The sequence below is a fragment of the Microbispora cellulosiformans genome (assembly GCF_008728085.1).
GTDB classification, from domain to species: domain Bacteria; phylum Actinomycetota; class Actinomycetes; order Streptosporangiales; family Streptosporangiaceae; genus Microbispora; species Microbispora amethystogenes.
Genome location: NZ_VYTZ01000008.1, coordinates 1 through 57,671, shown reverse-complemented (window position 1 = coordinate 57,671; position 57,671 = coordinate 1). Strand labels below are relative to the sequence as shown.

General features: G+C 69.8%; 46 protein-coding genes, 1 tRNA gene and 3 CRISPR repeat arrays (1 of these 50 running past the window's edge). Of the genes, 28 read left to right on the top strand and 19 right to left on the bottom strand.

The genetic code is table 11. The features are described from left to right. On the top strand, positions 1–642 hold the end of the coding sequence (locus tag F5972_RS22760; protein WP_318527622.1) for a transglycosylase domain-containing protein. The gene continues 1,539 nt to the left of window position 1, outside the view; 642 of the gene's 2,181 nt are visible here — the last part of the coding sequence; the start codon falls outside the window, past its left edge; its stop codon occupies positions 640–642. 171 nt (positions 643–813) lie between these two features. On the opposite strand, the gene F5972_RS22755 is transcribed toward F5972_RS22760, so the two are convergent. After that, complete coding sequence (locus tag F5972_RS22755) at positions 814–1,269, bottom strand: GatB/YqeY domain-containing protein (RefSeq protein ID WP_111700472.1); 456 nt, start codon at positions 1,267–1,269, stop codon at positions 814–816. An 81-nt stretch (positions 1,270–1,350) separates the two neighbouring features. On the opposite strand from F5972_RS22755, the gene F5972_RS22750 reads away from it, so the two are divergent. The 3 genes from F5972_RS22750 (at position 1,351) to F5972_RS22740 (ending at position 4,116) form a co-directional block, all read left to right on the top strand. Continuing rightward, positions 1,351–2,283, top strand: a complete 933-nt coding sequence (locus F5972_RS22750) for a metallophosphoesterase (protein WP_150935673.1) — start codon at positions 1,351–1,353, stop codon at positions 2,281–2,283. 35 nt (positions 2,284–2,318) lie between these two features. Continuing rightward, positions 2,319–2,392 (top strand) — tRNA-Pro (locus F5972_RS22745). Between the two features lie 326 nt (positions 2,393–2,718). Further along, positions 2,719–4,116 carry a hypothetical protein gene (locus F5972_RS22740; protein ID WP_150935671.1) on the top strand — a complete coding sequence of 466 codons (1,398 nt, stop codon included), beginning with the start codon at positions 2,719–2,721 and terminating at the stop codon, positions 4,114–4,116. A gap of 265 nt (positions 4,117–4,381) precedes the next feature. Here F5972_RS22740 and F5972_RS22735 read toward each other — a convergent pair whose 3' ends face one another. Continuing rightward, a complete protein-coding gene (locus F5972_RS22735) occupies positions 4,382–5,002 on the bottom strand; it encodes an SMI1/KNR4 family protein (protein WP_150935669.1) in 621 nt (206 codons plus the stop codon). Between the two features lies 1 nt (position 5,003). Further along, positions 5,004–5,891 (bottom strand): phosphotransferase family protein, encoded by an 888-nt coding sequence (locus tag F5972_RS22730; RefSeq protein WP_225311750.1) that lies wholly within the window; start codon positions 5,889–5,891, stop codon positions 5,004–5,006. 791 nt (positions 5,892–6,682) lie between these two features. Here F5972_RS22730 and F5972_RS22720 point away from each other — a divergent pair. From F5972_RS22720 to F5972_RS22685, 8 genes are all read left to right on the top strand, one after another. After that, positions 6,683–7,006, top strand: coding sequence for a hypothetical protein (locus F5972_RS22720; protein ID WP_150935667.1), 324 nt, complete (start codon positions 6,683–6,685; stop codon positions 7,004–7,006). 86 nt (positions 7,007–7,092) lie between these two features. After that, on the top strand, positions 7,093–7,338 hold the full coding sequence (locus F5972_RS22715; RefSeq protein WP_150935665.1) for a hypothetical protein: 246 nt from the start codon (positions 7,093–7,095) through the stop codon (positions 7,336–7,338). 268 nt (positions 7,339–7,606) lie between these two features. Further along, positions 7,607–8,815, top strand: a complete 1,209-nt coding sequence (gene fxlM / locus F5972_RS22710) for a methyltransferase, FxLD system (RefSeq protein WP_150935663.1) — start codon at positions 7,607–7,609, stop codon at positions 8,813–8,815. A gap of 59 nt (positions 8,816–8,874) precedes the next feature. Further along, positions 8,875–9,051: an FxLD family lanthipeptide gene (locus F5972_RS22705; protein ID WP_150935661.1), complete on the top strand. Its 177-nt coding sequence runs from the start codon at positions 8,875–8,877 to the stop codon at positions 9,049–9,051. A gap of 75 nt (positions 9,052–9,126) precedes the next feature. Next, on the top strand, positions 9,127–12,171 hold the full coding sequence (locus F5972_RS22700) for a lantibiotic dehydratase (RefSeq protein WP_150935659.1): 3,045 nt from the start codon (positions 9,127–9,129) through the stop codon (positions 12,169–12,171). Then, on the top strand, positions 12,168–13,403 hold the full coding sequence (locus F5972_RS22695; protein ID WP_225311748.1) for a lanthionine synthetase C family protein: 1,236 nt from the start codon (positions 12,168–12,170) through the stop codon (positions 13,401–13,403). Before F5972_RS22700 ends, F5972_RS22695 begins: the two co-directional genes overlap by 4 nt. An 18-nt stretch (positions 13,404–13,421) precedes the next feature. Further along, positions 13,422–14,249, top strand: a complete 828-nt coding sequence (locus F5972_RS22690; RefSeq protein ID WP_150935657.1) for a thiopeptide-type bacteriocin biosynthesis protein — start codon at positions 13,422–13,424, stop codon at positions 14,247–14,249. Continuing rightward, positions 14,246–15,337 carry a hypothetical protein gene (locus F5972_RS22685; RefSeq protein WP_150935655.1) on the top strand — a complete coding sequence of 364 codons (1,092 nt, stop codon included), beginning with the start codon at positions 14,246–14,248 and terminating at the stop codon, positions 15,335–15,337. The genes F5972_RS22690 and F5972_RS22685 overlap by 4 nt, the downstream gene beginning before the upstream one ends. Positions 15,338–16,026: 689 nt before the next feature. Further along, positions 16,027–17,274: direct repeats of the CRISPR family, unit length 28 nt; unit sequence GGAGCATCCCCGCGGGCGCGGGGGCGAC. A gap of 88 nt (positions 17,275–17,362) precedes the next feature. Beyond that, a CRISPR array of direct repeats spans positions 17,363–18,856; the repeat unit is 28 nt; unit sequence GGAGCATCCCCGCGGGCGCGGGGGCGAC. Positions 18,857–18,874: 18 nt separating this feature from the next. Here F5972_RS22685 and cas2e read toward each other — a convergent pair. The 10 genes from cas2e to F5972_RS38925 form a co-directional block, all read right to left on the bottom strand. Next, positions 18,875–19,183, bottom strand: coding sequence for a type I-E CRISPR-associated endoribonuclease Cas2e (gene cas2e, locus F5972_RS22680; protein ID WP_150935654.1), 309 nt, complete (start codon positions 19,181–19,183; stop codon positions 18,875–18,877). Next, on the bottom strand, positions 19,180–20,208 hold the full coding sequence (gene cas1e / locus F5972_RS22675) for a type I-E CRISPR-associated endonuclease Cas1e (RefSeq protein WP_150935651.1): 1,029 nt from the start codon (positions 20,206–20,208) through the stop codon (positions 19,180–19,182). Before cas1e ends, cas2e begins: the two co-directional genes overlap by 4 nt. Positions 20,209–20,215: 7 nt before the next feature. Next, a complete protein-coding gene (gene cas6e / locus F5972_RS22670; RefSeq protein WP_150935649.1) occupies positions 20,216–20,968 on the bottom strand; it encodes a type I-E CRISPR-associated protein Cas6/Cse3/CasE in 753 nt (250 codons plus the stop codon). A 7-nt stretch (positions 20,969–20,975) separates the two neighbouring features. Further along, the gene (cas5e, locus tag F5972_RS22665; protein WP_225311746.1) at positions 20,976–21,785 is read right to left on the bottom strand and encodes a type I-E CRISPR-associated protein Cas5/CasD; all 810 of its coding nucleotides are present in this window, start codon (positions 21,783–21,785) and stop codon (positions 20,976–20,978) included. Continuing rightward, on the bottom strand, positions 21,770–22,894 hold the full coding sequence (gene cas7e, locus F5972_RS22660) for a type I-E CRISPR-associated protein Cas7/Cse4/CasC (protein ID WP_150935647.1): 1,125 nt from the start codon (positions 22,892–22,894) through the stop codon (positions 21,770–21,772). The genes cas5e and cas7e overlap by 16 nt, the downstream gene beginning before the upstream one ends. A gap of 36 nt (positions 22,895–22,930) precedes the next feature. Then, the gene (gene casB, locus F5972_RS22655; RefSeq protein ID WP_191910272.1) at positions 22,931–23,542 is read right to left on the bottom strand and encodes a type I-E CRISPR-associated protein Cse2/CasB; all 612 of its coding nucleotides are present in this window, start codon (positions 23,540–23,542) and stop codon (positions 22,931–22,933) included. Next, positions 23,532–25,208, bottom strand: a complete 1,677-nt coding sequence (gene casA, locus F5972_RS22650; protein WP_150935643.1) for a type I-E CRISPR-associated protein Cse1/CasA — start codon at positions 25,206–25,208, stop codon at positions 23,532–23,534. The genes casB and casA overlap by 11 nt, the downstream gene beginning before the upstream one ends. 222 nt (positions 25,209–25,430) lie before the next feature. After that, positions 25,431–28,268 carry a CRISPR-associated helicase Cas3' gene (gene cas3 / locus F5972_RS22645; protein ID WP_225311744.1) on the bottom strand — a complete coding sequence of 946 codons (2,838 nt, stop codon included), beginning with the start codon at positions 28,266–28,268 and terminating at the stop codon, positions 25,431–25,433. A gap of 142 nt (positions 28,269–28,410) precedes the next feature. Continuing rightward, a CRISPR array of direct repeats spans positions 28,411–31,569; the repeat unit is 28 nt; unit sequence GTCGGCCCCGCGCCCGCGGGGATGCTCC. A 124-nt stretch (positions 31,570–31,693) separates the two neighbouring features. Next, positions 31,694–32,395, bottom strand: a complete 702-nt coding sequence (locus tag F5972_RS22640) for a DUF2637 domain-containing protein (protein ID WP_150935641.1) — start codon at positions 32,393–32,395, stop codon at positions 31,694–31,696. Between the two features lie 301 nt (positions 32,396–32,696). Further along, the gene (locus F5972_RS38925; RefSeq protein ID WP_404803071.1) at positions 32,697–34,040 is read right to left on the bottom strand and encodes a tyrosine-type recombinase/integrase; all 1,344 of its coding nucleotides are present in this window, start codon (positions 34,038–34,040) and stop codon (positions 32,697–32,699) included. Between the two features lie 521 nt (positions 34,041–34,561). On the opposite strand from F5972_RS38925, the gene F5972_RS22630 reads away from it, so the two are divergent. The 9 genes from F5972_RS22630 to F5972_RS22590 all read left to right on the top strand — a co-directional run bounded on the left by F5972_RS22630 (position 34,562) and on the right by F5972_RS22590 (position 47,153). Beyond that, the gene (locus tag F5972_RS22630; RefSeq protein ID WP_150935637.1) at positions 34,562–37,336 is read left to right on the top strand and encodes a helix-turn-helix transcriptional regulator; all 2,775 of its coding nucleotides are present in this window, start codon (positions 34,562–34,564) and stop codon (positions 37,334–37,336) included. 184 nt (positions 37,337–37,520) lie between these two features. Beyond that, the gene (locus tag F5972_RS22625) at positions 37,521–40,295 is read left to right on the top strand and encodes an AAA family ATPase (protein ID WP_150935635.1); all 2,775 of its coding nucleotides are present in this window, start codon (positions 37,521–37,523) and stop codon (positions 40,293–40,295) included. 209 nt (positions 40,296–40,504) lie between these two features. Further along, positions 40,505–41,350, top strand: coding sequence for an enoyl-CoA hydratase/isomerase family protein (locus tag F5972_RS22620; RefSeq protein ID WP_150935633.1), 846 nt, complete (start codon positions 40,505–40,507; stop codon positions 41,348–41,350). Between the two features lie 187 nt (positions 41,351–41,537). Beyond that, a complete protein-coding gene (locus F5972_RS22615; protein ID WP_150935631.1) occupies positions 41,538–42,842 on the top strand; it encodes an epoxide hydrolase family protein in 1,305 nt (434 codons plus the stop codon). Between the two features lie 17 nt (positions 42,843–42,859). Further along, positions 42,860–43,852, top strand: coding sequence for an MBL fold metallo-hydrolase (locus tag F5972_RS22610; protein ID WP_191910271.1), 993 nt, complete (start codon positions 42,860–42,862; stop codon positions 43,850–43,852). 93 nt (positions 43,853–43,945) lie between these two features. Then, the gene (locus F5972_RS22605; RefSeq protein ID WP_150935627.1) at positions 43,946–44,968 is read left to right on the top strand and encodes an alpha/beta fold hydrolase; all 1,023 of its coding nucleotides are present in this window, start codon (positions 43,946–43,948) and stop codon (positions 44,966–44,968) included. Between the two features lie 27 nt (positions 44,969–44,995). Further along, on the top strand, positions 44,996–45,709 hold the full coding sequence (locus F5972_RS22600) for an SDR family NAD(P)-dependent oxidoreductase (protein WP_150935625.1): 714 nt from the start codon (positions 44,996–44,998) through the stop codon (positions 45,707–45,709). A 5-nt stretch (positions 45,710–45,714) separates the two neighbouring features. Further along, positions 45,715–46,746 carry an NAD(P)H-dependent flavin oxidoreductase gene (locus F5972_RS22595; protein ID WP_150935623.1) on the top strand — a complete coding sequence of 344 codons (1,032 nt, stop codon included), beginning with the start codon at positions 45,715–45,717 and terminating at the stop codon, positions 46,744–46,746. Between the two features lie 41 nt (positions 46,747–46,787). Continuing rightward, the gene (locus F5972_RS22590) at positions 46,788–47,153 is read left to right on the top strand and encodes an SgcJ/EcaC family oxidoreductase (protein ID WP_150935621.1); all 366 of its coding nucleotides are present in this window, start codon (positions 46,788–46,790) and stop codon (positions 47,151–47,153) included. 49 nt (positions 47,154–47,202) lie between these two features. On the opposite strand, the gene F5972_RS22585 is transcribed toward F5972_RS22590, so the two are convergent. The 6 genes from F5972_RS22585 to F5972_RS22565 all read right to left on the bottom strand — a co-directional run bounded on the left by F5972_RS22585 (position 47,203) and on the right by F5972_RS22565 (position 51,801). After that, a complete protein-coding gene (locus tag F5972_RS22585; RefSeq protein WP_150935619.1) occupies positions 47,203–47,919 on the bottom strand; it encodes an NADPH-dependent F420 reductase in 717 nt (238 codons plus the stop codon). A gap of 23 nt (positions 47,920–47,942) precedes the next feature. Further along, positions 47,943–49,007 carry an LLM class flavin-dependent oxidoreductase gene (locus F5972_RS22580; protein ID WP_150935617.1) on the bottom strand — a complete coding sequence of 355 codons (1,065 nt, stop codon included), beginning with the start codon at positions 49,005–49,007 and terminating at the stop codon, positions 47,943–47,945. Between the two features lie 87 nt (positions 49,008–49,094). Beyond that, entirely contained in the window at positions 49,095–49,658 is a 564-nt protein-coding gene (locus F5972_RS22575) for an NADPH-dependent FMN reductase (protein ID WP_150935615.1), read from the bottom strand. Positions 49,659–49,888: 230 nt separating this feature from the next. Continuing rightward, a complete protein-coding gene (locus F5972_RS22570) occupies positions 49,889–50,311 on the bottom strand; it encodes a winged helix-turn-helix transcriptional regulator (RefSeq protein WP_150935613.1) in 423 nt (140 codons plus the stop codon). A gap of 19 nt (positions 50,312–50,330) precedes the next feature. Continuing rightward, on the bottom strand, positions 50,331–50,471 hold the full coding sequence (locus tag F5972_RS37420) for a hypothetical protein (RefSeq protein ID WP_191910270.1): 141 nt from the start codon (positions 50,469–50,471) through the stop codon (positions 50,331–50,333). A 10-nt stretch (positions 50,472–50,481) separates the two neighbouring features. Further along, positions 50,482–51,801 (bottom strand): chymotrypsin family serine protease, encoded by a 1,320-nt coding sequence (locus F5972_RS22565; RefSeq protein WP_150935611.1) that lies wholly within the window; start codon positions 51,799–51,801, stop codon positions 50,482–50,484. A gap of 269 nt (positions 51,802–52,070) precedes the next feature. Between F5972_RS22565 and F5972_RS22560 the strand changes: the two genes are divergently transcribed. From F5972_RS22560 to F5972_RS22530, 7 genes are all read left to right on the top strand, one after another. Beyond that, entirely contained in the window at positions 52,071–52,688 is a 618-nt protein-coding gene (locus F5972_RS22560) for a VOC family protein (protein WP_150935609.1), read from the top strand. 100 nt (positions 52,689–52,788) lie between these two features. Then, on the top strand, positions 52,789–53,556 hold the full coding sequence (locus F5972_RS22555) for an SDR family NAD(P)-dependent oxidoreductase (protein WP_150935608.1): 768 nt from the start codon (positions 52,789–52,791) through the stop codon (positions 53,554–53,556). 87 nt (positions 53,557–53,643) lie between these two features. Then, complete coding sequence (locus F5972_RS22550; RefSeq protein WP_150935606.1) at positions 53,644–55,005, top strand: dihydrolipoyl dehydrogenase family protein; 1,362 nt, start codon at positions 53,644–53,646, stop codon at positions 55,003–55,005. A 45-nt stretch (positions 55,006–55,050) separates the two neighbouring features. After that, positions 55,051–55,212: a hypothetical protein gene (locus F5972_RS22545; protein ID WP_191910269.1), complete on the top strand. Its 162-nt coding sequence runs from the start codon at positions 55,051–55,053 to the stop codon at positions 55,210–55,212. A gap of 225 nt (positions 55,213–55,437) precedes the next feature. Continuing rightward, positions 55,438–56,508 carry an endonuclease/exonuclease/phosphatase family protein gene (locus tag F5972_RS22540; protein ID WP_150935604.1) on the top strand — a complete coding sequence of 357 codons (1,071 nt, stop codon included), beginning with the start codon at positions 55,438–55,440 and terminating at the stop codon, positions 56,506–56,508. A 107-nt stretch (positions 56,509–56,615) separates the two neighbouring features. After that, the gene (locus F5972_RS22535; protein ID WP_150935602.1) at positions 56,616–57,029 is read left to right on the top strand and encodes a VOC family protein; all 414 of its coding nucleotides are present in this window, start codon (positions 56,616–56,618) and stop codon (positions 57,027–57,029) included. 68 nt (positions 57,030–57,097) lie between these two features. After that, positions 57,098–57,436 carry an Imm51 family immunity protein gene (locus F5972_RS22530; protein WP_150935600.1) on the top strand — a complete coding sequence of 113 codons (339 nt, stop codon included), beginning with the start codon at positions 57,098–57,100 and terminating at the stop codon, positions 57,434–57,436. Positions 57,437–57,671 lie beyond the last annotated feature (235 nt).

Below are 57,671 nucleotides of genomic sequence, written 5' to 3'. Positions count from 1 at the left end.
GTCGCCAGCGCCTACGCGGCCATCGGGGCGCGCGGCAAGTACTGCAAGCCCATGGCTATCACCGAGATCACCGACCGCTTCAACAAGGTGACCTCGTTCAAGCCGTCCTGCAAGCAGGCCATCGAGACCGAGGTCGCGGACGCGGTCACCCACATCCTGTCGGGCGTGTTCACCAAGGGCACCATGTCGGGCGTCGGCGGCATCGGCCGGGACGCCGCGGGCAAGACCGGCACCGGCGACCAGTCCCGCACCGTCTGGTTCGCCGGCTTCACTCCCGACCTCGCGGGCGCGGTCAGCCTCGGCGACCCGCGCGGCCCGATGCGGTATCCGCTCCCCGGCCAGGTGATGGGAGGCCGGACGTACAGCTCGGTCTTCGGCGCCACCATCCCCGGCCCGATCTGGAAGGCGACGTTCCTGTCGGCGCTCAAGGGTGTGGATCCGTCGTCGTTCACCAAGCCGGACATGTCGCGGTTCGGCGGCTGCGCCCACCAGTGCGCGCCGCCGCCCAAGCCCAAGCCGGAGCCGGGCGGCTTCGGCGGCGGCCACGGCGGTGGCCCCGGTGGCGGGGACGGCGGCCGTGGCGGTGGCCGCGGGCCGGGCGACCGGCCGTTCGGAAACCAGCCGTTCGACCCCTTCAACTGAGGCTCGGCCGGTCGAGGCCTCCGATGGAGGCCCTCGACCGGCGTCCCCTCCGGTGGGCCGCTCCTCTGTCCGAGGCGTGGCCCATCGGCGTACAGGGGCCCTCCGGCCTCCCAAGACACTCCAGTCTCCAGGACACTCCGGCGGAGGCCACCGGTCCCGGCGTCCCGGTGGTCAGGCGGAGAGACGGGCGCGTACGGCCTGGGCGACGCGGCCGCCCTCGGCCCGGCCCGCGACCTTCGGGTTCAGGACCTTCATGACCTGACCCATCGCCTTGGGGCCCTGCGCGCCGCTCTCCGCGATCGCCTCGTCGACGAGCGCGTTCAGCTCGTCATCGCTGAGCTGGGCGGGAAGGTACTCCTCCAGCACCGCCTGCTCGTCCAGCTCCGCCTGCGCCTGCTCGGCCCGGCCGGCGCCCGCGAACGCCTCGGAGGCCTCGCGGCGCTTCTTGGCCTCGCGGGTCAGGATCTTGACCACCTCGTCGTCGCTGAGCTCGCGGGCCTCCTTGCCGGCGACCTCCTCGACGTTCACCGCCGCCAGCGCCATCCGGATCGTCCGGAGGCGCACCTCGTCACGAGCCTTCATCGAGGCCGCGAGGTCGGCCTTCAGCTTGTCCTTCAACGCACTCATGCGTCCCATCTTGCCGTGCCGGGGGCCCGGTCTTCGCCAGGTTATGCGGGAGGCGGCGCGAAGGTCGGGCATCATGGCTGTGTGAGGAAAGCCGCCGCGATTCCCCTGTCAGTGCTCGGCCTCGGCGTCGCCGGTGCCGGTTACGCCGCCGTGATCGAGCGGAACTGGTTCCGGCTGCGCCGGTTCGACGTCCCCGTTCTCGCTCCCGGGCAGCGGCCGGTCCGGATCCTGCAGATCTCCGACCTGCATCTCACCCCCCGTCGCGACCGGCTGATCAGGTGGGTTCGGTCGTTGGCGTCGCTCAACCCCGATCTCGTCGTGAACACCGGCGACACGCTGGCGCACCCCGACGCGGTCGAGGCGTACATGCGTGCCGTGGATCCGCTGCTCGACCGGCCGGGCCTGTTCGTCTACGGCTCCAACGACCTCTACGCCCCCCGGCCGAAGAACCCTGTGCGCTACCTCTGGCGTACGTCGAAGGGAGACTCCGAGCAGCACGTGCCGAGCCTGCCCTGGGAGGAGCTGGGCGCCGCGATGCGGGAGGCCGGCTGGCTGGACATGAACAACACGACGGCCCGCCTGAAGGTGGCCGACCTCGACGTCCACGTCGGCGGGATCGACGACTCACACATCGACCGGGACCGCTACGACGAGATCGCCGGACCGGCCCCCTCCGACGCCGACCTGCGGCTGGGCGTCATGCACTCGCCCGAGCCGCGCAACATGTCGCGCTTCGCCGAGGACGGGTACCAACTGCTCCTGGCCGGCCACACCCACGGCGGCCAGCTCTGCATCCCGTTCTACGGCGCCCTGGTCACCAACTGCGGCATCGACCGCGCCCGCGTCAAGGGGCTGAGCAGGCACGAGAGCTCCTGGCTGCACGTCTCGGCCGGCCTCGGCACCTCCCCGTACGCGCCCGCGCGTTTCGCCTGCCCACCCGAGGCGACCCTCCTGACCCTCGTCCCCCGCCGGCCGGTCGCGTCTGATGGCACAAGCGGCCGCAAAGTCCGCTAGACTTGCCGAGGCGCAGGACGAAAAGTCCAAGCGACCGGGGTGTAGCGCAGCTTGGCAGCGCGCTTCGTTCGGGACGAAGAGGCCGTGGGTTCAAATCCCGCCACCCCGACTCGGAAATTGCAGGTCAAGGGCCTGATCGCTGGAGACAGCGATCAGGCCCTTGATCGTTCGTTAGCGTGGCGTTAGTGGTTTGAACCCGATCACGTAACCGTTAGCAACCCCAGGCAGCCCTAAAGATCACCCGCTCTGGCACCCGATTGAACCTCGGCCCTCAGCCCGCGTTGCTGAAGTCAAGGAGATCACGCCGTAGACATCGCCGCACCACAGCAGATGGGAGCGCTCACTGGGTCTGCATCTGTGCAAACCCCTGTGCATTCCGCCCTGCTCACCGTCATGGCCTTACCGCAGAGGCGGCGCGCAACTACGCTGCGCTATATGGAGCGTCAGCCCAACGCCCGGCTCGCCGACGTCGTCGACCAGGCCGGTGTCTCCCACCTCGGCCTGGCCAGCCGCATCGGCCAGGTCGCCAAGGAATGGCGCGTGCCTGTGCGGCCCTCGCATACGCAGATCGCACGGTGGATCGAAGGCCAGAAGCCGCGAGGTATCACCGCTGCTCTGATCGCTGAAGCACTCAGCCGCAAGCTCGGTCGCCGGGTCACCCTGGCGGACATCGGGCTGGAGGGCACCACTGTCTCACCCGAGATCGGGCTCAACTTCTCTGATGTCCCCGCCGATCTCGTCGACACGTTGGCTCAGTTGGTCACCGCTGACGCGCAGCGGCGAGAATTCCTGCGAAGCACGGTGGATGTAGGGGCCCTCACGCAAGCGGCCTTCGGATGGCTGCTGTCCAGTCCGGCCCAGCTTCCGGATGGATCGGCGGGTCGCAGGGTGGGGATGAGCGACGTCGAAGCAATCCGCTCCACCACGGCCATGTTCGCCGATCTGGACAACCGTTTCGGTGGTGCGCACGCTCGCTCGGCCGCCCTTCAATACCTGCTGGACCAGATCGTCCCGCTGCTGAACGGCACGTACGCCTCGGCCGTCGGGCGGTCGCTGTTCAGCGCGGTTGCCGAGTTCTGCCTGTCTGTGGCCTGGATGGCCTACGACAGCGGCTGGCACGGTCTCGCCCGCCGCTACTTCCTGCAGGCGCTTTCTCTGGCCCATCATGCGGACGACAGGATGCTCGGCGCCAGTGTGCTTTCGGCGATGTCCCATCAGGCCACTTACCTAGGGGAATACCGCGAGGCTCTCCATCTTGCTCGCGCCGCGCAGCGAGATCTGAAAGGTCGAGCTCCGGCACTGCTCAGAGCGCAGTTCGCCGCGATGGAAGCCCGCGCCGCCGCCAACCTCCCCGACGGAGCCGGAGAGTGCCTCAAGGCTCTCGATACCGCCGCGCGGGCGTTCAACGAGCACAGGCCTGGTGAGGAGCCGGAGTGGATCGCGTACTTCGACGAGTCCGAGCTGGCGGACGAGCACGCGCACTGCTTCCGGGACCTGGGTGACGCCAGGGAGTCATACCGCCAGGCCACCCGCTGCCTGTCAGTTGCCGAGGCCAGTCCGGCCGCAGGAGGCTACGCACGCAGCCGGATCTTCTCGCGGATCGTGCTCGCCACCAGCCTCGTCGATCAGGGTGATGTGGAACAGGCATGCCACATCGCCGTACGGGTCCTGCCCCGGATCCAAGAAACCGCGTCGATCCGCTGTACCACGTACCTTCGTGACCTGCACAACCGCATGAGATCGCACAGCGACCATCCATCGGTCATCGACTTCACTGAACAGGCCCGGCCCGTGCTCCAAGGACGTCAAGCGATCTCTCTCCCCAAGAGGTGAACGGGTTGTAGGCCACGAGCGGCACCACAACGCCGAAGAACCTGGAGACCATGAGAGTGACGCAGACAGTAAGGAGAGAAGGGAAGCGGGAGAGGGAATACCGGGGCACATGCGGTCGAGAAACGCTGGCAAGCGATGAAACGAACGGAAGTGTCCCGCAGGTAGCTCCTGAAGTAGGACATTTCGCCGCAGGTAAGGAGTGTGCGGAATTGGAACCCGGCCTACAGACCGACTTTTTCCGCTCTATCGCTGCTGAGCACAGAAGTTAGTGCTGGAGACTTCGAGTCCATCTGGAGTACCAGTCGAGGAAGGGCACCGGCTCCGTCCATCCGCTGTGCGGGAAGCCCCACCGATCGTGATTGAGCCAAGGTGCGGACGGCCACCAGTACATGTTCTCGGCCCAGCCGATCTCCGTCATCCACACCGTGCCGGCAAGGTCACCGTTCATCGCCAGCATGCTGATCCACGTGCAGCCGTGGCCACAGAGGAACATGGTCCCGGGCATCGGCTTATCGAACCAGAGGATGGGTTTGGTGCCCTCGGCCGCGAGCTGTGGCAGGCGGGACACGTGGGCGCGACTGATCGGGAAAGAAGCTAATACGGAGACTGCGGATTCCGGTTCCTCCGCGAACATTTGCTGCTCGCGCAGAGTTTCGTCGGTGATCCACTCCAGATTGAGCACCGGGCCAGGCCGGACGCCGGGTCCGAACTGGAGCAGGAACGAGCGGAACTCCTCTGGTAGAGGTGCCCCCACGACGCCTTCGAGTGCCTGCACTTCTTTCTCGGACAGGGCCGGGATAGCCGACAGGTTGGTGAGCTGGGCGAGTTCGTTGCCCAGCTGGGCCAAACTGACCTCGGATCGCATGCCATCCTCGTCTCCGTCCACGTCAGTGAGGGTGCCAGTGCCGCGGCCTGTCCGGCTCCCTCAGGTCGGCGATCCTGCGGCGCACCTCAGCAGCGATGTCCTCGCTGTCGCCGGCCTTCTGCGCCAGCCAGCAGGTCATGCGCAGTTCCCGGATCGTGCGCAGCACCTGGTAGCGAGGCAGTCGCGTCACGTCGAATCCGTAAACCTCGCAGAACCGCTCGTACTCGGCGTCGGTGTGCCACCCCAGATCCCGGTAGACCGCCGTGATCGCCAGATCCCATTCGGGCGGCCCCCAGCACAACCCTTCCAGGTCGAACAGCACCACCTCACCGGAGGCTGTCTTCAGCACGTTGCCGATGTTGGCGTCACCGTGGATCACCGCTCGCGGCAGCTCGTAAGTCACATCGGCAAGCTCCTCGCGCAGAGTACGCATCAGCGTCCGCAATGTCAGCCGATCAGCTGCCGTCAGCGCAGGTGCGGACTCTATTTGCTCACCCAGTCGCTCGAATGGCTCCAGCTCGGGCAACGTGAGGTCGGGCGGAGGCCGGAGGGCGTGTAGGCGTCGCAACACCACGGCGAGGTCAGCCGGGACAGTCCAATCGCCCTCCACCGCGTGCCACAGAGACACCACCGTTCCGGCTGCGATGCACGGTTGCTCACCCTCCAAGGGCCGAGTAACCGTGAGCCCTTCATCCGTCAGCCACCGAGCGACCTCGACCTCACGGCGAGACGAATCCAGCCGATCAAGGCTCCTGGCAACGCGGGCGATGATGCGCCCCTCGGCCAGCCGCAACACGGCGCGGTCCCCGATACGCAGAATTTCCGGATCCTGATCGCCAACGCCAGCATGCCGCGCAGCCTCACCGGCAGCCTCGATAGCGATATCAGCGAACAGCAGGGGCTGACGCATCAAGTGCTTTCCTTCGCTCGGTCTTCACGCGCCGGCCATCGATTCACCGCACCACTCGACTGAAGCGGCCGACCAAGTCGAGGTGAGAGACACCGGCCTGCTCGATGACGTCGGCGAGTCCGAGCGTTGGACTGACGGCCCATACGCCGCAGCGTAGTTGGGGCTCCATCCCTGCAGTAAGGCCATGGTGACGAGCAAATCGGAATGCACAGGGGTTTGCACAGATGCAGAGCCGCTGAGCGCTCCCGGACGCCGTTCCCGAGCGGTTGGCTATCGGTCATGGACAGCATGCACAGCAGCTCGCTACTGGACGAGAACGGCGAGGCGCCGCTCCTGCTGTCCTCGCGGCGGGCTCCCCCGGCCCGTCGCCATCCGCCCCCCGACCTGACGGGAGCAAAGCCTGCCCCTGGCTGACACGTGCATCCGGAGATCGTCTATGTCAACATCCCACCCCGCGACGGAACCCCTGGAGACGCTTGCTGAGGAGCTGCGAAGCCGGAACTTCTCCACCCGGATCGTCACCCCTCTCAATCGCATCCCCCAACTGCAGGTGATGAACCCCGCAGCTCCGGCGCTTACGGAGCAGGTTCTCGCCAAGCCCGATTCGGACGGAGCCTGGCACTACTGGTTCCCGTGGCCGACGCTCATCGCCGCTGTCGACGACATCCCCACAGCGGCCGATCGCATCGAACGCGTCCTCGCCGAAGTCGGCCGGAACACCGGCGGCACGCCAGGAGCCGACGCCCCCGAAGTCCCCGCCTCACCCACCCGTTCCTGTCCAGGAGAACCACATGACATACCTGACCGCCTCGAGACCACCGAGTCGTGAAGAGTCCGCCGCTCGGCAGGTAGACGCCCACCTCTCGGCCACGCACAACATCCGTGGTGGGCAGATCCGTACGTATCGAGGGGTCGCGCTGCTCCGCCTCGGCGACGTGTCCGTCTGGTTCCGTGCGGGGAAGATCTCCTGGAGCACTGGAGAGCTCGGCACGGACGGCAAGCCGAAGATAACCGTCATTCTCCTGCACGAGACCGCACAGGCGGCCGCCAAGATCGCCCAACGCTACCGGGAACTCCGTGGGCACGTCGGCCTTCACGCGGTACGGATCGGGTGACCGTGTCGCTGCTATGGCTTGTGCTGTGCCTGAAGGGCATCTGGCCACCCCGGGCGGGTGCCACCACGACCCTGAGGTTCCGACGAGTGGGAGCCGACGGCCAACCGCAGGAATACCGGCTGAGCATCGCCGATACCGGCGCACATGAACGATGGACACAGGGCGACGACGTACTCCATGACGAAGCCGCCTTCATGGACGACCTCCCGACGCAGTGGTGTGACCTGCGCGTGCAGGAGCTGACCAGCACTGGCTGGGAGTTCGCCGGCGTGAACGTCGACATCGCGTCGATATCCAGCCAAGCACCGACGAGCCGGATCTCCACCTCATAGCCCTCGGCGGCGTGGTCGAGTGCCCCTCGCCCACAGGGGCGGCCCCCGACTCCCGCACCGTCGAGCATCCGGCCTGGCCCAGGACGTACCGCATGCAACGCCTGGGCCGGGCCGCTGACGACGCGAAGTCAGCTCGTACTGGCAACCCCACAAGACCGGCCGTATACGACCGCAAAGTTTGACGAGGAGGCCACACGGCCTCTGCCGAGGGACCACGATCACCGAGGCGGCGACCCCGCCGCCCCGTCAACCTCCGAAGGAAGCGCTGATGACTACACCGCACATGGACGCGGCCGATATTGCAGCCTCGCTGCGGGCCGCGATGGTGCGCGAGCTGCGCGAGATGGACGCGGTCACATCCGAGCCCGTGGCCGCGGTCCTCGCCACCGTACCCAGGCACCTGTTCGCTGTGGGGGAGCCGCTGGAGGCTGCGTACGCCGCGAACAGCGCCCTGGTGATCAAGCGGGACGCGAGCGGCCTGGCGCTGAGCTCTCTGTCGGCCGCCCACATCCAGGCGGTGATGTTGGAGCAGGCCGAGATCGAACCCGGCATGCGGGTCCTGGAGGTCGGCTCGGGTGGTTACAACGCCGCTCTGATTCAGGAGCTCGTCGGCGCGGAGGGAAAGGTCGTCTCGGTCGACATCGACCCCGACATCGTCGAGCGCGCTCGCAACTGCCTCAAGGCAGCCGGCTACGACCGTGTCGAGGTGGTGCTGGCCGACGCCGAGAACGGCATGCCGGAGGAAGCGCCGTACGACCGGATCATCGTCACGGCCGGAGCCTGGGACATCCCCCCAGCCTGGGTCGACCAGCTCTCCGAAGCCGGCAGGATCGTCGTCCCGTTGCGAATGAAAGGGCTGACCCGCACGATCGCCTTCGAGCCCAGCGGCGACGTCCTGGTGAGCCGCAGCTACTGCCTGTCGGGCTTCGTGCCGATGCAGGGGTCCGGTTCGTTCAGCGAGCACGTCGTGCCGCTCGCCGAAGGAGTTGCGCTGCGGGTCGATGAAGAGCCGCAGCGGTTCGACATCGAGGCGCTGCGGCAGGCACTGGACTCCCCCAGGCTGGAACGCTGGTCAGGGGCGGCCTTCGACCTGCCCGACGAGCTTGAGCTGTTCCTCCTCACCAACATGCCGCAGGTCGCCATGCTGCACGCGAGCGAGGAACTGGTCGCACAGGGGCGTTTCGCTCCGTCGGTGACGAGGGGCGTTCTTGCCCTGATCCGTGGCGGCAGTTTCGCCTACCGGACGAAGCGGCCGAACGAGGAGACCGGCGGTTTCGAGAGCGGGGTCTTCGCTCACGGCCCCGAAGCCGAGGCCGTCGCGGCGGAGTACGTGGAACTGCTACGGCGGTGGGCGAGCGACCACCGGCGCCGCGGCGCCGCGCGCATTCAGTACGTCCCGAAGGCCGCCCGAACGGCCCTCCCTTCCCGAGGGCTGATCAGGAAACGGCACGGAGTCGTCGTCGTCTCCTGGCTCTGAAGCGCCCGGCTCCCAACAGGGAGAACCGGGGACCCTGCACCACCACCAAGGAGGTTCTCATGTCCATTCAGATCGAGAACGCACCGGCTACGCAGGCCGGGGAGGAGGACTTCGGGGAGTGGGACCTGGACGTCTCGATCGTCGAGTCCGGTCCGGCGGCGGACAAGCTCATCCGAATGACCGACGACGGCTGCGGGACGTCGTGTCAGTCCGCCTGCCCCGCCACCTGCCCGTAGGCGCTGACGCCTCGGCCCTTTGAACGCGCCCGGTCGCCGCGCCGGCCGGGCGCTTTCCGTCTCCGGGAGCGGCACATGTACGAGTATCTCGATGCTGTCGTGGTGCGAACGGCCGTCTGGCCGGTGCACCGGGCGCCCAGTTCGTGGCCGGACCTGAGCGAGGAAGCGGCCGGACCGGATTCCTGGCGGCAGTGGCTGCGGGAGACCATGCGGATGCCTGGCTTGCTGGCCGCGTTGGAGCAGGCCAGCCCGGTCCTGACCGACCGAGTCTGCGAAATCTGTGAGGGACGGGACGTCTCTGAGCCGGCGATGCGCCGGGCGGTGATCTCGGTCATGCGCTACCTGCTTCGTGCCTCAGGACGGGCGACGCCGTTCGGCCTGTTCGCCGGTGTCGCCCCGGCTCGGATCGCCGCCCTGCCCACGGCCCACGTCGGTAGCGCCCATCGCGCCGTGACCAAGGTCGACGCCGGGTGGCTCACGGAGGTGATCGGGCGCCTGGAAGCCGGCCCGGCGCTGCGACCGCGTTTGAAGGTGATGGCCAACAACCTCGTGTTCGAGCGTGATGGCCAGCTGGTGTTGGAGCACCGTCCCGCCGGAGCGGCTCACGGCCAGCCGACGCATTTGAGCGTACGGGCCACCGCACCGATCCGGACGGCTGTGAGCATGTCCCGCAGCCCGATCCGGCTGGGAGAGCTGGCGGAGAAGCTCGCGGCCGACTTCCCGACCGTTCCTGCCGTTGTCATAGACCGGCTGCTGGCGGACCTGGTGGCGCAACGCCTGCTCGTCACCAGCCTGCGCCCTCCGATGACCGCAATCGATCCCCTCGGTCATCTCCTGTCGGAAATCGAGGAGATGGCAGCCGGGGAGTTCGCTGAGGTGGCCGAGACTGTCGAGCGTCTACGCCGGATCGTTCAGCAATTGACCCAGCACGACGACGCTCCCACCTCGGCGATAGCGCGTAGCCGTCGTGCGCGCCTTGCCGCCGACATGGCCGCCGTCGCCCCGGTGAAGGGGTCCGCGCTCGGCGTCGATCTGCGGATGGACCTGGACCTTGCGGTTCCGGACTCGGTAGCCGCCGAGGCGGCGAAAGCCGCGGGCGTGCTCATACGGCTCGCCCGTCGCTCAGACCTCGGCTCCGGCTGGGTCGCCTGGCATAGCCGCTTCCTGGAGCGCTACGGGCCGCGGGCCCTGGTGCCGGTCCTCGACGCCGCCGATCCCGACATCGGGCTCGGCTATCCGGCCGGCTACCTCGGCGCACCGTCGCCGCCTTCGAGCCCACTGTCCGAGCGGGACGTGAAGCTGCTGGCGCTGGCGCAGAGGGCCGCGCTGCGCGGCCAGCGCGAGATCCTGCTGGATGAATCGACGGTGGCAGATCTGGAGGCCGCGGATTCAGAGGCGCCGATCCAGCCCACCACCGAACTGACCATTCGTGTCCACGCGTCCAGCGTTCATTCTCTGAGCGATGGGGAGTTCACCCTCGCGATCGTCGGGGTGTCACGTACGACCGGCACCACGACCGGGCGGTTCCTGCACCTGTTCGACGACGAGGAACGCGCGCGGATGTCCGCGCTCTATTCAGAGCTGCCCACCGCGGTCCGCGGCGCGCTCAGAGCGCAGATCTCTTGTCCGGCTCTGCACATAGAGACGGAGAACATCGCCCGCGCCCCTCGGGTCGCGACACACCTGCTTTCTCCGGGTGAGTACCACGACGGCGGCGAAGGGCTCATAGCGCTGGACGACCTCGCCCTCACCGCGGACATCCATCGCCTCTACCTTGTCTCTCGCTCCCAGCGCCGACCGGTCGAACCCGTCGTGCTCAACGCGGTGGAACCCATCAAGCGCACTCATCCGCTGGTCCGGTTCCTGGCCGAGGTCCCGAACGCCCTCAGCGTTCCGTGCGCCTCGTTCGACTGGGGAGCCGCCGCCGGCCTGCCGTTCCTCCCAGCGCTGCGCTACGGACGTACGATCCTGTCTCCCGCCCGGTGGCTGCTCACAGCCGCCGACCTGCGCGAAGGGCCGGAGTGGGAGGCGGCTCTGGCCGCCTGGCGGGACGAGGTCGGCGTGCCGCAGAGGGTCTACCTCGGCGATGGGGACCAACGCCTCAGCCTGGATTTGTCCGAACCCGCCCACCGGGCACTGCTGCGTGCCCAGCTGGATAGAACCGGCACCGCAGTGCTACGCGCCACCTCCGACGCTGACGCGGCGGGATGGATCGGCGGGCACGTCCACGAGATCGTCGTGCCGTTGGGCTCGGCTCGGAAGCCCGCGAGGGCGCCGGAATGGCTGCACAGAGCAGAGGAGGTCAACCGCGACCACGGATACCTGCCTGGCTGCGACGGGCGCTTCTACCTCAAGCTGTACGGCCATCCGGACCGGCAAAGCAGAGTCCTCATCCACCACCTGCCGCGCCTGCTTGAAGAGCTGGGTGAGCAGGCCCAATGGTGGTTCCTGCGCTACCAGGACCCTGAAGAGCATCTGCGTCTGCGGCTGACGGTGCCCGCCGACAGCTTCGCGCTTGTAGGGGACTGGACCCGTACGCTTCGCCGCGCCGGTCTGATCGGGCGCGTGCAGTGGGACACCGACTTCCCGGAGACGGCCCGCTTCGGCGGTCAGGCGGCACTGGCCGCAGCAGAGACGTACTTCGCCACGGACTCGGCCGCGGCCCTCGCGCAACTCGCCGCCAGCAGCCAGAAAGGCGGCCCCGACGTACGCGCGCTGACCGCGGCGAGCATGCTCGACATCGTCACCGCCATGATCGGAGACACCGCGGAGTCGCTGCGCTGGCTGATCGAACACGCCGTGTCCGAGCCCTCTGCCCCGCCCCGCGCGCTCTACGACCAGGCCCTCGCGCTGGCCAACCCTCACGATCACCAGAACCTGGCCGCCCACCCCGGAGGCGCACAGGTCGTCTCCTGCTGGTCCCGGAGGCGGGAAGCACTGACCGCCTACCGGCGCGTACTCAATGAGACCAGCAGCCATATGGGCGTTCTGCTTCCCGAGCTGCTGCATCTGCACCACGTCCGCATGGCCGGGACCTCGTTGGAAAACGAGCGCGCCTGCCTGCATCTGACCCGTGCCGCCGCACTGAGCTGGACGGCGCGAGCAAGGAGAGGATCGTGATCGGTACCGACCATGAAGTGTTGGCCGTAGCCGAGGCCGTCGCCGACGCACTGTCAGATCCGCGAAACGCGTGGACCACTGCATCGCCGCCTGGGGGGCGGGCGTGGCCACAGTCACTGGCCGGCGGCGCGGCGGGCATCGCCCTGCTGCACATCGAACGCGCTCGCGCCGGCCTTGCCGACTGGAGCACCGCCCACGCATGGCTGTCGGTGGCCGCCTCCGGCGAGCTGACCGCGGCGGCCAACGCGGGCCTGTTCTTCGGCGCCCCGGCCCTCGCCTTCGTCATGCACACAGCCGCCGACTCCTCCAGCAGATACCGCCGCGGGCTGACCACTCTGGACGAGGCGGTCATCGCCATTACCCGTACACGCCTTGCTGCGGCGCACGCACGCATCGACCGAGGCGACCAGCCCGTGATGAAGGAGTTCGACCTGATACGCGGACTGACCGGCCTGGGCATCTACCATCTGCGACGCCACTCGGACCACCGAATCACCCACGACGTGCTGTCCTACCTGGTGCGCCTGACCGAACCGCTGCCCTCGGGGACCGGGCTTCCGCCGTGGTGGACGAACGTCGCGCCCAATGGCGAGCCAAACCCGGAATACCCGCAGGGACACGCAAACTTCGGCCTGTCCCACGGCGTCGGCTCGGTCCTGGCCCTGCTGTCGCTAGCCGTGCTGCGCAACGTTCCCGTGGCGGGGATGACCGACGCGATCGAGCGGATCTGCGAGTGGACCGATCTCTGGCGACAGCAGGACGACGCGGGACCGTGGTGGCCCGGCTTCATCACCATGGACCAAGTCCGCGAGCAGCACGTCAGTCCGTCGCTGCGGCCCCGGCCCTCATGGTGCTACGGCGTCGCCGGTACGGCCCGCGCTCAGCAACTGGCCGGCATGGCGCTCGGAGACACCGCGCGACAGCAGACAGCGGAGGACGCGATGCTCGCCGCGCTGCGTGATCCCGCACAATTCGACCTGCTCCCCGAGATCGGACTCTGCCACGGGAAGGCCGGACTGCTTCAAGCCGCCTGGCGGATGGCTGCCGACGCCCGCACCCCACGCATCGCTGCCGAACTCCCCCACCAGGCGAACCAGCTTGCCGCACAGCTGGCCCGCTCCGTGCCCGACCCGGAACTCCTGGACGGCACCGCTGGGGCCGTACTCGCCCTGCACACCGTCGGCAGCAACGCCGTGGCATCGGACTGGGACGCCTTCCTCTCGCTGGCCTGAACACTGGAGCCAACCCCCATGGACCCCTGCCCCTGGCGTCAGGTCAACGTCGCCTTCCCTAACTGGGCCACGGCCGAGCAGACCGCCGCGGCACACCTCGCTCCCCCGATGACCGAGGCCGAGACCGAAGGACTTATCACCGCCTGGTTCTTCATCCGCAAGGCGCCCTGCTGGCGCCTGCGCTACCTGCCCGGCCGTGACGCTGCTCGGGCCGATGCCCACCTGCGTCGTCGCCTTAAAGACCTCAAGAGCAAGCGGCTCGTAGACGACGTCAGGCGCGTCGTTTACGAGCCGGAAACGCATGCCTTCGGCGGCCCAGAGGCCATGCGGGTCGCCCACGAGCTTTTCCACCGCGACAGCCGCCACATACTGGCCCGCACTGTCGGGCCCTTTCCCGCGCTCGGACGCAGGGAGACGACGATTCTGCTGTCCGCCGTACTGATGCGCGCCGCCGGCCTCGACTGGTATGAGCAGGGCGACGTCTGGGCCAAGGTCGCCGAGCACCGGCCCGGTAAAGCGTCCTGGCCGCCGGAGCGCAAGGCCGAACTGTCCCAGGCCATGCACCGTCTACTGACCGCGGACGTGCAAGCGATGTGTGACGCCGGGGGCGCTCCGCTGGCCGCCTGCCGCCCATGGGTGTCCGCCTTCGAGGATGCCGGCCAAGCCCTGGCCGACCTCGCCGCTCAGGGTCGGCTGCTGCGCGGCCTCCGCGCTGTTCTCGCCCACCATGTGATCTTCCACGCCAACCGGGCGGGCCTACCGAGCAGCGATCAATCGACCATCGCCGCGCTCGCGCTCCACACGGTGTTCAACGGGTTTTCCCACGATGGGGATGGGCGCGGATGAATCTCACTGAGACCTTCGCTCGGTTTCCGCTCGTCGCCCGGCCACGCCCGGCATGCGCCCCACTCGAAGGACGCGTACGTGGCCTGTGCGATCTGGCCCGCTCAGCCGAACGCAGCAACGATCGATCGATGGCCTCGGCCGTCTTCAACCAGGCCGCCCTCCTGGCCAGCGACCTCGGCCTGCCCCACCTGGCCAGGGACTGGTGCCATCAGCATGCCGCCCTCTACCTGCGCATGCGCCCTCTCGACGGCGCTGCTGCCCGCCATGCCCTCGAACCACTCGTGAACCTCGTCCGTCTACGCATCCGCGTCGGCGACGGTACTGGCGCGTTCGAGATGCTCAACAGCCTGTATGAAGCTGTCACGACGAGCACCGACACCGTCATCGATGGGCTGCACGTGCCCATATCCGAGCTCACCGCCACCGCGGACGATGACTGGGAACTCCTCCAGTGGCTGTGGACCGTCCATCTCGCCGACGGCGCACGCGCCTTGACGGCCGCAGGCCGATGGCAGGAGGCCCTCGATCACCTGCGCCACCACAACGGCATCGGCCAGCGCATGCTCGACGGCCGCCAAGTCGCGGTCATCGCGCACACCATGGCCGGCGAACTCGTCGCAGCGAGGGACCTGCTGGAGGCCACCCAGTCTGGCGAGCCATGGGAGGACGCCGTAACCACGTGCCTGGCCGCACTCTGCCGACCCGGAGGCCCGGAAGGCGAGGCTCTCACCGTGATGCTGGACCGCTACCGGAGGCTCGACCACACTGCACCCGGTCTGGTGGTGTTCCGGACCCGGCTGGGCTTGTGCGTAATCGACGCCGTCGGCGGCATGGGATGCCCAGAGGGACGCGCGGTGGCCACCACACTGATCACGCGGGTGATGGCGTCCCAGGACGGCTACGCCGCCCGGGAACTTCTCGGACGTTCCGGATTCGCGACGTCGCTGAGAGAGAATGACGCCGTCGCTCTCGGGCACGCACTCGACATCAGCGGGCTGGGACTCGGACGGCTGCCAGAGGCACTCCTGAGCAAGCTCGTAGCCGCGCTGGCTAGCAGTAGCTCATTGATTACGAGCAGCTCACTATAGTCACGCCTGACTTTGGTAATCGGGTCACCGCAGCAGGCGGGGGCGTCTTCAATAAGCAGCCTTGAATCTCGGCCCAAAGGGACCATCCCCGCGGACGCGAGGGCGACTTCGCCCAGGCCTCGCGGATCTCGCGCTCGTAAGGAGCATCCCCTCGGGCGAGGGGGCGACTCGGCCGACTTGGGGGTCAGCTGGTAGACGAGGGGAGCATCCCCGCGGGCGCGGGGGCGACAATGCCTGGCTCGTGAGGTCCGCGCCGCCGTAGGGACCATCCCCGTGGGCGCGGGGGCGACCAGGGGAAGATGACGGCAAGTCCGGGACTGTGCGGACCATCCCCGCGGGCGCGGGGGCGACAAGCAGCTCGCGACCGTGGCCAGGAGGACCGGGGGACCATCCCCCGCGGGCGCGGGGGCGACTCCACCGCGGCGCGCAGCTCGGGGGGAATCGGAGGACCATCCCCGCGGGCGCGGGGGCGACCTCACGCCGATGATCGAGCGCAACCCGTGGCTGGGACCATCCCCGCGGGCGCGGGGGCGACGTCGAGATCCCGTACGTCGGCACCTTCGGCGGGGGACCACCCCCGCGGGCGCGGGGGCGACGGTCTTCACCTTGATGACCTGGCCGACCCTGGTCGGACCATCCCGCGGGCGCGGGGGCGACTCCGTAGACGCCAAGCCCTCCGGTCACGAGACGGGACCATCCCCGCGGGCGCGGGGGCGACCGGTGACAACCTGTCCAAGATCGCTCAGAAGTAGGACCATCCCCGTGGGCGCGGGGGCGACACGTCCTCGCGCGGTATCGGGAGCTGACCGGCGGGACCATCCCCGCGGGCGCGGAAGCGACGGTGATCACGTCAGAGTCGTGTGACATGTGCTGGACCATCCCCGCGGGCGCGGGGGCGACGGGGGCAGCTCAGTGACCAGGCGACGCCGTGTAGGACCATCCCCGCGGGCGCGGGGGCGACGTCGGGTACGTCGCGTCCATCCCCTTCCTCAGGGGACCATCCCCGCGGGCGCGGGGGCGACGGCTGGACCGGTAGAACGAGGAGAAAGTCCCGTGGACCATCCCCGCGGGCGCGGGGGCGACACGAGTAGCGACCCGCCGAAGATGGGCAGGCGGGGACCATCCCCGCGGGCGCGGGGGCGACGCGCCGATCGGCGGCGTCCGCGCGTGCTTGCGCGGACCATCCCCGCGGGCGCGGGGGCGACGGCGGACGCGAGCACCTCGCGGAGCCGCTCCAGGGACCATCCCCGCAGGCGCGGGCGCGACGCCTCCAAGTTGGGCGGAATCTACGGCGAGCAGGGACCATCCCCGCGGGCGCGGGGGCGACGTCACCGTGCCACCACCGAACACGGCCTTGAAGGGACCATCCCCGCGGGCGCGGGGGCGACTGCCGGTGCCGGTGCAGGGCCTCATCGCGTTGGGGACCATCCCCGCGGGCGCGGGGGCGACAGGGAGTCTCAGGGAATCGGGTAACAATCCCGAGGAGCATCCCCGCGGGCGCGGGGGCGACGACGACCACGCCGAGCTGACGCGACTGACCCAGGGAGCATCCCCGCGGGCGCGGGGGCGACGTCACGATGTCCTTGCCGGTGGCCGCGAGCCACGGAGCATCCCCGCGGGCGCGGGGGCGACGGGCGGCTCAGATCGGGGAACACGGTGGTTCCCGGAGCATCCCCGCGGGCGCGGGGGCGACCATGAGCAGGAATATCCGCGGGCTCACGGCGGCGGAGCATCCCCGCGGGCGCGGGGGCGACCGCAACATCCACCGTTGCCGCGATCTCTCGCAGGGAGCATCCCCGCGGGCGCGGGGGCGACGACCCCGGGGACACCTACGCGGCTATGCCCGCAGGAGCATCCCCGCGGGCGCGGGGGCGACTTGGTGACGGGGGCGGTCGCGGTGGTCGTGACGGGAGCATCCCCGCGGGCGCGGGGGCGACCGTTGCAGACCTGCACATCGGAGTGCTCTTGAGGACCCCGCGGGCGCGGGGGCGACGCGAGCATGCTGGGCTACCACCTCAGCCCGGGGGGAGCATCCCCGCGGGCGCGGGGGCGACCGTACCTACCAACGATGATCGTCACGGGTGAGGGGAGCATCCCCGCGGGCGCGGGGGCGACGTTTCGAATCCGGCCAGGCCGCCACTGCGGGCGGGAGCATCCCCGCGGGCGCGGGGGCGACGTGATCGCCGCGCCTTCCCTGGCCAGGGCACGCGGAGCATCCCCGCGGGCGCGGGGGCGACCCCTCGGGGTCGCCGTACCGGCCCTTGATGTAGGGAGCATCCCCGCGGGCGCGGGGGCGACACGCTGACCCTGCCCGTGGTCCTGGTGGGGCTGGGAGCATCCCCGCGGGCGCGGGGGCGACGGCGTACCGTCGGCGAGCCCGTCACCGGACCACGGAGCATCCCCGCGGGCGCGGGGGCGACCGCCGGCCGTGCCGCATCTGCCGGGCCTTGACGGGAGCATCCCCGCGGGCGCGGGGGCGACGTACAGCTCCGCGATGGTCAACGGCCGGTACGTGGAGCATCCCCGCGGGCGCGGGGGCGACCGCCACTCCGGGCTGAGCACGCCAGCCAAGCGCGGAGCATCCCCGCGGGCGCGGGGGCGACCGCCACTCCGGGCTGAGCACGCCAGCCAAGCGCGGAGCATCCCCGCGGGCGCGGGGGCGACTTGGCGCCACCGACCGTTGTGTCTGATGTGCCGAGGAGCATCCCCGCGGGCGCGGGGGCGACCCTCCACGTCGAAGGGCAGGCCCCCGGCGAGCTGGAGCATCCCCGCGGGCGCGGGGGCGACATCCCGTCGTCGTCGATGTCCACCCCGATGGTGGGAGCATCCCCGCGGGCGCGGGGGCGACTCCGTGGGCGACGGCGGCATCGCCTACGGCATGGGAGCATCCCCGCGGGCGCGGGGGCGACCTGTTCCGGGTCAGCATCGATGAGCAGGACAGAGGAGCATCCCCGCGGGCGCGGGGGCGACCCCACGGCGACAAGGGCATCGGCGAAGTCGGTCGGAGCATCCCCGCGGGCGCGGGGGCGACTGAGGGCGGAAAACGGCGAACTGAGGGGGACGGGGAGCATCCCCGCGGGCGCGGGGGCGACGGCCCTTATGGACAGTGCTGGCAGTGGAGTCTCGGAGCATCCCCGCGGGCGCGGGGGCGACGTAGCCGTACGCGGCCACGTCGAACGGCCCGAGGGAGCATCCCCGCGGGCGCGGGGGCGACGGCGGGGTCGGGCACCGGTCGGCGGTCTTCCGCGGAGCATCCCCGCGGGCGCGGGGGCGACCTCGGATGAACAGTGCGCGTGTCAGGTGGATCGGGAGCATCCCCGCGGGCGCGGGGGCGACACGTCCGGCAACTCGGCGTCCGGGTCGATCGGGGGAGCATCCCCGCGGGCGCGGGGGCGACCGGGCACCGTCGGTGTCCCCCTCCTGTACGTGAGGAGCATCCCCGCGGGCGCGGGGGCGACCTCGGATGAACAGTGCGCGTGTCAGGTGGATCGGGAGCATCCCCGCGGGCGCGGGGGCGACACTTGCTGAGCTGCTGGTTTATCGGGTGTGGGGGCGGTTTTCATTCGGTTGGGCTCGGCGGCGGGCCGAGAGGATGAGGCCGTCGAAGTCGGTGGGGTGCCAGCGGTCTTTGCCTGCGGTGCGGACGGCCCAGCCTTGTTCGTTGGCGGCGGGTTCGACGAGGATGGCTTGGCCGTCTCCGATCCGGGCGGCGAGCAGATCCCACAGACGGTCGCGGATTCGGCGGCTGGGGTTGCCGACGAAGACTCCGGCGTTGACTTCGACCATCCAGCGGGTCAGGTGACCGCGTAGCCCTTCGGGAGCGGCGATGAGGACGACGACGGTCATGATGCGGAGCCGGGGCTGTCGAATTCGGGGCCGACGACGGCGATGTGATCCTCGCCCATGGTCGGCTGGACGAGGTTCAGGCCGAGGTTGATGGCCAGGTCGGATTCATCGGCCCAGTTGATGCCGCCCGATACGGCGCCGTGTTTTTCGTCCCAGAGCTGGTTCACGTCCTCTTCCAGTACGTCTGCTTCTCCGGGGGTGAGGAGGTTTTTGATGTCGGTGACGATGCGGTCCAGGAGGCGGGTCTGGGCGATGCGGTCGCGAAGGCCGATGCGGGCGTCGCGTTCGTCGGTGAGGCCTTTGGCTGCGAGGTCGAAGGCCAGGGGAATGGTGTAGTCGGCTTTGTAGAGGTCGGCGATGTCCAAGACGAAGGAGATGGCGGATCCGGTGTGGACGAAGCCGAGGCCAGGGCTCGCGCCGATGCCGACGATGACGGCGTGGCAGATGCCGTAGAGAGCGGCGTTGGCGGCCGATAGGAGCCGGTTGAGATCGTCGCCGGCGGCGTAAGCGTCGCCGGCGCGGTATTCGCGGCGGTTCCAGGTGACGCCGGTGCGCTGGGAGTGTGCCTGGTAGAGCCTGCGGATGCGTGCTCCTTCGCGACCGCGGAGCTGCTGCATGGTGGCGGTGGAGACATCCTCGCCGGGAAAGCGCATCGCGTACATGGCGCGGGCGACGTTGAGGCGTTCCTTGCTACGGGTGACGAGCCAGGCTTGGCGCTGCAGGAGGGCGGCGCCTCGTGCGGGGCCGAGACCGGCGGCGTACATGCGTACGCCTTGCTCGCCGACCCAGCACACGGTGGTGCCGGAGTCGGCGAGCAGGTTGATCGCGCCGTGGGTGACGCGGGTGCCGGGTCCCATCAGCATGACCGCGACCATCGCGGCGGGGACACGGACCGTCTCGCGCTTGTTGATGACCACGGCGTTCTCGTCCCGGTCGATGTGGCTGCGTTCGACGTAGACGCTGGAGACGCGGTCGGAGACGCGATGCAGGTCATGGGGGTGGGCTTTCCACCAGATGTCCGCCATCGGCCCCTCACTGGCCGCTGGGCAGGGGGGCGAGGGTGAGCAGCCCGCACCCGTAGGCCTTGGACGGGCCGATGCCCTGCAGTAGTGCGCTGGTGAGCAGAGCGCTGTCGGTGACGCGGAGGCGTCCTTCGAAGGTGGCGGTGTGCAGGGTGATGCGCTTGCCCCGGTCGCCCTTGCTGAACTCGCGGCGGTCGCGGGCGATGAGCCGCACATCCGGTGCGGGTAGGGCCTTGTCGTCGGCGAGGTCGGCGATGGCGGGGTCGGTACGCGCCGAGGGGATCTCGAAGCCGTTCCGGGTGGTGCGGTTCAGCAGCCAGTCGAGTTGGGCGCTCGCGGTGCGGTGGGCGAGCCGGAACGAGCGGTTGTCTCCGGCGGCGATCCGCGCGGCCTGGGCGGGGGTGGGTTTTTCGGGGCGGTTGGTGTTCTGGACGGGGCTGGCGGTGAGCCGGAAGGCGAACTCGCGGCCCGGGGCAATGCGGGCGAGCAGGGGGGTGTAGTCACCGATGGCGACGTGTTCGTCGTCGGCGTCGGGCCAGCCGGCGGCCTCGACGATGTGGGTCCAGTCGGGTTTGGACTGGGTGAGGACGAACAGCTGAGGCCGGTGCGGGTTGTCGACGTCCAGCCGCCACAAGATCCGTTCGCTGTCGGGGGTGCCGGGGATTCCGGCGCAGACGTAGGCGTGCATGACGCGGGGGCTGGCCAGCATGGTCCGGCTTTGGGCGCGCAGCGGGTTGATTCTGACGCGGGACAGGTAGGTCATCGGATGGTCACCAGCCCAGCAGAGCGAACGGATCGTGGGCGGAGGAGTCATCAGCCGGTGGGACCGGGTTGTCGAACCCGGTGGGGATGGAACGCCACAGGTGGGTGACGCGGCGGGTGGCGTAGCGGCGGTCGTGCGGGTCGAATGACACCGGCTCGTCGTTGAGGATCTGGTCACCGTCGACGGCTTCGACGGTGACCATCCGGTCGATGGACGCCAGCCGCCCGTGCCGCCGTTCCCAGGCGGTGCGGGCGGGGTCGCCGGCCTGCCACGGCTGGCTGGTCAGCGCGTCCAGGATCGGCTCGCTGGTGACGCCGAGCAGGATGGGCTGGGAGGGGACGCAGGAGCGCCGGCCCAGCGCCAGCGGGAACGCGGGACGGGTCACGGCCTCGGCCAGAGACTCCATCAGCGGTCGGGGGCCGGCGACGGCGGCGACGAACACCGCGTCCTGGAGGTAGAAGCGCTGGGTGATGTGGGTGTACTTGGCGGGTGAGGTCGGCCTCTGCACACCTTTGGCCGACACCCCCGCCTGGGGCAGCGGACGGCCCTGGTAGTCGCTGACGGTGTGGTAGTCCCGCAGCAGCGTGCCCTCCTGGTCGACCCGCACGCCCATGGTCAGGCCGAGCAGGTCGCCGAGGGGTTCGTGACGGGGGTGGCCCGCGGCGGCGGCGAGCAGCCCGATGACGCCGGACTTGGTCGGCTGGGGCCGGGTGTCGCGCCGGTTGAAGGCGCTCTGGTCGCCCCATGACTGCAGCGGCCCGGCCAGCCGCAGCAGCAAAACGGCCTGCTCGGGGCCGGGCATCAGTTCGTCTTCCACGACGCGGTCAGGGCCTGGTTCAGACCGGACAGCAACTGGCTGACGCTCTGGTTGGCGCCGAACGCCGCAGTGAGGGGGCCGTCATTGTCGAAGGCGTGGGAGACCGCGACATGCGCGGGAGTGTCGCCCCACTGCTGGGTGGAGCGCTGGTACTCCCGCGCCAGGCGGGCGGCAGAGGTGGAGGCGATCCCGTCGCTGTCGCGGATGGGCCGTTCGAAGGCGGACACCAGGTTGACCGGCTGGTCGTCGCGGACCACCACCGCGACCAGGCTGGGGCGGGTGCGATGGGCGAAGGAGTTGATGTGCCCGGTCGGCATCGACAGCGCGAACGCCTCGGCGAACCGCCCGACCGCCTCGATCGCGGCGTCCACACTGCCGAGGTTGCCGGCGAGCTGGTGAACGCCGACCGTGGCGTACCGGTACAGGGTGGCGGCGTTGAATCCGACGTTGCCGATCATTCCAGCGCCGGACTCGTCGGCCTCGTTCTCGTCGTCGACGGCGGTGTAGTAGTCGGATTCGAGTTCCACCGGGTGGGTGGAGATGGCGTGGGCGACCTGGGTGGCGGCGTCCACGTTCAGGGAGGGGATGTCGGCGACCATCCTCCCGAACAGTGCCACACCCATCGGGTGGCCGCTCTTGAGCCGGTCGGCCACCGGCAGGTCCTTCGTCGCCGTCTTCAGCTGCTCGTCGTCCAGGTCCGCGAGGGTCTTGGCCTGGTCGGCGATCAGGTCAACGATGTCGTCCAGCTGCCGATAGCCGAAGAACAGCAGATAGGCGGTGTCACCGGCTTTCTTGCCGGCCTTGATGCCCAGCGGTTCCAGCAGGGCGCCGGCGATACGCGCCGCCGCCTCAGCCTCGACACCGGTACGAGATTCGACGCGCTCGGCCAGCTGTCCGGCGATGCGCTTGGTGCGGGTGCTGTGGTCGGCCTTGGGCAGCTTGTCGTCGAAGGCCTGCCGGGTGGCGCGCTTCCATGCCTGAGACGACACCCGGGCACGGCGAGCCCCGCCGAACTGGGCCTCTTTCGGGTTGCCCTGGTCGTCCCGGTTCAGGTTCGCGGGGGGAACCGTCTGGATGATGTGGAAGTCGACGTACTGGCGCTTAGACATCGTTGTCTCCGATCATTCCGGTTTTGGGGGGAAGGGTCAGGACGCCGCTATGGGCTCGCCTTGCGGCGCGGTCTGCTTCCACAGCTGGTAGTCCAGGGCCCAGGCGCGGCGTGCGGCTCGGCGGCCGTCGTCGTAGTGCCAGTCGCGGATCAGCCGCATCAACTCGGTGTAGTCGAGCGGCTGGTTGACGACGCGGAGCAGGTCGACCAGCCCGCGTAGCCGGATCAGCAGCGCGTCGGGGGTAGTGGTCGTGGCCGCGGCTTCCACCCGATCGTCGATCGCCTTCTCGCTGAACCTGCCGCTGGCGCGCAGCCGTGCCAGGGCCGTGCCGAGCCGTACGTTCGGGCGGTGCATCGAGATGCTCTTGGACTGCTGGTGCAGCCCATACAGGGCGAGCGCGGCGTGCTCGGCCTTCTGCTCGACCGATGCCTGGCCGCGACGCGCCAGCTCATCGTTGATCTCCACCGTGTAGTACGGCCACAGCTTCGGCACCTCGCCAAAGCCGCGGCCAAGACCGGCCCGCATCGCGGCCAGGTCCTCCCCCGGCGGCGGGCCGAGCGGCCGCCGATTTCGCGTGTCAGTCAGCCAGGTCCCGTCCGCGGCTGCACGGTTCCAGTACGGGGTCGCCATCGCGATATCACGCTCCAACAGCCTGAGTAGGGGGAAGGGTTTTCGAGGGGACGGCTCTGTCGGCTCGCCGCTGCTCGGCGGCACGCGGCAAGATGACCGCGAGGTCACGTCGCAGTTTGCCCTCGACATGGCCGAGCCCGGGCTTAACAGCCGACGCCTCCTGATCGCCGCTGCTGCGGCGCGGGGCGAACACCGACTCCGGCACCGCGGCGAACACGTCATCGGCGATCTGACGGGTGGCCCGGAAGGCGGCCTGTTCCCAGGCCAGCAGCGCCGCTTCCAGTCGTTCGTCGTCGAGCCCGCCCACGTGTCCAAGGACACGGCGCACCACGGGATCCAGGCGGTGAAGCAACTGCTCCCCGGGGCGCTGCCCCTTGTCCCAGGGGATCGGGTCCAGCCCCGCAGCCCGCCGCAGGTCCGCCGACAAGTAGTTGACCGCCCGGGAAAGCCGCTCCGCCTGGCTGGTCATCTCCACCAGCGCGCCATACAGCTCAGCGTCGGCCTGCAGCGCGGCCACCGGCAACGGGATCCGATCGTGGTAGACGTCCTCGATGACGGCCGACTGGTTGCCGTACATGATCCCGAACGCCTCGACCCGCAACGGGTAGTCCTCCTGGAGCGCTCCAACCACCCGAAGGTCGGCGGCCTGCCTCAGCAGGCTGCTCGTCTCCACCGACCCGCTGTCCAGGTCAATACGGTGGACGGACAGCAGGGCCTCCAGGCCACGCCAGATTGCCTTGCCGGGCACGTGCCGCCGCGGTTTGCGATCGGCCGCCTTGGCCTTCGCCGCCGGCTTGTCGTACTTCCAGGCCGTGTGCGGCTCCCACTCCGGAAGCTCGCGCATGCGGTCCCCCGCCGCCACGATGACTCGCCTGACCCGCACACCCTGCGGTGTTTCCTCCGGGACGAGCCGGATCCGGCGCGACTGCCACGTCCACAACTCCAGCAGTCCGTCCGGGTAACCGGCGGCGGACCAGACCGCGCCCGCCGGGGGACGCCGCCAGTGCGGGGAACCGAGCAGCGACTTCGGCCCAATCGGCAGGTTCAGCAGCAACGTCTCATACAGGGTGCGGCCGGTGGGGAGGAGCACGCCGAGCTGGCCCAGCGGACCGGTGGGGTTCCCCGTCGTCTTGCCGGCCTTGACCTTGCTGTCGCCCTTGGCGCCGGTCTTGATCGCCGCGGTGTCCCAGCAGTGCGCGTGCACCAGCCACCGCACCGCCTCCGCCGGCGTCAACGCGGGCGGCTCGGCCTCCGTCCGCGCCCCGAACAGCGGCACGTTGTTGCCGGTGGACTCCGTCGCCACCAGCAAACCGGCGCCCTTGGTCTCCCCGCTCACCGCCTCCAGCGCACCGGACTGGGCAAACGGGGTGTCACCGAAAGCCTGGAACCGCTCGCCGTGCTCCGCCAGATACGCCCGGATCCGGTCACGCTCGTCCTCGGTGAACGCGCCGGCCTCAAAGCGTCTGCGCCACTCCGCCCGATCGGCCGGCAAACCCACGGCGTCCGCGACGACCGGCAACAACACCTGCCGCAGCAGCGCGGGCACCTGCGTCGGAAGCTCGACCACCAGCTCGGCGAACGTGTCCGCCTCGATCAGGGCACGCTCGATCCCCGCCTCGACCACAGCGCCGTCCTGCCGCCGCAGCGGCAACCAGCCGTCGTGTACCAGGTCGAACCGATCCATCTAGGGCCTGCCTTCGGGGGAGGTGGCGTAGCAAGAAAAGTTAGCGGTGAGCGTAGAGGCGGCCACCGACATTTTCCGCCGCACTCATATTTCACAGCCCGGATTCCGAATTTCGGGCCCGCATAAGCCGGAATGATGCCTATGCCATGACAAGTGCCGCTACCGGAATCTCCAATGAGCGCAACCCTGGCAGCGAGCCGCAGCCAACTCCTTGAGCCTCCGTCACTGCTGACCTTTGTCGACAACCAACCCCAGCTGCGTGTCATAGCGGACGGCCCAGCGGTCGAGGCTGGCCCGCCCTTGGGTGTCGAGCTTGAGGGCGCGGCTGTGGCGTAGCCACGGGTGGTCGCGCCAACCATCCAACGGCTGGAGCTCGTTTTCGGCCACAGCCGCGAGCTTGGCGGGCAGGCGAACCGTACCGCCCAGAACCTCATCGAGCAGATCGACCGGCACCTCCCCGTTGACGCCCAGGCGCCGACCTGTCCAGGTGGTGTAGCCGTTGACGTCCTTGTGGACGATGACGACTTCGATGGTGGGGTCGCCGTCGCGGACGATCGCCTGAACCACTTCATCGTCGCCCTTGGTCTCGGCGTAGTGCAGGCCCTCCAGGGTCGTGTTCTCGTGTTCCTTGAAGCGCGTCAGCAGGAATTTCTGCGCGCTGTCGGCGCGGGCCTGCTGATCTGCGTCCCAGTCGGCGTACGCTGCGCGTTCGGCCTCGGCCCACGCGTCCGGCACGAGCGGCGTGTTGCCGTAGACGTCCGCGACCAGAGCGGGGACCCGGCCAGGAATGTTCCACGACGACGTGTCGGCCCCGCAGACGATCGCGGCGGTCCGAAGCAGCAGGTAGCGGTCATAGATCACCTCGCTGGCCGGGAGGATCCACGGAGCGTCCGAGCCGGAGTCCCGGAATCCTGTGATCACGACGCAGGGTTCTTGCACCGCTACCGGGCGCGGGACGCCGCTGTGGCGGTGAAGCCGACCGATCCGCTGCAAGAGCAGGTCGATCGGGGCCAGATCGGTGACCAGGATGTCGGCATCGACGTCGAAGGACTGCTCGGCCAACTGCGTCGCGACCAGAATCGTCCGCCGGCGGGACGCTTGTGATGGCCCGAGCCGGGCCAGAGCGGTCTCCGTACGGTCTGCCCGATGAGCGGCGTGCAACCGTCCGTGCAAGAGCAGAACGTCATCCCTGAACTGGGCACGCAGCGCCTGGTAGGTCTCCTGGGCACGGTCGACAGTGTTGCGGATCACTAGGGCACAGCCGCCGTGGCGCAAACGGTCGGCGAGGAGCGTGACGACCGCATCGGTGCTGGCGGCAGGAGCGGACGTGGCCGCGGGCTCGGGGAGCACCTCGACCCGTACGGAGAGATCTTCCCGCCAGGACGCGCAGTGGTCGACGAGCCGCTGAGGACCTGAGTCCTCCATCCAGGCCGCGGTCACGCTCGGGTACCCATCGGGCGAAGGCAGGTCGAGTGCCGGGGGGTTCTCACGCGAGGCGGCGCCGGCGAGGTAGGCGTCGACCAGGGCGCGCCGTTGGGCGGGTGGCAGGGTCGCCGAGAGCAGGACGACCGGCACGCGGGCCTGTCCCAGCCAGCGCAGTCCCTCCAGCAGGAACTGGGCCATGTACACGTCGGCGGCGTGCACCTCATCGAGGATCACGACTTTGCCGGCGAGGCCGGCCATCCGCAGCATCACGTGCTTGGTGCGGGTCGCGGCGAACAGCAGCTGATCGATCGTTCCCACAACCAGCGGGGTCAGCAGCCCTCGTTTGCTCCCCAGGAACCATTCCGCGGGTGCCCGCCGCTCAGGGACCTCACCGGTGTCGAACGGCGACATCCCGTACATGGCGTCCTCGTCGACCGTGCCGTAGATGTCGTCGGGACTGTCACCCGCCTGCTCCAGCAGCGCCTGCCATTCCCGGTTGAAACGGCGTTTGCCATGCAGCAGCGCCACCTGCGACTCCAGGCCCGGCGCAACCTTGCCCGCCCACTGGCGTACCTGCGAGAAGATCGGGTCGCTGGTCGCCTGGGTCGGCATGCCGACGAACACCCCATCCGCCCCGAACCGCGCGGCCAGAATCTCCGCCGCCAGCAAAGCGGTCTTGGTCTTGCCTTCCCCCATCGGCGCCTCGACGATCACAAGACCCGGGCCGCCCATGCGGCGGGCGGCGTCCATCACCATCACCTGTGAGGAGCGGGGACCATGACCGAAACGGTCGTGGAACGCCTCGTTGCCGGGAACTGCGAGCGTGCCCCAGCCGCCCCGCAACCCCAACTCCTCCCACGCCTTGATAGCGCGCTCGCGTGACACGCTCAGACCGACGTCGCGTAGCTGATCGATCCCCGGGAAGTGGCGTTCGTCGCTGGCGATCCAGTCAGCCATCACCACCAGGCCACTCAGGTGCAGCTGATCCGCGCGGCTGGGCACCCGCACGGGCTGAACCTCCTTCAGCCCCTCGAACCCCAACTGACGAGTGAAGACCTCGACCACCGCCGACTGCACCCGGCGCCACTCGGGCCCCTTTCCATGAAGATGACCCCGCGCCAGGGACGGTTCGCGCAGCTGCCCCACAGAGGGAAACTTGCCGTGATGCCCCGCAACTAGTGGCCAAACCCAGGAGATCTGGTCGTCGGCCCATCCGGCTTCGTGCAATACGTCCCGAATGAGCTTCCCGCCGGCCTGATCATGACGCCAACGCTGCCGACCCGTGGACGCCCAGGTCAGCCCGGCCTCCCGGACAGCCCGCGCTCCCGCCTCGTCCATCTGTTGAAAGGCGGGGGTCGCCTTCCCGCAGTCATGAACGCCGCAGATCCAGGCGAAGAACCGGCGCCCATACCCAGGAGCTCCCGCCACGTCCTCCAGCCACGCCTTCGTCGACGGAGCGAGGTAGTGATCCCAGATTTGCTCGGCGACCGCAGCCGTGTCGAGAAGATGACAGATCAGTAGATTCATACGCCCCGCTGCCTTCGCAGCTGACTTTCCCCACAAAACGCCTAATTGACCCGTGACGTCCGGGTCCGCGAACTCAAGCTCGTACTCGCCCACCATCGCCTCCTTCATCACCGGCTGGTCAGAACATTAGAAGTCGCCACCGACAAGAGCAGGCGATCGTCAGATAGGGTCCCCGGTGAGGTACGAACGGCGTTGAATCGAAGTGAATGAGAAACGACGTTCACAACCGGAAACCTCCAGGTCAGCAAGAGTCGGCCCCGCGCCCGCGGGGATGCTCCGTTGTGCGCGCCCATGCCCCGATCGAACGGGCGGTCGGCCCCGCGCCCGCGGGGATGCTCCCCTTGACCGCCAGGCGCTGCTCAAGCTCGCCCGGTCGGCCCCGCGCCCGCGGGGATGCTCCGCGGCGGCCGGTCGACGGGCCCCCGGTGCGGTGGTCGGCCCCGCGCCCGCGGGGATGCTCCCCGCAGCACCGCCAACCCCGACGTGCGGGTCGAGTCGGCCCCGCGCCCGCGGGGATGCTCCCCGGCGCCCGGGGACGGGCCGGGCGCCGGTGTGGTCGGCCCCGCGCCCGCGGGGATGCTCCCTGGTTCCGGTTCGGGCCGAACATCTGCCGGCAGTCGGCCCCGCGCCCGCGGGGATGCTCCAGGAGAGCGCTGACCGCGATCGCCGGGTTGAGCGTCGGCCCCGCGCCCGCGGGGATGCTCCCTCGAGTATCGGGAGCGGATGCACCAGCGCGACGTCGGCCCCGCGCCCGCGGGGATGCTCCCCGACGAGCATGGCCCCTACCTCCCCGGTCGGCGTCGGCCCCGCGCCCGCGGGGATGCTCCTCCTTGGACTGGATGAAGCTCGTCACGGCGCCCGTCGGCCCCGCGCCCGCGGGGATGCTCCTCACTCGCCGGGCTTCCGGGGGGTCGCCATCCCGTCGGCCCCGCGCCCGCGGGGATGCTCCTGGTTGTCTTTCGGGAATGGGTGCGTGACCGGGGTCGGCCCCGCGCCCGCGGGGATGCTCCCTCCGGCGGGACGTCGGGGAACGCGTTCGACTCGTCGGCCCCGCGCCCGCGGGGATGCTCCGCGGGAGTCCGGCGCTTCTTCCCACGCTCCGCCGTCGGCCCCGCGCCCGCGGGGATGCTCCGGTCCTGGAGGAGCTGGGCTTTCCGGTGCTAACGTCGGCCCCGCGCCCGCGGGGATGCTCCGGGCATGCTCGACGGCCGGCGCGGCGCCCCCACGTCGGCCCCGCGCCCGCGGGGATGCTCCCTCTCCAACGACGGCCCCGAGGCCAGAGGTAGCGTCGGCCCCGCGCCCGCGGGGATGCTCCCGACACGGTCTCCACGAAGCGCGGCGCCATGATGTCGGCCCCGCGCCCGCGGGGATGCTCCCGGCGCACCCGTGTTCGGGCCGCTCAGTGGATAGTCGGCCCCGCGCCCGCGGGGATGCTCCGAGCATGAAGGAGCGCGGCCTATCGAGCCCGGAGTCGGCCCCGCGCCCGCGGGGATGCTCCCTTCGAGGGCGGCACCAACTCCACGACGATCTCGTCGGCCCCGCGCCCGCGGGGATGCTCCCTCGGGGTAGGTGTGGCGCGGATGGTGTTCGAGGTCGGCCCCGCGCCCGCGGGGATGCTCCCAGAACAAGTGCCAGCCCGTCCGGTCACGCCACGTCGGCCCCGCGCCCGCGGGGATGCTCCCGCCAGCAGGACCGTCAGTTCGGTGTTCTTCACGTCGGCCCCGCGCCCGCGGGGATGCTCCTGGACCCGTACCCGACCCGCTGTACCCGGTCGCGTCGGCCCCGCGCCCGCGGGGATGCTCCGCGTGTTGCCGACGCCCAGCGGGCCGAGCTGGAGTCGGCCCCGCGCCCGCGGGGATGCTCCGTAGTTACGGGGGTCGGGCGCGTCCTGGTCGGCGTCGGCCCCGCGCCCGCGGGGATGCTCCCCGGGTCAAGGCAAAGGCCGGGTGGTCCACCCGGTCGGCCCCGCACCCGCGGGGATGCTCCCCTTCAGCCCGACGCATTGGCGCAGAACGAGATGTCGGCCCCGCGCCCGCGGGGATGCTCCGGGGCCGTTCTACGGGGTAGATGTTCCAGAATGGTCGGCCCCGCGCCCGCGGGGATGCTCCCTCGGCACCGAGGCTGTAGGCGTCCAGAGGCAGGTCGGCCCCGCGCCCGCGGGGATGCTCCGCTGCCGCCGGTCAGGGCCGTCTGCAGCGCCAGGTCGGCCCCGCGCCCGCGGGGATGCTCCCCTGTCCGGGCCGTACGTGTCCGGCGGCGGGGGTGCACGCTCACGCCGCAGCGTCGGCCCCGCGCCCGCGGGGATGCTCCCTCGCCGAAATCGCCAAGAAGCACATGGAGAAGGTCGGCCCCGCGCCCGCGGGGATGCTCCCGTCTTCAGGCGGCTGCCCGCCGGGCGGATGTTGTCGGCCCCGCGCCCGCGGGGATGCTCCGTAGTCGTTCTGCGCGTTTTCGGAGTAGTAGCCGTCGGCCCCGCGCCCGCGGGGATGCTCCTGTGTTCGAGCCGCTCATGGACCCGTCGCTGACGTCGGCCCCGCGCCCGCGGGGATGCTCCGACGAGGCCCGCGCCCTGTACGAGCGGCTCAGCGTCGGCCCCGCGCCCGCGGGGATGCTCCCGCCCAGTCGGTCTCCGTGAACATGTGCGCCTGGTCGGCCCCGCGCCCGCGGGGATGCTCCCCCTACGAGCCGCCCGCCTGGCAGCCGGGCCCGGTCGGCCCCGCGCCCGCGGGGATGCTCCCAGCTCCGGAGAGTCACCGCAGTACCAGACGACGTCGGCCCCGCGCCCGCAGGGATGCTCCCTCATCAAGTAGGGCGCGGATCATGGAACAGTCGTCGGCCCCGCGCCCGCGGGGATGCTCCCTCGGGTGCGTCCTCAACGTCATGTCCCAACCGGTCGGCCCCGCGCCCACGGGGATGCTCCCTTGAGCCACCGCACGAGCGAGCTGATCGTCTTGTCGGCCCCGCGCCCGCGGGGATGCTCCCGGGATGTAAGCCTCGCCAGCCGTCTCGGGCTCGTCGGCCCCGCGCCCGCGGGGATGCTCCCCTCTGCTGCCCGCCGTGACCGGGCTCGTGCAGGTCGGCCCCGCGCCCGCGGGGATGCTCCGTCGACGTCGAACACGGCCGGGTCGACGGCCTGAGTCGGCCCCGCGCCCGCGGGGATGCTCCTGTGGACGCGGGCGACGCTAACGTTTCCTGGACGTCGGCCCCGCGCCCGCGGGGATGCTCCCCTGTCATCGTGGTGTTCAACCCGAAGTCCGTGGTCGGCCCCGTGCCCGCGGCGATGGTCGTGTGATCACACCCGGGTCGACCGCCCTGTACGCGCAGGCCCCTCGCCTGCGGGGATACTCCACTGCGGCGGGTACGGACGTGACTGTCGCTGTCGTCGGCCCCGCGCCGACGGGGACGGTCCGCTGGGCATTGGCGCGGTGAGGTGCGGCGCCCTGTCCGCCCCACGCCCGCAGAGGTGATCCCACCTATGCCCGCCGAGAGCTGCACGCGATCAAGACCGCCTGCCCAGCGGTATGCTCCTACCCTCAGCCGGAGCCCACCGCTGATCTAACTAAATTCGCCTGCGAGACCGGCGTTCTTGACGAGGCGGCCCCATCGAGGGCTGCGGGCAAAGGCCCTCGCGATGGCGACACCGCTTGGGAGGTCGCCGTCGGCATGGCGGTGCTGCTGCGCCCATAGCCAGGCCTCTGCAGCGCCCGGCTGTTCCCGTCGTGCCCATCGGGCAAGTCGGCGTCTTCCTCCTGATCATCTTGCGGCCCCGCGGGGTCAGCTTCCGCGTCGGCGGCGGGATCAGGGGTGAGAGCGGGAAGATCTTTGACCTTAGCCTGCCCCTCCTCGAAGCGGCGGATTTGGGACATTAGGAGCTCGTAACTGCCGATCAAGGCTAGCGATGGCCAGGCGGCGATGATGCGGCCGATCACAGTGGACTCGGCGATGGCAACGTTCGCGCCTAGGCTGGCGAGGCTGCCGACCACGAGCAGGCTCCAGGCCAGGAGGCCGCCACGGGAGCCGGACCGGTTGGCCAACAGGATAGACATCGAGGCGACGACGATCAGGCCGTCGACGGCGATCGGGATGAGCACCGCCGCCAGGTGATCCTCACCGTGCCGCAGGCAGAGCTCGTGCATGTGCCTGAACGAGACGACTGCCGCGATCAGCGCCAGCAGAAGCACACCGGCGATCGTTGTTCGCTGGATTCGGCGTACAGCAACCAGGTCTCCGGCCATCGCTGCTCAGGCCTCCTCGTCCAGGGAGAGGTTAGCGGCAGCGATCCGCGCATAGTGATTTGGTTCCAGACCCCCCACCGTCATAAACCCCCATGCGCGCTGGGAACGGGACACCCGAACAGCATTTACTGACAGTGACAGCGACTCGATGAGGATGCCGCGCGACGATCGTCGCGCGTCGGGTGGCTGGGCGAAGATGCATCCTCTCCTCCGGGTCTCGCCCATTGTTCTCCCTCTGATTAGTGCTCTCCTTTCCGCGAATCGAGATTGGGTCGAAGGCGCCGTACCGAAGCAGATCTGCTCACCTCGCGGATCGATTCCGGATCTTCGAGAAGGCGTCCAGAGCCGTCTCGTCGGCGTCATCGAGGGTGTGCAGATACTTCTCGGTAGTGGCGATGGAGGCATGGCCGAGCCGCTCCTTGACCACCTGCAAGTCGGCGCCGCCAGCGAGCAACCATGAGGCATGTGCGTGCCGCATGTCGTGGATGCGCACGTGGATCCCCAAGTCGGCTTCCTTCAACGCGGGCTTCCAGACTTGCCGTCGGAACCAGTCAGCCGGGATGTGGCCGTCGGTGTCGCGCTGCCGAGGCTGGCGTGGGGTGTCCTTCCCTTCCTCACCTCGGCGCTTCGCCCGGTACTGCGCGAAAGCAGCGCGACAGTGCTCGCAGCGGCACTTGCCCGCGTTGTAGGCGGACAACGTCCCGTGCTTGTACGTCTTGCCGTTCTCGTTCGGCTTGGTCCAGCCGAGCGTGTCCACATCGACAAGCGCTTTGGTCCGCGAACGAGCCCGCGGAACATGCTTCCAAGTGAAGAACAGGTCGTCGCGATCCAGGCCTTCACTCCTGATGTGCTCTTCGAGCTTGTCGACCATCTGCCGGCTCAACTTGAACCGACGGAACTCCTTGTCCTTGGGGTACTCCTTGACGATGAAGCGCCCGCCGTCCGGGTGGAACTTCGGATTGACCTCGACCACAGCGCGACTCACGGTCAGGATCCGGATTCTCGTGTTGAGGTCCTTCACTCGAAGTTCGGAAAGCTCTCCCCACCGAAGCCCAGTCTCGATCGCGGTCTCGACGAGCAACTGCGTGTCGCTATCGGGCAGGGCTTGGTAGAGCACGTCGAACTGCTCGGGCGTGATCACGGTTCGGGGCTTCACGGCAACGGTCGGCGTTCTCACACCCCGGCCGGGGTGGATGTACGTCACCTGGTCGTTGAGCGCGGTCGTGAAGATGACGCTGAGCAGGACCTTGGCGTACTTGATGGTCGGTGCCTTGACGCCGTCGTCCTTCAGTTTGGCGATCCACGCCCTGACGTGCTCGGGAAGGATGTCGACCATTCGCATGGGACCGAAGGTCGGCAGGATGTGCCTGTTCAACGTGTACGTGTAGCTCTGCATGGTCGACGGCTCCACCTGATGGTTGGGGAGCCAGGTGTTCTTCACGTACTCGGCGAAGGTCTGCTTGCCCCGGCTGGGATGACCGATCTTCCCCTGATCCATACGGGCTTCTGCCTGCTGCCAGGCCTTGTCCGCCGCCCGCTTCGATGAGTAGGTGCCCGCCGAGACGACGTTCCCGCGTATGTCCTTGTAGCAGGCCGTGTAGCGGACCCGACCGCGCGAGTCGAGCCGCTTGAACGAGTAGCCCAATTCACCCCCTTGATCGTCCGTTAGTGCCGCGTTAGTGGACCCTGCACCAGGAGCTGACATTCGGCAGGACCACGCAACACTCACACTAGGGCTTCTACCTGGGGTTTTGCACAGATGGTGATTTCTTAAACACCTTCTGTTGAAGCAGTGCTCGCGGTTCGGGACGAAGAGGCCGTGGGTTCAAATCCCACCACCCCGACCATGTAGTACCAGCTGCGAGGCCGGTTCCGATCATCGGAACCGGCCATTCGCATTGTTGGGCGACTACGGTTCGGATCGTACGGATCTTCCAACCGAGGCCACTCCCAGTGGAACCACTCCCGGGGCATTGCCGGGCGCCATTCCTCATGTAAAGATCGAATGTTGCCCGTGACTTCGCAACTCAGTGCGGTGGACTGGACGGGAGGCCGTGTGAGAAGTCATAGCGAGCCCGGCACCGGAAAGGCGGCGCTCCGCTCGCGGTCGGCCGCGGGAACACAAGGTCCGCAAGCGCTGACCGGCGCAGGTGGTTCCCGCTGAAGATGAGCCCTGATCGGCGGCCGGGCCGCGGGAGCACTCTGATCGACCGTGAGGCCGAGCGCAAGATACTCGTCGAACTGCTCAACTCGGTTCGGGGCGGAGAGAGCCGTACTCTGGTTATCCGCGGGGACGCGGGGGTGGGCAAAACCGCGCTGCTGCAATATATGACCGAGCAGGCGGAGAATTGCCGGGTAGTGCGCGTGACGGGCGTCCAGTCGGAGGCGGAGCTGCCGTTCGCGGGCGTCCATCAGCTGTGCCTTCCCTTGCTGAACCGGCTGGATCGGCTGCCTGCGCCCCAACGGGAGGCGTTGCGAGTCGCCTTCGGACTGGCCGAAGGCTCAGTGCCGGACCGGTTCCTGGTGGGACTGGCGGTGCTCAGCCTCCTGTCGGAGGCCGCGGAGGTGCAGCCGCTGGTCTGCCTGATCGACGATCAGCAGTGGCTCGACCGCGCCTCCGCGCTCGCGCTCGGGTTCGTCGCCAGAAGGTTGGGAGCGGATCCGGTCGGCATCGTGTTCGCGACCAGAGTCACCGGGGACGACACGGCAGGGCTGCCAGAACTGCATCTGACCGGACTGCCGGACGCCGATGCCCGGGCCCTGCTGGAATCCGAGCTGAACGGACCACTGGACACTCGGGTGCGAGATCAGATCTTGGCCGAGACCCGCGGCAACCCGCTGGCGCTCCTGGAGCTGCCACGCGGCCTCACTCGGACGCAGCTGGCAGGCGGGTTCGGGCTGCCAGGCGTCGCGCCGTTGACAGCGCGGATCGAGGACAGTTTCCTGCGCCAGCTGAACGCGCTGCCCTCCGAGTCGCGCCGGCTGCTGCAACTCGCGGCGGCCGACCCCTCCGGCGACACATTGCTGGTGTGGCGCGCCGCCAAGCGGCTCGGTATCGAGACCCAGACCGAGGCCCTGGTGCTGGCTGGGCTGGCGGAGTTCGGGGCGCGGGTCAGTTTCCGGCACCCCTTGTTGCGCTCGGCGGCCTACCGATCGGCCTCCGAACACGATCGCCGGGCGGCGCACCTCGCCCTCGCGGAGGCCACCGACCGGACCGTCGACCCCGACCGCCGAGCCTGGCACCTCGCCCAGGCCGCGACGGGGCCGGACGAGAGCGTGGCGGAGGACCTTGAGCAGTCGGCCAACCGCGCCCAGTCCCGCGGTGGGCTGACGGCGGCCGCGGCGTTCCTGCAGCGCTCGGCGCTGCTCACCGTGGACCCGGCCCGCCGCGCCCAACGCACCCTGGCGGCAGCGCAGACCCACGCACAGGCAGGCGAGTTCTCCATGGCTCTGGAACTGCTCGCGACAGCACAGAGCGGTCCCCTCGACGAACTGCAGAGCGCCAGGATCGACTTGCTGTACGCCGAAATCAACTTCGCGTCGGGACTGGGTAGCGACGCCCCGGCGCTGCTGCTCAGGGCGGCCAAGCGGTTGGAGCCCCTCGACGCCGAACTGGCCCGCGACACCTATCTGAGGGCGTGGATGGCGGCCATCCTGGCCGGCCGGTCGGCGACTCCTGTAGGTCTGCCGGAGGTATCTCAGGCCGCCCAGGCCCGCAAGCTGCCGGGCCACCCGCCCGGACAGGCCGATCTGCTCCTCGACGCTCTCACCCTGATGGTCACTCAGGGACCCGCCGCGGCCGCGCCCAAACTCCGGGCGGTGATGGACCATTTCACCGCGGCCGGCATCTCCGCCGAGGACGATCTGCGGTGGGGCTGGTTCGCGCAGGCCACCGCCAGCGCCCTGTTGGTCTATGATCCCTGGCGCACGATCCTCGAACGGCAGGTCCGTACCGCCCGCGACGTGGGTGCGCTGGACCTCCTGCCGGTTATGTTGGCCGCGCTCGGCACGGCGATCATGTGGAGCGGCGACTTCGCGGCGGCCGAACTGGTGAAGGTCGAAGAGGAGGAGGTGTGCGCGGCGACAGGCAGCCCCCTCGCCTCCCTCACGGCCCTGGCACTCGCTTGCATGAGGGGTGATCAGACCAAAGCCGTCCCGCTGATCGAGAAAACGATCAACGAGGCCACCACGCGCGGGCAGGGCGTCTCGGTCGCCTACGCGAATTGGACGGCCGCCATCCTCTACAACGGTCTCGGCCTGCATGACGATGCGCTCGCCGCGGCCACCGAGTCCAGTGAGGACGCACCCGGGCAGTTCGTCTCGCTGTGGGCGCTGCCCGAACTCATCGAGGCCGCGGTCCGCACCGGCGACACCGAACTCGCACGCGATGCCTTGTCTCGATTGTCCGCAACGGCCCGCGCGGGGGGCGCCGACTTCGGGTTGGGGCTGGAAGCTCGCTGCCGCGCGCTGTTGAGCGAGGGCGACATCGCCGAAGGCTTCTTCCTCGAGGCGATCGAGCGGCTCGCTCGCACCCCGCTGCGGCCCGAGCTCGCCCGCGCCCGGCTGCTGTACGGCGAATGGCTGCACGGCCAGGACCGTCGTGCCGACGCCCGCGGCCAAGTACGTACCGCCTTCGAAATGTTCACGGAGATGGGGATGGCCGCGTTCGCCGAACGTGCCCGGCGTGAGCTGCACGCCACCGGCGCACGTGTACACCTGCGTACCGTCGACGCGGTCGGCACCCTGACCGCCAAGGAGGCCCTCATCGCCGAGCTCGCGCGCGACGGCCGCACCAATCCCGAGATCGGCTCCCAGCTGTTCATCAGCGCCCGCACCGTCGAATGGCATCTCCGCAAGGTCTTCGGCAAGCTGGGCATCACCTCCCGGAAGGAACTCGACGCGGCCATGGCCGGAGAACGGCACATGCTTCCATCGGCGTAGCACCGCCGAGCGGGGCCTCTGGGGGCGATCAGCCGACCGGCCGTCGGCGAGCGCGTGGTGGAGTGCAGCCACCCGGCATGCGGAATCAACGAGCGAGATCTTTCCCCGAGCGAAGGTTTAGGCCAGGATTACTCCGGTCTGTTGGCGCTAACAGGACCGTCAACGGTGAGACGGGGCAACGGCGATGGATCAGCGGCACCATGGCGCGGGACGCGGGGAGAACATCGACCTACTCGGGCGGAAGAACGAGTGCGCTCGGCTTGACGAGCTGCTGGCCTCTGTGCGAATTGGCGAGAGCCGGGCGCTCGTGGTGCGGGGCGCTCCAGGAGTCGGGAAGTCCGCGCTGCTGGGTTACGCGGCGACATCGGCGGCCGATGCGCGTGTGTTGCGTGCCGCCGGAGTCGAGTCCGAGATGGAGCTGGCGTTCGCCTCGCTGCACCAGCTCTGCGCCCCGTTGCTCGGTAGGCTCAGCAGCCTTCCCGCGCCGCAGCGCGACGCGCTCGAGACGGTCTTCAGGCTGCGTGAGGGACCCGCGCCGGACCACTTCATGGTCGGCCTGGCGGTGCTGAGCCTGCTGTCGGACGCGTCTGAGAAGCAGCCCCTGCTCTGCCTGATCGACGACGTCCAGTGGCTGGACCTGGCCTCGGCGCAGATCCTCGGCTTCGTCGCCCGGCGGCTGCTGGCGGAGTCCATCGGCATGCTGTTCGGCACCCGGCGGCCGGGCCCGGAACTCCGCGGGCTGGCGGAGCTGGAGGTCACCGGGCTGGCCGACGCCGAGGCCCGCGCCCTGCTGAGCTCCGTCACACACGCTCCGCTCGACCGGCACATCCGCGATCGCATCCTCGCGGAGACCCAGGGCAACCCGCTCGCCCTGCTCGAACTGCCCCGCGGGCTGACCCCGACCCAGATGGCCGGCGGGCTCGGCCTGCTGGGCGCCGACAGCCTGCCGGGCCGGATCGAGCAGAGCTTCCTGAACCGTGTCGAGGGACTGCCCGAGCAGGCCGCGCTTCTGCTGCTGGTCGCCGCCGCCGAACCGGTCGGGGATCCGGACCTGGTGCGCCGCGCCGCGGAGAGGCTGGGAGTCACGCTCACGACGGCGCTGATCGACGGCACGGACGGGCTGCTGTCGTTCGACGTCCGCGTGACGTTCCGGCACCCGCTCGTACGCTCGGCGGCGTACCGGGCGGCCAGGCCCGAGGACCGCAGGGCGGTGCATCTGGCGCTGGCGGAGGTCACCGACCCGCAGGAGGCACCGGATCGTCGCGCCTGGCACCTCGCCGCAGCCACCGCCGGACCGGACGAGGCCGTCGCCGCTGAACTGGAACGCTCTGCCAACCGGGCGCAGGCGCGCGGCGGGGTGGCCGCGGCAGCCGCGTTCCTGCAGCGGGCCGCCGCGCTGACCGCGGACTCCGCGCAGCGCGCCGACAGGATGCTGGCGGCCGCCGAGGCGAGTCTTCTCTCCGGACAACTCGACGACGTGAGCAGGTTGCTGAGCAGCGTCAGCGTCGCTTCGCTGACCGGTTTCCAGGACGGGCGTGCCGGGGTGCTGCGAGGTCAGATCGCCTTCGCCTCCGGCGGCGGCACCGAGGCGATCGCCTTGCTGCTGGACGCCGCCGATCGGCTCGAACCAGGGAACCCGCGGCTCGCGCGGGAGACCTACCTGACCGCGTGGGGCATGGCCGTCAGCGTCGGCGACCAGGAGGCCCTCATGGCGGTCTCGCGTTCCGTACGGAATCTTTCGTCGCCGGACAGACCCGGCCCGCTGGACCTCCTCCTCGACGGCTTCGCGCTCCTCGTCACGGAGGGCCGGGCGTCCGCGGCGGCGACGCTGCGGCAGGCGGCGAAGGAGCTGATCGATATCCCCGCCGCGGACGTGCTGCGCTGGGGGTGGGTCGCCACCGGGGCGAGCGCCGCCATCTGGGACCACGAAGCCATGCTGGCGATCTACACCCGGCAGGTCCAGGTCGTCCGCGACGCCGGCGCGCTCCGGGAACTGCCCTATCACCTGTCCACTCTGGCTTACGCCCTGTCCTGGGCCGGCGATTTCGAGGGCGCCGCCGCTGTCATCGCCGAGGGCGACACCATCGCGGCCGCGACGGGCAACCCGCTGCCGCCCTATCCCGCGTTGCGGTTGCTGTCGCTGCGAGGCCGGGAGAGCGAGACCGTCGCAATGGTCTCCGCCACCATCGAGGCCTCTGCCGCGTCCGGATTCGGCATGGGTATCACGGGTGCGCAGTGGGCGGCTGCGGTCCTGTACAACGGCCTGGCCCGTTATCCCGAAGCGGTGCACGCCGCCCAGTCCACCCCGCACATCTCCGAGCCCTGGCTGTCCACCTGGATGCTGCCCGAGCTCGCCGAAGCCGCCAGCCGGGCCGGTGAGGCCGACCTCGCCCGCGATGCCTTCGAACGGCTGGCCGAGGCGACCCGGCCGTTCAGCACCGACTTCGCCAGAGGTCTGGAGGCACGCACCCGCGCCCTGGTCGTCGACGGACCGGATACCGAGGACCTCTACCGCGAGGCCGTCGAACGTCTGAGCAGCGCGGGGTTGCGCCCCGAACTGGCCCGTGCCCACCTGCTGTACGGCGAGTGGCTGCGCCGGGAGAGCCGGCGTGCCGAGGCACGGGACCGCCTGCGCACCGCGTACGGGATGTTCGTGTCGATCGGGATGGAGGCGTTCGCCGAGCGGGCCCGCCGCGAGTTGCTCGCCACGGGGGAGACCGTCCGCAAGCGCACCGTCGAGCCCTCGTCGGGTGAGGCTCTGACGGCGCAGGAACGGCAGATCGCGCTGCTGGCGCGGGACGGCTTCTCCAACCCCGAGATCGGCACGCGGCTCTTCCTCAGCCCTCGTACGGTCGAGTGGCACCTGCGCAACATCTACGGCAAGTTGCTCATCACCTCCCGCAGGCAGCTCCGCGACGCCCTGCCCCGGGACGAGTTCGAGCCCACGTCGGAGCGATAGGCCGAACAGGGCGAGCCGCCGACTCCCTGGGGGTACCCCGGGGGACGCGCGGGACCACGGGACCAGGGGCGGCCAGGGAGTTCCCCTGGGGAAGACCGGGCCGCCCGCATGGGACTGTGATCGAGCCGGCGCCGATCCGTGCCGGCCACGGCGCGCCGCGGAAGGCGCCCAGGCGGTGGCCGACCCGGACCCCCTGCGAAAGGACAGTCATGGTCGCAGAGCAGTTCCACGTCGACGAGGTCTCGCCCTCGTACTGGCAGGTGACCTTCACCAACGGGCCGGTGAACCTGTTCGACCCGGACAGCGTGCAGCAGCTCTCCGCGCTCGTCGACCGCATCGAGGCGGCGCCCGCCCTGACCGTGGTCGTCTTCCGCAGCGGCAATCCTGACTACTTCATGGCGCACTGGGACCTGATGTCCGACAGGGCCCGGGTCGCCGCCATGTCGCCCGGTCCGACCGGGTTGCACCCCTACCTCGACAGTCTCGTACGGCTCAGCCGGGTGCCCGCGGCCACGATCTCGGTGATCCGGGGACGGGCACGGGGAGCCGGCAGCGAGTTCGTCCTCGCCACCGACATCCGTTTCGCCTCGGAGCGGGCGGTTCTCGGGCAGTTCGAGGTCGGCCTCGGCTCGGTGCCGGGCGGCGGGGCCATGGCGCGGCTGGCCCGGCTCGTCGGCCGCGGCCGCGCGCTGGAGATCGTTCTCGGCGGCGACGACGTCCCGGCGGCGCTGGCCGCCGAATACGGCTACGTCAACCGGGTCGTGCCGGACATCGAGCTCGACGAGGTCGTCGACCGGTTCGCGCGGCGGATCGCCACCTTCGACAAGGTCGCCGTCGCCGGCATCAAGCACCTTGTTGACGTGGCCTCGCTGCCGGAAGACGCCGAGTTCGCGCCCGGCCTGGCGGCGTTCTTCGCCACATCGGGGCGGCAGGAGAACGCCGCCCTGGTGCAGGACCTTTTCCGGCGGGGTCTTCAGCGGCCCGGCGAGGTCGAGCTCGAACTCGGCGCCACCATCGCGCGGCTGCGCGAGGAAGCCCTCAGCAGCCCGAAGTAGACACATCGAGCGGCGCAGGGCGCCGCTCAACCCACGCGACGTCAAGCGGGAACGGCACATCGGCCGCTCCCCCCTACCGCCCTGCGCTCCCCTCCCCCGGTCAAGGCCGCCTCTGAGGACTCCACGAGCGCGAGGGCGGCCCCTGCCAACAGACGATCACATGTGTTCCGGCAGAAGGAGAATGGTCATGTCAGAAGAAGGACGGCCGGCCCTCACCCGCCGCGGCTTTCTCACCACCTCGGCCGGCGCGGCGGTCGTCGCCGTATCGGCCTCCCGCGCTTACGCCCCGCTCCCCGCCCAGGCGGCCACCGCCGGTCCGGCGGGACGCGACGCGATCCGTCCCTTCCGAATCAGCGTGCCCAGGAAGACCCTCGTCGATCTCCGCCGACGCCTCGCCGAGACCCGGTGGCCTGCCAGGGAAACGGTCACGGACCAGTCCCAGGGCGTGCAGCTGGACCGGCTGCGGGAGCTCGTCCGCTACTGGGCCACCGATTACGACTGGCGCGAGGTCGAGGCCAAGCTGAACGCCATACCTCAGTTCGTGACCGAGATCGATGGGCTGGACATCCAGTTCGCGCACATCCGCTCCCGGCATGCGAACGCCCTCCCTCTGATCATCACCCACGGCTGGCCGGGCTCCGTCCTGGAGCTGCTGAAGATCATCGGCCCGCTCACCGATCCGACCGCCCACGGCGGGCGTGCGGAGGACGCCTTCCACCTGGTGCTGCCCTCGATGCCCGGTTACGGCTTCTCGGGCAAGCCGCATGGCACCGGCTGGGGCCCCGACCGCATCGGGCGCGCCTGGGACGTGCTGATGAAGCGGCTGGGCTACCAGAGGTACGTGTCCCAGGGCGGCGACTGGGGCGCGGTGATCTCCGACCGCATGGCCGCCCAGCGTCCGCAGGGCCTGCTCGGCATCCACGTCAACATGCCCGCGACCGTACCGCCGGAGATCGCCAGGATCCTCGCCGCGGGCGACTCCGCTCCGGCGGGACTGTCCCCCGACGAGAAAGCCGCCTTCGACTCGCTCGACACCTTCTACAAGAGGAGGTCCGGCTACTCGTCCATGATGGTGACCCGCCCGCAGACCGTGGGATACGGGCTGACGGACTCACCCGTCGGCCTGGCCGCGTGGATGTACGACAAGTTCGCCGAGTGGACCTACAGCAGCGGCGTGCCCGAGCGGTCGCTCACCAGGGACGAGATGCTCGACGACATCACGCTCTACTGGGTCACCAACAGTGCGATCTCCTCCGCGCAGCTCTACTGGGAGAACAACGCCAACAACTTCGACGCCGTGGACATCTCCCTGCCCGCGGCCGTGACGGTCTTCCCCGGTGAGATCTACCAAGCCCCGCGCAGCTGGACCGAACGCGCCTACCACCGGCTCATTCACTTCAACAAGGTCGACAAGGGCGGCCACTTCGCCGCATGGGAGGAGCCAGAGCTGTTCAGCACCGAGATCCGGGCCGCCTTCAGATCGCTCCGCTAAGCAGGATGGAGAACCACATGCCGACGACCACCCACGTCACCGGTTCGCCTGGCTTCTCCGCGGAAGCGAGACGACGCAGGGAGCTTCCGACCGCCCCGGTGCCCGAGATCGCGAAGGGACCGCAGGTCCCCGACACCGGCTACATCCTCGACGAGATCGCCGACGGCGTCTTCTGGCTCAGCGACGGCCAGTACCAGAACATGTTCGTCGTCCACGACGAGGGGGTCATCGCGGTGGACGCGCCCCCGACCCTCGGCCACGACATCCTGCGCGCGATCAAGCGCGTGACGAGCAGGCCGATCACGCACGTGATCTACAGTCACGAGCACTCCGACCACGTCGGCGCCATGTCGATCTACCCCGGCGACGTTCCCCGCTACGGGCACAGCATCGTCGCCCAGCGGCTGAGGTCGCTCGGCGACCCCGACCGCCCGGTGCCCACGGAGGTCTTCGACGACACCCTGACCATCGAGGCCGGTGACCACACCGTGCGCCTGGACTACCCCGGCCCCAACCACAGCGAGGGAAACAGCCTCATCCACCTGGCGAACCAGCGGGTGCTGATGCTGGTCGACGTCATCTTCCCCGGCTGGGTGCCGTTCTCCAACCTGGCGCTTTCGGCGAACGTGCCCGGGTACGTCGCGCTGCACGACCAGGTCCTCGCGTACGACTTCGACCTGCTGGTCGGCGGCCACGTCACCCGTCCGGGAACGCCCGAAGACGTACGAGTCCAGCTGGAGTACATGACCGACCTGCGCGCGACCGCCGAAGCCGCCCTGTCCAGCGTGGATCTCCGCGAGATCATGGCGCCGGTCGACACCGGCAACGCCTGGGCCGTCTTCCGCGCCTACCTCGACGCGGTGGCGGCGCGGACCGCCGACGAGCTCGTCCCGCGCTGGCGGGACCGCCTCGGCGGCGCGGACGTGTTCACCCTGCCCAACGCCTGGGCGATGGCGGAGTCCCTGCGGCTGGATCTCAACTCACTCGGCCCGTTCGGCACCAAGGCCTGAGGCACCGCACCATGCCGCCCTCGTGGCGCGACACGAGGGCGGCATCCCGCCTGTAACGGCCGGACACCGCGAACACGACCAAGGAGATCACTGATGGACTTCACGCCGGATCGACGGCGCTTCCTGAGCATGGCCGCGGGAACGGCGGCGCTCGCTCAGCTCGGCCGCGTCGAACGACCTCAGAGCAGTACCGCGGCTGGGACCAGCGGGTCCTTCGGCCCGGTGAAACAGATCAAGGCCGGTGTGTTGAACGTCGGGTATGTCGAGGCCGGACCAGCGGACGGCCGCCCGGTGATTCTCATGCACGGCTTCCCCTACGACATCCACAGCTATGCCGAGGTGGCGCCGCTGCTCGCGGCGGCGGGCTACCGGGTGATCGTGCCCTATTTCAGGGGTTACGGCACGACCACCTTCCTGTCCGCCGACACACCGCGCGATGTCGACCAGGCCGCCTTCGCGCTCGACGTCATCGCCCTGATGGACGCCCTGCGTATCCGCGAGCCCATCCTGGCCGGCTATGACTGGGGGTCGCGGACCGGCGACATCATCGCCGCCCTGTGGCCGCACCGGTGCAGGGCGCTGGTGTCGGTCACCGGCTACCTGATCACCAACCTGGCCGCCAACCTCAAGCCACTGGCGCCGATGGCGGAGAACGCCTGGTGGTACCAGTACTACTTCACCACCGAGCGGGGCGTGGCGGGCCTGACCCGGTACCGGTACGACCTCGGCCTGTTCGTCTGGAAGTTCAACTCCCCGACGTGGGACTTCTCCACCGAGACCTACGATCGCACCGCGGCCGCGTTCGACAACCCCGACTACGTCTCCATCGTCATCGGCAACTACCGTTGGCGATTGGGCCTGAAGCCGAGCGAGCCCCGGTACACCGCACTCGAACGCGTCCTGCAGCGGGCCCCGGCCGTCTCCGTACCCACGATCACCATCGACGGCAGGTACGACCCGTTCACCCCGGCGGGAGACGGGTCGGCCTACCGCGCCAAGTTCACCGGCGCCTACGACCACCGGGTGCTCGATGTCGGGCACAACGTGCCCCAGGAGGATCCGCGGGGCTTCGCGCGCGCCGTCATCGACGCCGACCGTCTCGCCAAGACCGCCTGAACCATCGCGATCAGAGAAGGGGCCAGCATGAGCAACCAGGGCCGGAAGGTCGCCGTCATCACCGGCGCGTCGCAGGGCATCGGAGCCGGGCTCGTCACCGGTTACCGCAAACTGGGCTACGCCGTCGTCGCCACCTCACGCGGCATCGCCCCGTCGCAGGACCCCGAGGTCCTGACCGTCCAGGGAGACATCTCCGACCGCGCCACCGCCGAACAGGTCATCGCGGCCGGCGTGGAACGGTTCGGCCGCGTCGACACGCTCGTCAACAACGCGGGGATCTTCATCGCCAAGCCGTTCACCGACTTCACCCAGGACGACTACGACGCGGTGATGGGCGTGAACGTCAGCGGCTTCTTCCGCATCACCCAGCTCGCGATCGAGCAGATGCTGCGGCAGGGTGGCGGGCACCTCGTGCAGATAACGACCAGCCTGGTCGAGCACCCCAACTCGGCCGTGCCCTCCGTGCTGGCCTCACTGTCCAAGGGCGGGCTGCAGGCCGCCACCAAGGCGCTGGCCATCGAGTACGCCACCCGCGGCATCCGCGCGAACGCGGTGGCCCTGGGCACGATCAAGACTCCCATGCATCCCGAGGAGCACCACGAGGCACTGGCCGCACTGCATCCGATGGGTCGCATGGGCGAGATCGGCGACATCACCGACGCGGTGCTCTACCTGGAGACCGCCCCCTTCGTCACCGGCGCGATCCTGCCCGTCGACGGCGGCCAGACCGCAGGGCACTGACTCCCGTGAACGCGGCACTGACCGCCCTCGGGGTGAGCGCCCCAGTCCTGGCCGCGCCGATGGCCGGCGGGCCGAGCACACCCGCCTTGGTCATCGCGGCGGCGCGGGCGGGTGGCATGGGTTTCCTGGCCGGCGGGTACAAGGACGCCGGCGCGCTGGCCGAGCAGATCGACCAGGTACGCGCCGGCGGCGTCCCGTTCGGGGTGAACCTCTTCGCGCCGAACCCGCTGCCGGTCGATCCGGCGGAGTTCCGGCGCTACGCCCGCGCGATCGCCCCCGAGGGCCGGGCATACGGCCTCGACCTCCTCTCCGCGGAGGCCGTCGAGGACGACGACCACTGGTCCGACAAGATCGAGCTGTTGCTGTCCCGTCCGGTTCCCGTCGTCAGCTTCACCTTCGCCGTTCCGCACCCGGCGGTCGTCAGGTCGCTGCGCGCCGCCGGCACACTCGTCATCCAGACCGTCACCTCACCCGCGGAGGCTCTTCAGGCCGCCGAGGCCGGGGCCGACATGCTGATCGTGCAGGCCTCGGCCGCGGGCGGCCACTCGGGCACGTTCACGCCCCGGCGGACCCCCGCCGACGTGCCGCTCCCCTGGTTGCTGGGCGAGGTGGCAGGCAGCGTGTCCCTGCCTCTCATCGGTGCGGGCGGGCTGGCCACCCCCGCCGACATGGTCCAGGCGCTGCGGTCCGGTGCCGCGGCGGCCATGGTCGGCACCGTTCTGCTACGTGCCGACGAGTCGGGGGCGTCGCTCGCCCACAAGGAGGCGCTGGCGGGCGCGGCTAGCCGGGGAACGGTGGTCACCAGGGCCTTCACCGGCAGGCCCGCACGGGCCCTGCCCAACCGATTCATCGACCGCTACGGCGATCTCGCGCCCTTCGGCTATCCCGCACTGCACCACCTGACCAGCCCATTGCGCCGGGCCGCGACAGCCGCCCGGGATCCGGAGCGGATCAACCTGTGGGCCGGCACCGGACACCACCATGCCACCCCCGGACCCGCCGTCCGGATCCTGCGACGGCTCGCATCTCACCTCTGAGCCGTGACTCCGCTCACCGAACGAAGGAGGAAAGCAAGGCGATGAGCCATCCGATGCACGACGTCCTCGGCCGCTGGAAGGCCGCCTTCGACGGCCACCGGCCCGGCGCGATGGCGGAACTGTTCACCGAGGACGCGCTCTTCCAGGGGTTCGGGCCAGCGGTCGTGGCCGGACAGGACGCCGTACGGGCGTACTACGAGGCAGTGCCGGACGACCGGCGCGCCGAGGTGACCGTCCTGCACACCTACACCGTCGGTGAGCGAGTCGCCGGCGGCTTCGCCGACGTCACGTTCAGCGATCCGACGGGGTGGGAGGCGAAGGTGCACATGTCGCTCGTCCTGCGGCGTGACGACAACGGCTGGCGCATCCTTCAGTATCACGTCTCCCGGGTCGCCGCTGAGGACTGACGCCCCCGCGTCACCGGGCCACCGGACGGGCATCCACTGCCTTGCGGGATCAGAGCGCCGGGCAGGACGATGACGTCACTCCGCCTCGTGCGCGGAGCACCTCGCGACCGCGCCGCGACTCGGGGAAACGATCGAGCATGGCGCCCAGCTCGGTCGCGTCCACGTTCGCGCCGAACGGCTCCGTGCCCGGCTCCATGCGGACGCCCTCCGCGAGCGGGCCGGCGATCACCGGCTCGAAGCCGAGCCTGTTCACGATCGAGGCGACGACCTCGACATCCTCCGGGTCGTCGCCGGCGACGGCGATCGCGCGGCGGCCCGGAGCGCCGGCGGGACGGGCGCTCTCTTCCAGGTCGTGGTAGCCCATGTGGTTGAAGGCCTTGACGACCCGCGCGTGCGGCAGGAACGCCTGGACGATCTCGCTGGAGGATGTGCGCGGGTCGGTGAGGTCGCCCCGGACCCCGTCCACGTCCTGCCAGTAGTTCATCGCGTCGAGCACCAGCTTGCCCCGCAGCGCTTCGGCGGGAACGTTGCGATGTTTGCCGAGGGGCAGGGCCAGCACCACGACATCCGCCCCGGACGCGGCCTCCACCGCGGTCACCGCGGCCGCTCCGGGCGTGACGACCTCGACGATGAGAGAGATGCGCGCGGCCTCCCCGGAGCCCGCTATCAGGACGCGGTAGCCGGCCGCCACAGCGAGGCGGGCCAGAACGGTGCCGACCTTGCCGGCGCCGAGGATGCCGATGGTAAGGACGTCGCCTGGTTTCATGGTCGCTCCAAGTCGTCGATGGGTCACGCGTGGACCGTGTCGGCCGCGAGCAGCTCGCGTACGCGCGGGGCGACCTCGCGACCCAGCAGCTCGATCGTGCGCGCACGGGCGTCGCGAGGAAGGTGCATGATGTCGTACTTGAGATCGAAACGGCTCAGGCGGAGATCGCGGGCCACCCTGACGATCTTGCGGGCGACCGTCTCGGGCGAACCCACGAAGAGCGCGCCGTTCTCGACCTCGGCTTCGTACCGCTCCCGATCGGGCGCGTAGAAGCCGCGCTCGGCCGCGAGATCCTCGACGACGGGCCGCCAGTACCGCCACCACGTCTCGACGGCCTCTTCGTCGCTGTCGGCGACGAGGCCGAGCGAGTGCTGCCCGATCGGCGGCTCGGGATGACCGAAGCGCTCCAGCGCTGTGAGGTACAACTGGACGTTCCTGGCGAAACGCTGGGGCCGTCCGCCGATGACGGCCATCATGAGGGGCAGACCGTGACGGGCGGCGCGCACCACGGAGTCCGGGCTGCCGCCCACGCCGATCCAGGTGGGGATGCCGCCCGGCCGCATGCGGGGGTGCAGCCGCTGCCCCGTGAGCGGCGGACGCACCGTCCCGGACCAGGTCACCTGTTCCTCGCGTTCGAGCCGCAGGAAGAGGTCGAGTTTCTCCTCGAACAGCCGCTCGTAGTCGGCCAGGTCGTAACCGAACAGCGGGAACGACTCCGTCGCGGAGGCGCGGCCCAGCACGATCCGGGCCCGGCCGCCGGACACCGCGTCGAGGGTGGAGAACTCCTGGTACAGCCGGACCGGGTCGTTCGTGCTCAACACGGTCACGGACGTGCCGAGCCCGATGCGCCGGGTGGCGGTGGCGATGGCGGCGAGCAGCACCGGGGTCGCGGAGTCGTTGTGCCCCTCCCGGTAGTGCTCTCCCACGCTGAAGACGTCCAGCCCCACCGCCTCGGCCAGCCGGGCCTCCTCCACGAGCAGGCGCACGGTCTCGGCGTCGTCGAGCACGCGCCCGCCGTCCGTCGCCACCTCCCCGAACGAGTTGAGCCCCAGCTCGAAGCGTGGGTGTTCGATCCTGCCGACGGTCATGGTTCCTCCTGCTCGCAAGGTGAGTTGTGGGGCGCGGGGGCCGCCTCGCCGGCCGGGGCCGTGCGGGGCGGCCCCGGCCGGCTCGGGTCAGGCCGCCTGGCGCAGCGGGGCCAGGGCACGGCTCCAGGCGACGACCTCGTCGAGCATGGTCGTGAGGGCCGCCACCTGGCGCTCACCGGCTGCGAGCTTGCTGAAGTCGTGGAAGTCGGTGAACAGGGACAGGGCCACGTTGGTGCGCACGTCGGCGAGCTTGAGCTCGCCGGCGATCAGCCGCAGATGCTCCGCGGCCCGGGCACCGCCGACGCTCCCGTAGGACACGATGCCGAAGGCCTTGTGGTTCCACTCGGCGTACAGATAGTCGATGGCGTTCTTCAGCACACCCGAGGTGGAGTGGTTGTATTCGGGCGTGACCATGACGAAGCCGTCGAAAGAGGCGATCTTGGCGGCCCACGCCTTGGTGTGCTCGTTCTTGTACTGCCCATAGGCCGGCGGCATGGGCTCGTCCAGATGCGGGAGCGGGTGGTCCAGCAGGTCCACCAGCTCGAATACGGCGTCCGTGCGCCGGGATGCGTGCTCCAGCACCCACCGCGCCACCTGCTCGCCGTTGCGACCGGGGCGGGTGCTGCCGAGGATGATGCCGATACGGATCATTTCAGGGTCCCTTCAACTCCGCAGGGGTGACGGGAGAGGTCGGCCGCCTCGACCGTGCCCTCCGCGGGCAACATGCGACTGTCCCGGCATGCCGGACATACCGATCAGCTCCCGTACGTGCACCGACGGCCTGGAACAGGCCGCCTGAGCGACTTCCGCATACCTGGGTACACGCCGGTGATCGGTAACTTCAATTGAACCGAGGTCACATGAAGTGGACCGACGAGGTCTCAGTCGAGATCGTCGATATCGAGGCCGGCCGCCTCGTCGAAGGCGCGGCGGTTGGTGCGGATCGTCTCCTGGTTGTCGGCCGCCCACCGGGTGAGCGCCAGGACAGGCTCGGACAGGCTGCGTCCGAACGGGGTGACCTCGTACTCGACCCGGGGCGGGATCTCCGGATAGATCAGGCGTTTGACGAGCCCGTCACGCTCCAGGCTGCGCAGGGTCAGCGTCAGCATGCGGCGGGAGATGCCGGGCGCCGTCCGCAGCAACTCGGTGAAGCGCATCGGCCCCTTGCCGAGCAGCCCGATGAGGATCAGGCTCCACTTGTCACCGACCCGGTCCAGCACGGATCGCAGCACATCCGGATCGTGCTCGATGCACGCCCCGCCCAGCGAACGCAGCACCCTGTCCGCCTCGGTCTGGTGTGACATGGGGCTCCCGCCTCCTCCGTCACCCGGAAATGACCAGGTCACGTTGCTTTTGCCAGTTGTCGAAGAGTACATCGATGTCCGAAAGCAACTTCCGGAGGAGGCGCACTATGCCCGTTGCCGCATCCCGGCCGCTGCGGCCGGCGCGCATGTCGGCACGCATCAGTGGAATGTCACCAGACGCGGATGCCGAGCGCGCGGTACGCGTCCTCGATACCGACGAATAAAACGCCGTGACTGCACGATCTGCCGTTCGCGTAGGACTTGCACTGCGTCGACGTGGCCCCGTATCGACCCGAGATCACGCCCAGTGCCGTGATGTGGAGCTCTGGCGAGATGCTGTCGAAGACAGGACCTCCGCTGTCTCCGCTGCCCACGACGTTCTCGGTGTTGCTCCAGCCCTTGAAGACCGGCCCGATCGTCCGACCGGCACTCGGGTCCTCGTACCAGACTCCGCTCGCGGTGATCTGGATTCCGCACGAACCACCCGAAAGCCCTGGGCTGATGCAGATCCACTGCCCGACGTACGGTTGGTAGGCACCTGTGGTCAGCGCAGCGGTCACTCGGTCGTCCGTGTCCATGCCGGCGCCCTGCTCGACCTGTCGGGTGTAGGTGACACCGGTGTAATACCTTGAGTTGTCGAAGATGGCGACGTCCTGGATCGAGTTCGAGTTGTTCGCGACGCCGAACGCCTGGCCGTTGTAGGTGTCGACGTACTGCCCCTTGCGAACGCAGTGAGCGGCGGTCAGGGTTCGCAGGGCTCCGGCCGGGTCCTGTACGACGAACGCGGTCGAGCACAGCGAGCTGTTGGCGATGAAGACCCGGCCGCCGCGGACCGGCACGGCCTGCCGGAAGTAGTTGGTCGTACTGGGCCGCTCAGCGGTGCCGACGACGTTCGCCCGTACGCTGACGCCGCCCGCGCTCACCTCGATCGTCGCACTCGACGCGTCCCTCGTCGTGGACGGATCGAAGTGGGTGATGGTGAGGCCGGAGCCGCCCGCGGAGGGGCCGACCTCGACGATGTCCCGCGTGTCGAGCGCCCGGCCGTTCGAGAGCGATGTCGCGGTGAATCTTCCTCCCATCACCGCTCGCGCCGCGGTCTGAAGTTCGTTGAAGTCGTACGCAGCGGTGTGCAGCTGCACGCGGACCTTCGCCGACGCCACGGCCGCGCGAACGTCGGCAGGCGGCTCGCCCTTCCAGTACAGGTCGACCCGGCGATGCTCGTTGTCGAGGGTGATGTCGGCATAGCCGGGCACGAAGCGGGCGCCGCGCCGCGCGACCTTTCGGATTTCATCGGCTTGGCCCACCAGATCTTTCTGGGCCTTCCACAGGGCGTCCCACGATTCGTATCCTCCCGGCACCGGTGCGGTCGTGGAGGCGATGGTTTCGCGCGACGGGCCGGTTGACGCGGCGTTCGCCGGCGGTAGGGTGCCCAAACACAAGAGGGCCAACGAGATGCATATCGCCGGTCGCGAGACGGTTCTGTTCACCATGTGTCCTTTCGGTGGCGGAAATTCCCTCCACAAAAGATCGGGGAATCGCGGCGTCTCGCGCGCCCGTGGAACACCCTGGCCTTCCCACCGCCAGGGTCGATGTCGCGAGCCCGTGCCGGTGGCCCCTGACCTGCACGAGCCCCGGCGCCCCAGGCACGGGTGACCCCCTGGCCCTGGCCCACCAGTGGAACTCCCTGGTGTCCGCCAGTAGCCCGCTGCGCGACTCTCGTCGTGTCGACCTTGGGTGCGAGCGCAGGAGGGCGCAGGTCATGGACATGAAACTCGAAGTGGTCGTGGTACCGGTCGCGGACGTCGACCGGGCCAAGGAGTTCTACAAGGGGCTGGGCTGGCGGCTGGATGCCGACATCGCCACCGGCGAGGACTTCAGGGTGGTGCAGGTGACCCCGCCGGGCTCACCTGCGTCGGTCATCTTCGGCACGTCGGTCACGTCCCAGGCCCCTGGTTCCGCTCAGGGCCTGCACCTGGTCGTCGACGACATCACCGCCGCGTACGACGAGCTCAAGCGGCTCGGTGCCGACCCGAGCGAGGTGTTCCACGACGCCGGCGGCGTCTTCCACCACGCCGGGACCGACGCCCGGGTGCCCGGCGCTGATCCGCAGCGCGGAAGCTACGGCTCGTTCCTGTCGTTCAGCGACCCCGACGGCAACGGCTGGGTGCTGCAGGAGGTCACCACCCGGCTCCCGGGACGGCTGGACCCGTCCGTCACCACGTTCACCTCGGCCTCGGACCTCGCGGCGGCGCTGCGCCGCGCCGCGGCCGCGCACGGCGAGCACGAGGCGCGCACCGGTGCCGAAGACCCGGAGTGGCCGGACTGGTATGCCGACTACATGGTGCGCGAGCAGGCCGGAATCGAGCTGCCGTCGTGACCGAGGCCGACTACCGCGTCGGCCGTCGACAGCATGCGGACCGACCCCGGCGCCGCCGCTTACGGCGTACCGATGTCTCCGTTGGTACAGGAGCCGGGCCATGCCCGATCATCCGCTGAACGGAGCCGTCGCGCTCGTCACCGGCGCCAGCAGTGGCATCGGCGCCGCGACCGCGCGCCGCCTCGCCCGCGAGGGCGCGGCGGTCGCCTTGGTCGCCCGCCGCCGCGACCGCCTCGACCAGGTCGCGGCCGACATCGCGAAGCTGGGCGGTCGGGCAGTCGCCGTCACGGCCGACATCACCGATCCCGAATGCGCCGATGCGGCGGTGCAGAACACGCTCGACTGGTACGGCCGACTGGACATCCTGGTCAACAACGCCGGCATTATGCTCCTCGACACGGCTCTGCACACCACTATCGAGGAGTGGGATCGGATGATCTCGCTCAACGTGGCGGCGTTGTTGCACGTCACGCACACCGCCGTACCGCACCTGATCTACGCGGCGTCGACCTCCCCACGGCAGGTCGCGGATCTGGTGAACGTCAGCTCGGCGGCCGGGCGCGTCGCCCGGCCCGAAAGCAGCGTCTACAGCCTGACCAAATCCGGCCTGAACGCCTTCACCGAATCGCTTCGCCAGGAGCTGCGCGGCGAAGGCGTCCGGGTCAGCGTGGTGCAGCCCGGTGCAGTGGACACCGAGCTATGGGACCACCTCAGCGACACCACCCGGGACGCGGCCCGCCAGCGGCTCAACGGTATCGAAGCGCTGCGGCCGGAGGACGTCGCGGACGCCATCGGCTACATCGTCACGCGAGACCGGCGAGTGGCCGTCAACGAGATGTTGGTTCGCGCCGCCGATCAGAACTGGTGACAGCTCACGCGGGCCTGTGCCGGGGAGGTCGGTCAGCGACCTCCCCGGCGCCGCCCGAGGATCATCACACGAGCAGGAGACGCAGAGATGAACACCGACTATGACGTCATCGTGATCGGCGGCGGCTCGCCCGGGGAGCACTGTGCCGGCGCTCTGGCCGAGGGCGGGTTGCGCGTCGCACTGGTGGAGCGGGAACTGGTCGGCGGGGAGTGCTCGTACTGGGCCTGCATCCCGTCCAAGACGCTGTTGCGCCCCGGCGAGGCCGTGCACGGCGCACGAGAGGCGGAGGCCACCGCCGAGGTCGACGTCGAGCGGGCCCTGGCCTGGCGGGATTTCATGGTGTCCGGCTACTCCGACGCGGGCCAGGAACGGTGGCTGGCCACCAACGGCATCAAGCTGCTGCGCGGCAGCGGCCGGCTCGCCGGACCGGGTGTCGTGGAGGTGAACGGGGCCCGGCACACCGCCGAGCACGTCGTCATCGCCACCGGCTCCTCCCCCGTCATCCCGCCCGTGCCGGGCCTGCGGGAGCTGACGGGCATCTGGACCAACCGCGAGGCGACCGGCCTGAAGGCGGTCCCGCGGATGCTCGTCGTACTCGGTGGCGGTCCCGTCGGCGTGGAGCTGGCCCAGGCGGTACGGCGGCTGGGCGGCGAGGTGGTCCTGACCGCGCGGAGCCGCCACGTGCTGCCACACGAACCCGCACCACTGGGCGAGGCACTCGGCGAGGTCCTGCGCCGCGACGGCATCGAGCTCGTGCTCGGCCCGCAGGCCGTCGGCGCCCGGCACGACGGCGAGGACTACGTCCTCACCCTCGACGACGGTCAGGAGCTGCGCGGCGACAAACTGCTCGTCGCCGCCGGGCGGCGCCCACGCGCGCACGACATCGGTCTGGAGACGGTCGGCGTGAGCGCCGACGCCCACGGCATCCCCGTCGATCGCCACCTGCGCGCCGCCGAGAACCTCTGGGTCGTCGGCGACGCCACCGGCCTGTGGATGCTCACGCACGTCGGCAAGTATCAGGGCGACGTCGTCGCCGACAACATCCTGGGCACACCCCGCGAGGCCGACTACACGGCCGTGCCCCGCGTCGTCTACACCGACCCGCACGCCGCGTCGGTCGGCGAGGTCCAGGCGCGGTTCAGCGCCACCGTCCCGATCTCCGAAGTGGCCAGGACCGCCACGTACACCCGTGCGTACGCCGAAGCCAACGGATTCCTGACGCTGCTCAGCGACGGCCGCGTGCTCACGGGCGCGTACGCGCTCGGGCCCGAGGCGGGCGAGTGGCTGCAGCAGGCGACCGTGGCCATTCGCGCCCGGATCCCCCTCGACGTGCTGCGCGACACCATCCAGCCGTTCCCCACCTTCTCGGAGATCTACATCGCCGCCCTCAAGGACCTGCACGACCAGATCACGGCGGCGGGGCGACCCGCCCGGCGGACAGCGTCCTGAATCACATGGTGCTCTACCGCACCCTGGTGGTCGACGGCCTCGGCCATGGCGCGCCACGACCAGTCGTTCCAGGTGCGGGAGGCCGACAACTACCGGGCCGACCTCCCGAAGGTGCAGGTGCACCTGCTCGACGGCGGCCACTTCGTCCTCGACATCTGTGCCGGCGAGGCGACCGAGCGCATCAGGGCTTTCCTGGACAAGCGGTGACGGCCTGGCGGCCACCGTCGGCGGGGACCGTGACACAACCATGACACGGCGCGGATGAGCCGGGGACACCGCCGGCCGACAGTGGACGGGACCCGAAGAACTGGAATCGGTGTCGCCCTCGACAAGCAGGCGAGATGAACCGGCCGAAGCCTTGTCCGCGCATGCATGCCGGCCCCACCCAGGACCCGGGGATGCGGCCAGTGACCTGCAGAGCGAGGACAGACGATGACATTGGTGGACACGGCGGAGACCGGACAGGGCCGCCGGGATATCGGCTCCGGGACCCGGCGCGGGCGCGTCCGCCGGGTGATTCGCGCCGCCTCCCGGCCGGGCCCCTGGAAGCGCGGCCCGGTGCTCACGACGCTGGCGCTGCTGCTGGGCCTGTTCATGCTGCTGCACGCGCAGATCCCGAACCGGATCGGGAACCTGGGCAGCCTGGTGGAGACCTTCCTGCCGTGGTTCGGCCTGTTCATCCCGGTGCTGCTGGCCGGGGCGCTGCTGCGCCGCTCCGCCTCCGCCGTGGCCGCGCTGCTGCTGCCGGTCATGGTGTGGCTGAACCTCTTCGGCGGGCTGCTCGGCGACGGGTCCCACCCGGGCGGCTACCTCACCGTGGCCTGCCACAACGTCGGCGCCGGCAATCCCGACCCTGCCCGCACCGCCCGCGATCTGGCCGCCTTCGGGGCGGACGTGCTGGCCCTGGTGGAGCTGACCCCACAGGCCCGGGGCACGTACGAGAAGGAACTGGCGAAAGCGTACCCGTACCACACGGTGAAGGGCACGGTCGGGCTGTGGAGCAGGCTGCCGCTGTCGGACACGAAGCCGGTCGACATCGAAATGGACGCGGGGCCGCTGGCGGACACCATAGCGGCCGACGCCAAGATGACCTACGACCGCGCGCTGCGTACCACGGTGGCCACGGGCCGGGGTCCGCTGGCGGTGTACGTGGCCCACCTGGGGTCCGTACGGGTGAATCCCAGGGCGGGCTTCTCGACGGATCAGCGGGACAGAGGCGCGCGGGCGCTGGGCAGCGCCGTCGCCGCCGAGCGAAACGAGCGGGTGGTGCTGCTCGGCGACCTGAACGGCAGCATGGACGACCGCGTGTTCGCCGGCATCACCTCGCGGCTGCGCTCGGCCCAGGACGCGGCCGGGGACGGCTTCGGCTTCAGCTGGCCGGCGAGGTTCCCGCTGGTGCGGATCGACCACATCCTGATCCGCGGCGTGGAGCCGAAGAGCTCGTGGGTGCTGCCGGCCACCGGCAGCGACCACCTGCCGGTGGCGGCCGCAATCAGATGGTGAAGCCGGCTCCCCTGACATCGGTCACGAATCGAGAAGCGCCGCAGACGGAGCCGCTCGTAGCGTGTCCTTCAGGTCGCACGACCCCTGAAGCACGAAGGAGCAAAGGCATGAAAGCGCACGTCAGCTCGATCCTCCTCGCTGTCCGTGACATGGACCGGGCCAAGCGGTTCTACACCGAGGGGCTCGGCTGGAAGATCAAGAACGACTTCGGCGTCTCGGTGTTCTTCGAGTCGGACGGAGCTTCGCCCGTCGGCTTCTACGGCCGTGACGGCCTGGCCGACATGGTCGGAACGAGCCGGGACGGCAGCGGCTTCGGCGGGCTCGTCCTCACCTACGTCGTCCGCAGCGAGGCACGGGTCGACGAGATCATGGCGGAGGCCGAGAAGGCCGGCGCCACGATCCTCAAGCCCGCCGGCGCGCTGCCGTGGGGCGGGTACGGCGGCACCTTCGCCGACCCCGACGGCTACATCTGGAGCCTCGGTTACAGCGCCCAGGGACAGGACCAGCCCTACGCCGAGTAGTCCCGGCGGCGGCCCCAGCGGGTCTGGAGCCCTTTGCGGCTGGGGGTCGACAGTGGCAGCATGCGCCGGTGCATCCATTGAGGCTGATCGAGCCGACCTCGGGCGAATACTCCCTGTTGCTGGACGCGGGAACCACTCAGGTCGACGACGTGATCGAAGATCTCGGCCATGAGCCGAACGGGTACTTCTGGGAAGGCGTCGCGCAGGTGCTCGTTCGCACCGAGGCTCCCGCCCTGGAAGGCCGGTTCTCGTACGACCCCGAAGGCGACATGTTCTGCGCGTACGGAAAGGACCGCGGCGCGCTGGAGGAACTCGGCACCCGGATGGCCGCCACAGCGACCGACGCCGACCGCGTACGGCGGCTCGTGGCCGCCGCCAAGGCGGACGGTTTCGAGTTCGACGACTGACACTCGCCCGCCGCTGAGCGAGGCGGGACCAGGACAGACTGAGGCGGGCTCGGCGTGAAGCCGAGCCCGCCGTTTCAGGTCCGCCGGACGTCAGGACGTACGGATGGCACCTGTGTCATGCCTTAGCGCTGCAGGGTGAGCAGGCCCGGGCGGTAGGGCAGGAGACCGTAGTCGACGCCGTCGGAGCTGGGGCTGCGGCCCTGGTAGAGCAGCTGCAGGTTGCAGGGGTCGACCG

Bases quoted from the DNA above. Each gene is read 5' to 3' on its own strand.
- F5972_RS22755 (WP_111700472.1), bottom strand. From the start codon at position 1,269: ATGAGTGCGTTGAAGGACAAGCTGAAGGCCGACCTCGCGGCCTCGATG.
- F5972_RS22740 (WP_150935671.1), top strand. From the start codon at position 2,719: ATGGAGCGTCAGCCCAACGCCCGGCTCGCCGACGTCGTCGACCAGGCC.
- F5972_RS22730 (WP_225311750.1), bottom strand. From the start codon at position 5,891: ATGCGTCAGCCCCTGCTGTTCGCTGATATCGCTATCGAGGCTGCCGGT.
- F5972_RS22720 (WP_150935667.1), top strand. From the start codon at position 6,683: ATGACATACCTGACCGCCTCGAGACCACCGAGTCGTGAAGAGTCCGCC.
- fxlM (WP_150935663.1), top strand. From the start codon at position 7,607: ATGACTACACCGCACATGGACGCGGCCGATATTGCAGCCTCGCTGCGG.
- F5972_RS22705 (WP_150935661.1), top strand. From the start codon at position 8,875: ATGTCCATTCAGATCGAGAACGCACCGGCTACGCAGGCCGGGGAGGAG.
- F5972_RS22700 (WP_150935659.1), top strand. From the start codon at position 9,127: ATGTACGAGTATCTCGATGCTGTCGTGGTGCGAACGGCCGTCTGGCCG.
- F5972_RS22690 (WP_150935657.1), top strand. From the start codon at position 13,422: ATGGACCCCTGCCCCTGGCGTCAGGTCAACGTCGCCTTCCCTAACTGG.
- F5972_RS22685 (WP_150935655.1), top strand. From the start codon at position 14,246: ATGAATCTCACTGAGACCTTCGCTCGGTTTCCGCTCGTCGCCCGGCCA.
- cas2e (WP_150935654.1), bottom strand. From the start codon at position 19,183: ATGACCGTCGTCGTCCTCATCGCCGCTCCCGAAGGGCTACGCGGTCAC.
- cas1e (WP_150935651.1), bottom strand. From the start codon at position 20,208: ATGGCGGACATCTGGTGGAAAGCCCACCCCCATGACCTGCATCGCGTC.
- cas6e (WP_150935649.1), bottom strand. From the start codon at position 20,968: ATGACCTACCTGTCCCGCGTCAGAATCAACCCGCTGCGCGCCCAAAGC.
- cas7e (WP_150935647.1), bottom strand. From the start codon at position 22,894: ATGTCTAAGCGCCAGTACGTCGACTTCCACATCATCCAGACGGTTCCC.
- casA (WP_150935643.1), bottom strand. From the start codon at position 25,208: ATGGATCGGTTCGACCTGGTACACGACGGCTGGTTGCCGCTGCGGCGG.
- cas3 (WP_225311744.1), bottom strand. From the start codon at position 28,268: ATGAAGGAGGCGATGGTGGGCGAGTACGAGCTTGAGTTCGCGGACCCG.
- F5972_RS22640 (WP_150935641.1), bottom strand. From the start codon at position 32,395: ATGGCCGGAGACCTGGTTGCTGTACGCCGAATCCAGCGAACAACGATC.
- F5972_RS22630 (WP_150935637.1), top strand. From the start codon at position 34,562: ATGAGCCCTGATCGGCGGCCGGGCCGCGGGAGCACTCTGATCGACCGT.
- F5972_RS22625 (WP_150935635.1), top strand. From the start codon at position 37,521: ATGGATCAGCGGCACCATGGCGCGGGACGCGGGGAGAACATCGACCTA.
- F5972_RS22620 (WP_150935633.1), top strand. From the start codon at position 40,505: ATGGTCGCAGAGCAGTTCCACGTCGACGAGGTCTCGCCCTCGTACTGG.
- F5972_RS22615 (WP_150935631.1), top strand. From the start codon at position 41,538: ATGTCAGAAGAAGGACGGCCGGCCCTCACCCGCCGCGGCTTTCTCACC.
- F5972_RS22610 (WP_191910271.1), top strand. From the start codon at position 42,860: ATGCCGACGACCACCCACGTCACCGGTTCGCCTGGCTTCTCCGCGGAA.
- F5972_RS22605 (WP_150935627.1), top strand. From the start codon at position 43,946: ATGGACTTCACGCCGGATCGACGGCGCTTCCTGAGCATGGCCGCGGGA.
- F5972_RS22600 (WP_150935625.1), top strand. From the start codon at position 44,996: ATGAGCAACCAGGGCCGGAAGGTCGCCGTCATCACCGGCGCGTCGCAG.
- F5972_RS22590 (WP_150935621.1), top strand. From the start codon at position 46,788: ATGAGCCATCCGATGCACGACGTCCTCGGCCGCTGGAAGGCCGCCTTC.
- F5972_RS22585 (WP_150935619.1), bottom strand. From the start codon at position 47,919: ATGAAACCAGGCGACGTCCTTACCATCGGCATCCTCGGCGCCGGCAAG.
- F5972_RS22580 (WP_150935617.1), bottom strand. From the start codon at position 49,007: ATGACCGTCGGCAGGATCGAACACCCACGCTTCGAGCTGGGGCTCAAC.
- F5972_RS22575 (WP_150935615.1), bottom strand. From the start codon at position 49,658: ATGATCCGTATCGGCATCATCCTCGGCAGCACCCGCCCCGGTCGCAAC.
- F5972_RS22570 (WP_150935613.1), bottom strand. From the start codon at position 50,311: ATGTCACACCAGACCGAGGCGGACAGGGTGCTGCGTTCGCTGGGCGGG.
- F5972_RS37420 (WP_191910270.1), bottom strand. From the start codon at position 50,471: ATGCGTGCCGACATGCGCGCCGGCCGCAGCGGCCGGGATGCGGCAACG.
- F5972_RS22565 (WP_150935611.1), bottom strand. From the start codon at position 51,801: ATGGTGAACAGAACCGTCTCGCGACCGGCGATATGCATCTCGTTGGCC.
- F5972_RS22560 (WP_150935609.1), top strand. From the start codon at position 52,071: ATGGACATGAAACTCGAAGTGGTCGTGGTACCGGTCGCGGACGTCGAC.
- F5972_RS22555 (WP_150935608.1), top strand. From the start codon at position 52,789: ATGCCCGATCATCCGCTGAACGGAGCCGTCGCGCTCGTCACCGGCGCC.
- F5972_RS22550 (WP_150935606.1), top strand. From the start codon at position 53,644: ATGAACACCGACTATGACGTCATCGTGATCGGCGGCGGCTCGCCCGGG.
- F5972_RS22545 (WP_191910269.1), top strand. From the start codon at position 55,051: ATGGCGCGCCACGACCAGTCGTTCCAGGTGCGGGAGGCCGACAACTAC.
- F5972_RS22540 (WP_150935604.1), top strand. From the start codon at position 55,438: ATGACATTGGTGGACACGGCGGAGACCGGACAGGGCCGCCGGGATATC.
- F5972_RS22535 (WP_150935602.1), top strand. From the start codon at position 56,616: ATGAAAGCGCACGTCAGCTCGATCCTCCTCGCTGTCCGTGACATGGAC.